The organism is Paenibacillus antarcticus (genome assembly GCF_001637225.1).
Lineage (GTDB): Bacteria > Bacillota > Bacilli > Paenibacillales > Paenibacillaceae > Paenibacillus_AQ > Paenibacillus_AQ antarcticus.
This window is the reverse complement of sequence record NZ_LVJI01000006.1, coordinates 57,672-115,342: the sequence shown is the minus strand read 5'-3', so window position 1 is coordinate 115,342 and position 57,671 is coordinate 57,672. Positions and strand designations below refer to the sequence as shown.

General features: G+C 41.1%; 44 protein-coding genes (2 of these 44 cut by a window edge). 21 read left to right on the top strand and 23 right to left on the bottom strand.

Features of this window, described 5'->3' with window-relative positions; all coding sequences use genetic code 11:
• On the top strand, positions 1–665 hold the 3' portion of the coding sequence (gene modA / locus PBAT_RS05200) for a molybdate ABC transporter substrate-binding protein (RefSeq protein ID WP_068647213.1). Its footprint begins 151 nt before the window's first position; only the last 665 of its 816 coding nucleotides appear in the window; its start codon lies off the left edge, out of view; the stop codon is at positions 663–665.
• Entirely contained in the window at positions 662–1,336 is a 675-nt protein-coding gene (gene modB / locus PBAT_RS05195; protein WP_068647211.1) for a molybdate ABC transporter permease subunit, read from the top strand. Before modA ends, modB begins: the two co-directional genes overlap by 4 nt.
• Positions 1,337–1,420: 84 nt before the next feature.
• Here the strand turns inward: modB and PBAT_RS05190 are convergent, their stop codons facing one another.
• Positions 1,421–2,350, bottom strand: a complete 930-nt coding sequence (locus PBAT_RS05190) for a nucleoside hydrolase (protein WP_068647208.1) — start codon at positions 2,348–2,350, stop codon at positions 1,421–1,423.
• Positions 2,351–2,568: 218 nt separating this feature from the next.
• On the opposite strand from PBAT_RS05190, the gene PBAT_RS25520 reads away from it, so the two are divergent.
• Complete coding sequence (locus tag PBAT_RS25520) at positions 2,569–2,733, top strand: hypothetical protein (RefSeq protein WP_169810080.1); 165 nt, start codon at positions 2,569–2,571, stop codon at positions 2,731–2,733.
• 159 nt (positions 2,734–2,892) lie between these two features.
• On the opposite strand, the gene PBAT_RS05185 is transcribed toward PBAT_RS25520, so the two are convergent.
• Positions 2,893–5,115 carry an MMPL family transporter gene (locus PBAT_RS05185; protein ID WP_068647206.1) on the bottom strand — a complete coding sequence of 741 codons (2,223 nt, stop codon included), beginning with the start codon at positions 5,113–5,115 and terminating at the stop codon, positions 2,893–2,895.
• A 167-nt stretch (positions 5,116–5,282) separates the two neighbouring features.
• Between PBAT_RS05185 and PBAT_RS05180 the strand changes: the two genes are divergently transcribed.
• Positions 5,283–5,906, top strand: a complete 624-nt coding sequence (locus PBAT_RS05180; RefSeq protein ID WP_084402837.1) for a TetR/AcrR family transcriptional regulator — start codon at positions 5,283–5,285, stop codon at positions 5,904–5,906.
• A gap of 127 nt (positions 5,907–6,033) precedes the next feature.
• Complete coding sequence (locus PBAT_RS05175; protein ID WP_068647204.1) at positions 6,034–6,459, top strand: ferritin-like domain-containing protein; 426 nt, start codon at positions 6,034–6,036, stop codon at positions 6,457–6,459.
• Between the two features lie 59 nt (positions 6,460–6,518).
• On the opposite strand, the gene PBAT_RS05170 is transcribed toward PBAT_RS05175, so the two are convergent.
• The 4 genes from PBAT_RS05170 to cidR form a co-directional block, all read right to left on the bottom strand.
• Positions 6,519–8,390 (bottom strand): ABC transporter ATP-binding protein, encoded by a 1,872-nt coding sequence (locus PBAT_RS05170; protein ID WP_068647202.1) that lies wholly within the window; start codon positions 8,388–8,390, stop codon positions 6,519–6,521.
• A complete protein-coding gene (locus PBAT_RS05165) occupies positions 8,387–10,114 on the bottom strand; it encodes an ABC transporter ATP-binding protein (protein ID WP_068647200.1) in 1,728 nt (575 codons plus the stop codon). Before PBAT_RS05165 ends, PBAT_RS05170 begins: the two co-directional genes overlap by 4 nt.
• A 3-nt stretch (positions 10,115–10,117) precedes the next feature.
• Entirely contained in the window at positions 10,118–10,582 is a 465-nt protein-coding gene (locus tag PBAT_RS05160) for a MarR family winged helix-turn-helix transcriptional regulator (RefSeq protein WP_068647198.1), read from the bottom strand.
• Between the two features lie 123 nt (positions 10,583–10,705).
• Positions 10,706–11,611, bottom strand: a complete 906-nt coding sequence (cidR, locus tag PBAT_RS05155) for a cidABC operon transcriptional activator CidR (protein WP_188016992.1) — start codon at positions 11,609–11,611, stop codon at positions 10,706–10,708.
• Between the two features lie 126 nt (positions 11,612–11,737).
• Here cidR and PBAT_RS05150 point away from each other — a divergent pair, with 126 nt between their 5' ends.
• Positions 11,738–12,106 (top strand): CidA/LrgA family holin-like protein, encoded by a 369-nt coding sequence (locus PBAT_RS05150; RefSeq protein ID WP_420848730.1) that lies wholly within the window; start codon positions 11,738–11,740, stop codon positions 12,104–12,106.
• The gene (locus PBAT_RS05145; RefSeq protein ID WP_068647436.1) at positions 12,106–12,786 is read left to right on the top strand and encodes a CidB/LrgB family autolysis modulator; all 681 of its coding nucleotides are present in this window, start codon (positions 12,106–12,108) and stop codon (positions 12,784–12,786) included. The genes PBAT_RS05150 and PBAT_RS05145 overlap by 1 nt, the downstream gene beginning before the upstream one ends.
• Here PBAT_RS05145 and PBAT_RS05140 read toward each other — a convergent pair.
• Positions 12,783–13,760 carry a Gfo/Idh/MocA family protein gene (locus tag PBAT_RS05140; RefSeq protein ID WP_068647196.1) on the bottom strand — a complete coding sequence of 326 codons (978 nt, stop codon included), beginning with the start codon at positions 13,758–13,760 and terminating at the stop codon, positions 12,783–12,785. The two genes, PBAT_RS05145 and PBAT_RS05140, sit on opposite strands and share 4 nt — an antisense overlap.
• A 40-nt stretch (positions 13,761–13,800) precedes the next feature.
• Positions 13,801–16,107, bottom strand: coding sequence for a helicase C-terminal domain-containing protein (locus tag PBAT_RS05135; protein ID WP_248912405.1), 2,307 nt, complete (start codon positions 16,105–16,107; stop codon positions 13,801–13,803).
• Positions 16,108–16,284: 177 nt separating this feature from the next.
• Between PBAT_RS05135 and gdhA the strand changes: the two genes are divergently transcribed.
• Complete coding sequence (gene gdhA, locus PBAT_RS05130; RefSeq protein WP_068647195.1) at positions 16,285–17,664, top strand: NADP-specific glutamate dehydrogenase; 1,380 nt, start codon at positions 16,285–16,287, stop codon at positions 17,662–17,664.
• A 118-nt stretch (positions 17,665–17,782) separates the two neighbouring features.
• On the opposite strand, the gene PBAT_RS05125 is transcribed toward gdhA, so the two are convergent.
• A complete protein-coding gene (locus PBAT_RS05125; protein WP_068647193.1) occupies positions 17,783–19,987 on the bottom strand; it encodes a methyl-accepting chemotaxis protein in 2,205 nt (734 codons plus the stop codon).
• 194 nt (positions 19,988–20,181) lie between these two features.
• Between PBAT_RS05125 and PBAT_RS05120 the strand changes: the two genes are divergently transcribed.
• Positions 20,182–22,089: an LTA synthase family protein gene (locus PBAT_RS05120; protein WP_084402848.1), complete on the top strand. Its 1,908-nt coding sequence runs from the start codon at positions 20,182–20,184 to the stop codon at positions 22,087–22,089.
• A 76-nt stretch (positions 22,090–22,165) separates the two neighbouring features.
• On the opposite strand, the gene PBAT_RS05115 is transcribed toward PBAT_RS05120, so the two are convergent.
• Positions 22,166–23,089, bottom strand: coding sequence for a helix-turn-helix domain-containing protein (locus tag PBAT_RS05115; RefSeq protein WP_068647191.1), 924 nt, complete (start codon positions 23,087–23,089; stop codon positions 22,166–22,168).
• A gap of 110 nt (positions 23,090–23,199) precedes the next feature.
• On the opposite strand from PBAT_RS05115, the gene PBAT_RS05110 reads away from it, so the two are divergent.
• The 4 genes from PBAT_RS05110 to PBAT_RS24620 all read left to right on the top strand — a co-directional run bounded on the left by PBAT_RS05110 (position 23,200) and on the right by PBAT_RS24620 (position 28,063).
• Positions 23,200–23,946, top strand: coding sequence for a sugar phosphate isomerase/epimerase family protein (locus PBAT_RS05110; protein WP_068647189.1), 747 nt, complete (start codon positions 23,200–23,202; stop codon positions 23,944–23,946).
• A 22-nt stretch (positions 23,947–23,968) separates the two neighbouring features.
• Complete coding sequence (locus PBAT_RS05105; protein ID WP_068647188.1) at positions 23,969–25,063, top strand: Gfo/Idh/MocA family protein; 1,095 nt, start codon at positions 23,969–23,971, stop codon at positions 25,061–25,063.
• A 24-nt stretch (positions 25,064–25,087) separates the two neighbouring features.
• Entirely contained in the window at positions 25,088–26,089 is a 1,002-nt protein-coding gene (locus PBAT_RS05100; RefSeq protein ID WP_068647185.1) for a Gfo/Idh/MocA family protein, read from the top strand.
• A 162-nt stretch (positions 26,090–26,251) separates the two neighbouring features.
• Positions 26,252–28,063 carry a CBM96 family carbohydrate-binding protein gene (locus PBAT_RS24620; RefSeq protein WP_084402836.1) on the top strand — a complete coding sequence of 604 codons (1,812 nt, stop codon included), beginning with the start codon at positions 26,252–26,254 and terminating at the stop codon, positions 28,061–28,063.
• Positions 28,064–28,150: 87 nt separating this feature from the next.
• Here PBAT_RS24620 and PBAT_RS05090 read toward each other — a convergent pair whose 3' ends face one another.
• A complete protein-coding gene (locus tag PBAT_RS05090) occupies positions 28,151–29,002 on the bottom strand; it encodes an AraC family transcriptional regulator (protein WP_084402835.1) in 852 nt (283 codons plus the stop codon).
• Positions 29,003–29,334: 332 nt separating this feature from the next.
• On the opposite strand from PBAT_RS05090, the gene PBAT_RS05085 reads away from it, so the two are divergent.
• Positions 29,335–34,497, top strand: a complete 5,163-nt coding sequence (locus tag PBAT_RS05085) for a glycosyl hydrolase family 8 (RefSeq protein WP_068647183.1) — start codon at positions 29,335–29,337, stop codon at positions 34,495–34,497.
• Positions 34,498–35,035: 538 nt separating this feature from the next.
• On the top strand, positions 35,036–35,209 hold the full coding sequence (locus PBAT_RS25155) for a YHYH domain-containing protein (protein ID WP_149466277.1): 174 nt from the start codon (positions 35,036–35,038) through the stop codon (positions 35,207–35,209).
• Positions 35,210–35,284: 75 nt separating this feature from the next.
• Here PBAT_RS25155 and PBAT_RS05080 read toward each other — a convergent pair whose 3' ends face one another.
• Positions 35,285–35,740, bottom strand: a complete 456-nt coding sequence (locus tag PBAT_RS05080) for a RidA family protein (protein ID WP_068647181.1) — start codon at positions 35,738–35,740, stop codon at positions 35,285–35,287.
• 18 nt (positions 35,741–35,758) lie between these two features.
• Entirely contained in the window at positions 35,759–36,277 is a 519-nt protein-coding gene (locus tag PBAT_RS05075) for a DinB family protein (protein WP_068647179.1), read from the bottom strand.
• 118 nt (positions 36,278–36,395) lie between these two features.
• Here PBAT_RS05075 and pdxR point away from each other — a divergent pair, with 118 nt between their 5' ends.
• Positions 36,396–37,835: a MocR-like pyridoxine biosynthesis transcription factor PdxR gene (gene pdxR / locus PBAT_RS05070; protein WP_068647177.1), complete on the top strand. Its 1,440-nt coding sequence runs from the start codon at positions 36,396–36,398 to the stop codon at positions 37,833–37,835.
• A gap of 60 nt (positions 37,836–37,895) precedes the next feature.
• Here the strand turns inward: pdxR and PBAT_RS05065 are convergent, their stop codons facing one another.
• Positions 37,896–38,936 (bottom strand): S66 family peptidase, encoded by a 1,041-nt coding sequence (locus PBAT_RS05065; RefSeq protein WP_246168343.1) that lies wholly within the window; start codon positions 38,934–38,936, stop codon positions 37,896–37,898.
• A gap of 249 nt (positions 38,937–39,185) precedes the next feature.
• Between PBAT_RS05065 and PBAT_RS25895 the strand changes: the two genes are divergently transcribed.
• From PBAT_RS25895 to PBAT_RS05050, 3 genes are read left to right on the top strand one after another with little or no spacing between them, the layout of a single operon-like run.
• On the top strand, positions 39,186–39,689 hold the full coding sequence (locus PBAT_RS25895) for a hypothetical protein (protein WP_246168342.1): 504 nt from the start codon (positions 39,186–39,188) through the stop codon (positions 39,687–39,689).
• Between the two features lie 11 nt (positions 39,690–39,700).
• Positions 39,701–41,458, top strand: a complete 1,758-nt coding sequence (locus PBAT_RS05055; protein WP_068647175.1) for an ABC transporter ATP-binding protein — start codon at positions 39,701–39,703, stop codon at positions 41,456–41,458.
• The gene (locus PBAT_RS05050; RefSeq protein ID WP_068647173.1) at positions 41,442–43,286 is read left to right on the top strand and encodes an ABC transporter ATP-binding protein; all 1,845 of its coding nucleotides are present in this window, start codon (positions 41,442–41,444) and stop codon (positions 43,284–43,286) included. Before PBAT_RS05055 ends, PBAT_RS05050 begins: the two co-directional genes overlap by 17 nt.
• A gap of 2 nt (positions 43,287–43,288) precedes the next feature.
• Here the strand turns inward: PBAT_RS05050 and PBAT_RS05045 are convergent, their stop codons facing one another.
• The gene (locus PBAT_RS05045) at positions 43,289–43,825 is read right to left on the bottom strand and encodes a DUF4367 domain-containing protein (protein WP_068647171.1); all 537 of its coding nucleotides are present in this window, start codon (positions 43,823–43,825) and stop codon (positions 43,289–43,291) included.
• A 106-nt stretch (positions 43,826–43,931) separates the two neighbouring features.
• Positions 43,932–44,864, bottom strand: coding sequence for an alpha/beta hydrolase (locus tag PBAT_RS05040; protein ID WP_149466276.1), 933 nt, complete (start codon positions 44,862–44,864; stop codon positions 43,932–43,934).
• Between the two features lie 266 nt (positions 44,865–45,130).
• Between PBAT_RS05040 and fumC the strand changes: the two genes are divergently transcribed.
• Positions 45,131–46,522, top strand: a complete 1,392-nt coding sequence (gene fumC / locus PBAT_RS05035; protein WP_068647169.1) for a class II fumarate hydratase — start codon at positions 45,131–45,133, stop codon at positions 46,520–46,522.
• 488 nt (positions 46,523–47,010) lie between these two features.
• On the opposite strand, the gene PBAT_RS05030 is transcribed toward fumC, so the two are convergent.
• From PBAT_RS05030 to PBAT_RS05000, 7 genes are all read right to left on the bottom strand, one after another.
• Positions 47,011–48,918 (bottom strand): SMC family protein, encoded by a 1,908-nt coding sequence (locus PBAT_RS05030; protein ID WP_068647167.1) that lies wholly within the window; start codon positions 48,916–48,918, stop codon positions 47,011–47,013.
• Entirely contained in the window at positions 48,906–49,451 is a 546-nt protein-coding gene (locus PBAT_RS05025) for a hypothetical protein (protein ID WP_068647165.1), read from the bottom strand. Before PBAT_RS05025 ends, PBAT_RS05030 begins: the two co-directional genes overlap by 13 nt.
• Complete coding sequence (locus PBAT_RS05020; protein ID WP_068647163.1) at positions 49,444–50,610, bottom strand: hypothetical protein; 1,167 nt, start codon at positions 50,608–50,610, stop codon at positions 49,444–49,446. Before PBAT_RS05020 ends, PBAT_RS05025 begins: the two co-directional genes overlap by 8 nt.
• A 324-nt stretch (positions 50,611–50,934) precedes the next feature.
• Entirely contained in the window at positions 50,935–52,728 is a 1,794-nt protein-coding gene (gene cydC / locus PBAT_RS05015; protein ID WP_068647161.1) for a thiol reductant ABC exporter subunit CydC, read from the bottom strand.
• A complete protein-coding gene (gene cydD, locus PBAT_RS05010) occupies positions 52,725–54,455 on the bottom strand; it encodes a thiol reductant ABC exporter subunit CydD (RefSeq protein WP_068647159.1) in 1,731 nt (576 codons plus the stop codon). Before cydD ends, cydC begins: the two co-directional genes overlap by 4 nt.
• Positions 54,455–55,471, bottom strand: a complete 1,017-nt coding sequence (gene cydB / locus PBAT_RS05005; RefSeq protein ID WP_068647418.1) for a cytochrome d ubiquinol oxidase subunit II — start codon at positions 55,469–55,471, stop codon at positions 54,455–54,457. The genes cydD and cydB overlap by 1 nt, the downstream gene beginning before the upstream one ends.
• Positions 55,458–56,858, bottom strand: a complete 1,401-nt coding sequence (locus tag PBAT_RS05000; protein WP_068647157.1) for a cytochrome ubiquinol oxidase subunit I — start codon at positions 56,856–56,858, stop codon at positions 55,458–55,460. Before PBAT_RS05000 ends, cydB begins: the two co-directional genes overlap by 14 nt.
• 360 nt (positions 56,859–57,218) lie before the next feature.
• On the opposite strand from PBAT_RS05000, the gene PBAT_RS04995 reads away from it, so the two are divergent.
• Positions 57,219–57,671, top strand: partial view of a methyl-accepting chemotaxis protein gene (locus PBAT_RS04995; RefSeq protein ID WP_068647155.1) — the 5' portion only. It continues 1,242 nt past the right edge of the window; 453 of the gene's 1,695 nt are visible here — the first part of the coding sequence; it begins with the start codon at positions 57,219–57,221; its stop codon lies off the right edge, out of view.

Here is a 57,671-nt window from a genome sequence, read left to right as displayed (position 1 = left end):
GCTTAACAAATGCATTACAAGATATTCAAAAGGCGTATGAATCTACATATCCTAACATTAAACTCAACTTTAATTTTGCTGCTTCAGGTGCGCTACAACAGCAAATTGAACAAGGAGCTCCGGTGGATCTATTCATTTCCGCAGCTAAGAAGAATTTACAGGCACTCGTAGATAAACAACTAATCCAAGAAGATAAATCTATGAATCTATTAACTAACGAACTGGTAGTTGTTGTTCCTACTGAAGGAAAAGTGGTAATCAGCCATGTTAGCGACTTATCTCATGAGGATGTAACTAAGGTCGCAGTAGGTATTCCAGAGAGCGTACCGGCTGGTAATTATGCCAAAGAAGCATTAACTAAATCTAACTTATGGGATACGCTACAATCGAAGATCGTACAAGCGAAAGATGTGCGTCAAGTCCTTCAATACGTTGAGACAGGAAATGTCGATGCAGGTTTTGTGTATCAGACCGATGCGCTAACTTCAGATAAAGTAAAGGTTATTGTGACCGTAGACCCTACTACTTACACTACGATTGAGTACCCCATGGGCATTGTCTCCGCAACGAAACATCTTGAAGAAACGGAAGCCTTTTATGCCTTTCTTCAATCAGAAGTAGCCTTAAATATTTTCATCAAATATGGGTTCTCCGTGCCTAAATGAACATGCTGGATATAGATTGGCATCAGTTCTGGATTCCCATTCGATTATCGTTACAGATCGCATTTCTCTCAAGTATCGTAACCATTGTGCTCGGTGTCGTCGTTGCTTGGTGGATGACTAAGAGACACTTCAGAGGGAAGATTTGGCTCGAAACGTTGTTTATGCTCCCCCTTGTTCTTCCCCCAACGGTCGTTGGCTTTCTTCTACTAATTCTATTTGGAAGAAAGAGCTGGCTTGGACAAGCCATCGAATGGTTCTTCACAGCGCCTATCATATTCTCATGGTGGGCTGCCGTGATTGCGGCAATTGTCGTTTCTTTTCCCCTTGTATATCAGACGATGAAAGTTGGACTCGCTTCTATTGAAAAAGACTTAGAGGAAGCTAGTCGCTCGATGGGTGCAAATGAATGGCAGGTATTTCGTTATATTACACTCCCATTAGCATCGAGATCACTGGTGTCCGCTTATATTCTTGGATTCGCACGAGGTCTAGGTGAATTCGGGGCAACACTAATGATTGCCGGAAATATCCCTGGCAAGACGCAAACCATCCCTACAGCCATTTATGTAGCCGTGGATTCCGGCAATACACATATGGCATGGGCATGGACGCTCACGATGATTCTCATTTCTTTCTTACTGTTATTAATGACTGGTCGAAGAAAGCAATAATCTCTAATCCCATATAAAAAAGCATGCCAAATCCAATAGGATCTTCCGGCATGCTTTTTCATTTATATATCACTTGAACAAACGTTATTTATTTAAGGTTTCAATAAACAATTTCAAGAAAGCCTCGCTATCTACTTCGATACACACATTCATATTAGGTGATTTCCCCCAGCTATTATGGAAGTCACAGACCGTCTGCCCGTCACATAACCGGCTCGTTGTCTCGATATCCACGTGATATGCTTTTGTCGTCACTAGACCACTATAAAGTGCAATACCTACAGCAAGTGGATCATGAAGAAGACTTGCACGAGTGGTATCATAGACTCTTGCATGCCGATTCATGTAATCGTTCAAGCTTTGCGCTACATAATCCTTAATTGCAGGATTTGTGAGTTGAGCAATATGGTCATCAGTAAATAGCACCTTACTTGTAACATCTAAACCAACCATCGTTAGCTTCTTGAAACCTGCTTGGAATACAATTCGAGCCGCTTCTGGATCGGCAAACATATTGAACTCTGCCGTAGGGGTAATATTCCCACTCACACTGACTGCCCCACCCATGAATACAACTTCATCCACGAGTTCAGGAAGTTCCGCACATTTGCGTATTGCCAATGCCAGATTCGTAAGAGGTCCCGTCATAATGAGTGTTATGATACCTGGATTTTCTTTCACGGTCTGAATAATGAAATCCGGTGCAAAACCATCTTCAGGTTTAATAGATGGTGTCTTATCTTTCAACGCTCCACCTAATCCATCCACCCCATGCACATCATGTTCATATCTTGGTTCACGTATAACGGGATGGACGGCACCTTGTATAACTGGAATATCCTGCGCATGAATTAGCTCAAGAATTTTACACGTATTTAATGTCGCAGTCTGGATAGAAATATTTCCGCTAACCGTTGTAATTCCCGCGATATCCGCAATCCCGCTTTTTACAGCAAGCATAATGCCTAATGCATCATCGATACCAGTGTCTACATCTAATATAATCTTGCGCATCGTATGTTTGTCTCCTATCATTTAAGAATTCTTGTTAGACAAGAATACGTGTCTTTGTAAACAAAGTAAAGTTACATTCATACGTCGTTCCAATGGACTTCTCTACAAAATACATAATCGCATCCTCACTGTATCGCTATTTCTCACGCATGATAACCCCTTGAACGGGATACTCTACAAATGTGTCTAACAAAAAGCATTAATAAGGAGGAAATTCATTGGAACATCAGACGGAAGATCAGGTCCGAAATAAAGAGAATAAAGATGGAGATTCTCTTGCCGAAAGAAAGAAAATGGAGAATGGCGTCGATATTGAACCCCAAGCAGATGAGTGGGCTGCAAGACCTGTAAATCATGTTGAAACAGAGTGCAAGACTAACTAATGTTCTCATTATTGACAAAAACCACCACGATTTGGGAGGGACCTCTCTCAATTAAAGAGGATCTCCATTCGTGGTGGTCTTCTATATTTCAATCATCTAGACTGTCTCTACAATTCCTCTAGATTAGTACTCAATCATCCATCTAATTCTCGTTACATACTATGATTGGCTTCGTTCTTCTTGCTGCTCAATCTGAGTATATTTCCCAGGCCAGAATGCAAAACGTCCACACAATGTTGTAATCGCCGGTACTAGGAATGGACGCACAACGAATGTATCTAACAGAATACCTATTGCCGTAACGATTCCAAATTGAACTAATACTTGAATCGGTAAGGACGCTAATACAGCAAACGTTCCTGCTAAGATAATCCCCGCAGAAGTAATAACTGAACTCGTCTCGCCGACGCCCTCTTTAATCGCTTGCTTCAGAGGCATGGTTCTGCTCTTCTTCCAGATGCTAGAAATCATGAAGATGTTATAGTCTTCACCAAGAGCTACTAGGAATACAAAGGAGTATAGAGGAATTGCACCTTGTATAGAATCTGCACCAAGAACGTAGTGAATAATGATCCATCCTAAGCCAAGTGCTGAGAAATAAGATAAGATCACCGTTGCCACCAAATAAATGGTCGCTACAATAGAGCGTAGATAGATCAGTAATAATAATGTAATTAGACCAATGACTACAGGTATGACAACTCGTGTATCTCGATCATTTGTCACTTTCGTATCGTACTGAGTAGCCGTCTGGCCGCTGATCCATACTTTATCCGTTGAAGCACTAATACCTGAATCTTTCAGGTATTTCTCAGCTACCAAGCGTAAATCCGGAATATGTTTCATAGCTTCCATCGAATATGGATTCATACTCAACTCTACATCGTATCCAACGATGGTCGGATTCTGTGCTCCTTGTTCAGCTTCTGATACCTTAGCCACGTAAGGCAATGCGGCTAGCTGCTCACCCAAAGAACCTGTCTTACCTTCTGTATCTACCATGATCTTGACAGGAGCTAGTTCCCCTGGTGAGAACTGTTCACCTATGCGGTCAAAACCTTCCCTTGAAGCCATATCCTTCGGAAAAGATGATAACAGATCGTATGTTGACTTCACTTGAGTTGAAAAAGTAGCTAAACCTCCGAGTAATACGAGCGCTAATATGACAATCGTCCATGGCTTATTAACAACCAAGCGACCTATTTTACTCTCTTGATTAGCTTTAGGAGTAGGAACTGGTTTCCCCTTCTTAACGGCATGTTCTACTTCCATTTCATGTGTACGTGGAATAAATGGATAGAACGAAGTACGACCTAAAATAGCCAATATTGCAGGTACTAACGTTAAGCTCGCGATACCCATGATTAGAATGGAGACACTAAACGGTACAGCGAAACGATGATACGCACCATACTTAGCCAACAGAAGTGCGAACAAAGCTAGAACGACCGTAAATCCACTCATAGCAATAGCACCTGAAGAATCCGTAATGGATTTGAACAATGCCTTCCCCTTATCCTCTTCATGTTTAAGCACATGACGGTAATGGGAGATGAGGAATAGACAATAATCGGTTCCTGCACCGAACAATAATACCGTCATAATCGATATCGCTTGACCATCAACGACAATCCAACCCTTATCTGCCATGAACCCAAGAATAGGGCTAGTCACACCATAAGCAAATCCAACGGCAACCAATGGAATTAATGCAAGAATAGGTGAACGATAAATAAGAAGCAAGATTACTAATACTAATAGTACTGTTCCTAACATCAGCTTAAAGTCTGCGTTCTTGAATAATCCAGTTGCATCAATGGAAATACCAACCGGACCGGTGACACGCGCGCTTAGCTTACTTCCATCATCTTGTTTTACAGCAAATGGGTCAGTACCCATCTCATCCTTCGTCTGTGCCTTAAGTTCCTCGACACCTTCCTTTAATTGATCACTATCCATCCCTTTACTGAACACTACTGGTGTAACTAAGGTGCTCTGATCTTCTGAAAGGAGCGCCTTCACCGCAGGAATTGGCATCTTATCAAATGGTGGAACGAACTCTTGATGTGATACGGGATTAGCTCCCCACTTGGCAAATAATTGTTGCACCTGTGTAATATCCTCGTCTGTCATACCACCCTCACGGTGCCACACAAGAAGAGCAGGAATCCCTGATCCACTTGGAAATTCTCGATTTGCAATTTGCTCAGCTTGAACAGAAGCAACATCATCATTCAAGTTGGGCGAATTGTTAATCTCTTTACTGCCAACACTAGGCCAAACTATCGTAAGAACACCTACAACCACTATCCAGACTAAAAGTGTAATCCATTTACTTCGTTTACCTGCAACCCATCTGCCAAGTCCAGCCTTTTCTTTCATTATGATCCTCCTTGAACCCTTTACTATAAAGAAGTGTAATGTATAACGGGTCAGTGTATAATATTAAGTATAAATACAATTATATATACCGGAAGGTTAATTATCAATTTAATTTTTAAAATAACCGAATTATATTTAATTTCATCCACTTGGAGGATATAACATACATGACTAATCCACCTAATAACAATACTCGCTTACCAGGTCGCCCGAAACGGTCGGAAGAGGAATTACCAATAGATCAATTGATTTTACGTATCGCATCCAACCTATTCATGGAGAATGGTTATGAAGCCATATCCTTACAACAGATTGCCAAAGCATGTGGCGTAACCAAAGCATCTATTTATTATCATTTTGAGAGTAAAGCTCAACTATTCACAGCATCTGTGACATCAATGACCGGTATGGCAAGAATGCATACGAAACGCATCATGGAACAAGACGGCCCATTATTAGATCGATTACGCGAATTAGCCCAAGTGAAATTGGCTAGACCTCACGGTGACTTTGAGACCATTATGCGTGAAGCAAGAGCGTCGCTCTCTCCTGAACAAATTAAGACCATTATGGCTTCTGAGGAAGCTATAAATGATGTGCTCATTCACAGCTTCCAACAATCGATGGACCAAGGAGAAATTCGTATCGGTGATCCGCTATTTCTCGCCCACACCTTCTATTCACTTCTGATGGTGGGAAACCGGGAGATATCAGCAGACTACAACCTTTCTCCTACCCATTTAGCCCATAAAATTATGGATTTATTCTGGCATGGCGTTGTCCCAACGTGATAATGTAATTCACACATATTTATATGATTACCCTTACTTTTCCTATTACTTTTCGCTCGATGTGAACCTGTAGAGTAGGCATGCATATGTTATATAAGCCTATGAGATAAGGGAGCGGATTACGGAAATGTTATCACATTATGATCAAGCAAGATCGGCAGCACAAACACAACTGGTTCGAGATCTTATGAAAACCTTAAATGGTGAATACCATGCTATTACCTGCTACGAGAAGCTAGCTGCTTTGGCCCCTACAGAAGAAGTTAAGAGGAAGATTTCGGAAATACGTCAAGATGAGATCAGACATTTCCAGCATTTCTCCCATCTTTACACCCGTTTAACAGGTTGTTTGCCTGCTCCCAAATTAACCGAAGCTTGTGCAACAGAATATCGAGCAGGTGTATTAGCTTCATTTACAGATGAACAAAACACGGTCGAATATTACCTCAAGGTCTCAGATCAGGTACGCGATAACTACGTAAAAGATTTATTTAGACGTACAGCTGCTGATGAACAGAATCATGCTGTTTGGTTTTTATCTTTTTTGCATTAACAAAAAGGAGTACGCACTGGTAATCAGTGCGTACTCCTTTTTGTTATTTTCACATGTAATTACACTGCATCATCGATTGATTCAGAGAATTGACTGTTATACAGGTCCGCATAGAATCCACCCTGCTTCAGTAAATCCTCATGGTTACCCTTTTCAATAACGCTACCCTGATTCATAACTAGAATAAGATCGGCATCACGAATCGTAGACAATCTATGCGCAATGACGAAGCTTGTTCTACCTTTCATCAATTCATTCATCGCTTTCTGAATGTAGATTTCTGTACGTGTATCTACACTACTGGTTGCTTCGTCTAGAATAAGAATCGAAGGATTCGCTAGAATAGCTCGCGCGATGGTTAGAAGCTGTTTCTGACCTTGAGATATATTCGAAGCCTCTTCATTCAAAATGGTACTATAACCATCCGGAAGCGTTCGAATGAAATGATCCGCATGGGCTGCCTTAGAGGCATTAATGATCTCTTCTTCCGTAGACCCTTCACGGCCATAAGCAATATTGTCTCTAATCGTACCATTAAAGAGCCAAGTATCTTGAAGAACCATCCCGAACTTGCTGCGAAGATCCCCACGCTTCATATCCGCAATATTCACGCCATCGATCTTGATCGCACCATCATTTAACTCATAGAAACGCATTAGCAGATTAATGAGTGTCGTCTTCCCTGCTCCCGTCGGCCCAACAATGGCGATCGTCTGTCCGGGGGACACATCAATATTCATATCTTCAATGAGTATGGCATCTTCCTTGTATCCAAACTTAACATGTTCGAATTGAACTGCTCCTTGTGGGTATTGAATCGTCTTGGCATTCTGAATTTCTGGCACTTCCTCTTCCTCATCCAAGAGTTCAAATACACGTTCAGCAGATGCTATTGTTGATTGAATAACGTTCGCAATGTTAGCTGTTTGAGCAATCGGCATTGAGAATTGTCTTGTGTATTGAATAAAAGCTTGCACATCCCCGATGCTGATTCTCCCGTTCGTGACAAATATTCCACCAACGACACATACTAATACGTAACCGATATTACTAACAAAACTCATTAAAGGCATAATCAACCCGGAAAGGAACTGAGCTTTCCATCCGGAGTGGTACAATTTATCATTAATTTCGTCGAAATCTTTCATCGATTGTTCTTCACGACCGAATGCCTTCACAATTTTATGTCCTGTGTACATTTCCTCGACATGTCCGTTCAGATCGCCGAGAGACTTTTGTTGTCCCTTGAAATACTTCTGGGACCGACTAGCTACGCCCTTAACAACAAGAATACTTAGGGGCAAAGTAATAATCGTAATAAGTGTCAGCCATGGACTGATTGTGAGCATCATGACAATGACCCCAACAATGGTAACCACGGATGTAATAAGCTGCGTTATACTCTGTTGCAACGTTGTGCTGATATTGTCGACATCATTCGTCGCACGACTCAGAATCTCACCATGCGTCTTGGAATCGAAATACTTAAGCGGTAACCTAGATAACTTGCTATTAATTTGCGTACGCATATCCAGTACGACCTTCTGAGCAACTCCTGCCATCAAATATTGTTGCACATATCCGAATAACGCACTGATGATATAGAATCCTATCAAGATCAGCAAGATCTGCGTGATATAATCAAAATCAATTTTAGCGCCTGGCACACCTTTTGACATTGCTATAATACCTTCAAATAATTTAGTTGTCGCTTTCCCCAATATTTTGGGGCTCACGATACTAAATAGCGTACTTAGTATCGCCATCAATAGTATGAATAACAATGTGATTTTACGAGGCTTAAGATATTGAGTTAATCTTTTTAAAGATCCCTTGAAATTCTTTGCCTTCTCGCCAGGCATCACCATCCCCGGTCCACCTGGTCCATGTCCTTTTCCCATTCCTGAGCTAGACTGCTTGTTCTCACTCATGCGCTTTCCTCCTCTGACAACTGTGAGGATACAATCTCACGATATACATCACAGGTATCCATCAACTCTCGGTGTTTGCCTATTCCGACGATACCACCATCATCCAACACGATAATTCGATCCGCATCCATTACTGTACTTACTCTCTGAGCTACTAACAGCACAGTGGCATTCGCAGTAACCTCTTTCATTGCTGCACGAAGCTTAGAATCGGTCTTGAAATCAAGAGCTGAGAAGCTATCGTCAAATACATAGACTTCTGGATCTCTAACTAATGCACGAGCAATGGATAGTCTCTGTTTCTGTCCGCCAGAGATATTACTACCACCTTGTGCGATGTCGGACTCAAATCCGTCTTTCATATTCGATATAAACTCCGTTGCCTGTGCTATTTCAGCAGCACGCTGGATTTCTTCATCACTAGCATCTTCCTTACCATAACGAATATTCTCAGCTATAGTCCCTGTGAAGAGTACTGATTTCTGAGGAACGAAGCCAATCTTCGCTCTTAATTGTTCCTGTGATAGTTCTCGTACATCCACATCATCGATAAGTACTCTTCCGCTACCTACATCGTAGAAACGTGGGATAAGACTAAGAAGCGTTGATTTACCTGATCCCGTTCCTCCAATAATTGCCGTTGTCTCACCCGGCCTTGCATCAAAGGAAATATTAGCGATCGCTGGTTGTTCTGCGCCAGGATAATGGAAGGTAACATTCTCAAATGAAAGGTAACCACGTTGACCATTATCTTGTCTAGGTTGTGCTGGATCTTTAATTTCCGGTACCATGTTTAATACCTCATTAATGCGAGTTGCGGAAGCAGAAGCTCTTGGAACGATAACAAAAATAACAGAAACCATAATAAGAGAGAACATAATTTGCGCAGCGTATTGAATAAATGCCATTAATGAACCTACTTGCATCTCACCATTACTTATACGAATTCCACCGAACCAAACAATGGCAATCGTTGCGAAGTTCATAACAAGCATCATGATTGGCATCATCGCTGCCATAATTTTATTTACTTTAATAGCTGTGTTTGTTAGGTCAACATTGGCATCGTTGAAGCGCTTTGTCTCATGCTCCGTACGATTGAACGAGCGAATGACTCGCATACCTGTAAGATTCTCCCGTAATACACGATTCAGTGTATCTAACTTTACTTGCATTGCTTTAAATAGTGGGAGTCCCTTAAGCGCTATAATCGCAATCGCACCAACGAGTACCGGAATAACAACAACGATAACAAGTGATAATTTGGCATCTTTATTTACGGCCATAATGATACCACCGATACACATCATCGGAGCGCTTATCATCATACGAAGAAGCATAATTAGCACCTGTTGCACTTGGTTAATATCATTCGTGGTCCGAGTGATTAATGAGGCTGTGCCAATCTTATCGAACTCCTGTAGTGAGAAATTCTGTACATGATTGAACATCTTACTCCGTAATCGTTGACCGAATCCTACAGCAACACGGGAGGAGAAATAGCTAGCTCCTATAGAGCATATAGCCCCTATACCTGCTATCAGTAACATGATGCCACCTATTTGCCAAATATAAGGAATATCACCTTCCACAATTCCTTTATCTACAATATCCGCCATCAATGTTGGTAGATATAGATCTGATAACGATTGTATAAATACCAGAATGAGTACCACTGCGATTGGAAGCCGATAAGGTCTCAAATTTTTAAATAATTTCAACATAGGTTATTCTTCCCCACTTTCTGTCTGACGCAAATCTCTCTGCTCATAATATTGACAAACTTTGATGAGTAAATCCGCCAGTTGATTACTTTCTTCTTCTCCTAAGAATTGAATTAATCCATTAAAAGAAGCTTCTGTAAGAGATAACGCCTCTTGAATAACCACTTCGCCTTGCTTACTTAGCTTAATTCGAACGGCTCTACGGTCTTCCTGATCCATTGTTCGTTCAATGAACCCCTTAGCATCCAGTTCCTTAAGTAACTGAGTAACGGTAGGAGAAGTAACCCCCAAGATTTCACTGATTTCGGATACTCTTAAGCCTGCTGTATTAGGCTCTTTTCTCTTTTGTAAACAAAACATTAGCATTACTTCACTTGGTTTAATACCCTTAATAGCACTATGGCTATATCCTGCTTTATTGAATCTCTTAATAGCTATGAATAATTTCTCTGCATTTAAATTCTCCATGACGATAAGCGCTTCTCCCCTAGTAAACCTGAATTAGTTAGGTTACCTATGTATTATAATCCCCCTCAAAAACATATGTCAAATGTTGCATACATGTTCAAATAAGAATATGATATGTACCTTTTATTCTCCCTTATTAAGACTAATTTCCATAAGGATTTTTTGTGTGAACTGAATCCATTCCTGTGCGGCAAAAGACTGATACCGATCTTTGCGCCAAATCATGCCGAGTTGCCATGGAATGGATGGATTAACGAGAGGAACGATATGAATCCGCGACGCATCAACTTCACGACAAATGGTCTCAGGTAGAAGCGCGATACCCAAGTTGGCTGCTACCATCCCACTAATTAAGTCCCATTGCGAGCTTTCATAGACAACATGTGGCTGGAACCCTGCACGAACGCACTCAGAAATAATTCGATCATGCAGTGCGAAATCTTCACTGAACAATACGAATAACTCCTCTTCAAGTTCTAACAAGGACACGCTCTCTCTCTTCGCCAATGTATGTGTTGGGTGCACTAGTAGCTTTAGATTCTCCTGTGCAAAAGAAAATGAATGAAATAACGCATCATTCGTTGGTAATACCGTCACACCAATATCTAACAGTCCGCTCTCCACGTCGAGTTCTACTTTCTTAGCACCATCCTCAAACAGTTGTATCGAAACGTCAGGGTACTGTTGATGGAACTGCCCGATGACTTCCGGAAAGAAACTAGAACCAATCATAGGCGGTAGTCCGATACGAATATGACCTTTTCGAAGATTCTGTAAATCCTGTAGCTCTGAAGAAAGGTTCTGAAATGAATTCACAATGTGTTGCCCCTGTTCGAACATGATCTTTCCAGCATCCGTTAATTCGATCTTTTTGCTAGATCTGTCGAACAAGACAATATCCAGTTCCTCCTCGATATTCTTGATCGTCTTACTTATCGTTGGCTGCGTTATATATAGAAATTCAGCTGCTTTCGTAAAACTGCGATGACGAGCAACTTCCATGAAATATTGCAAATGTCGGATGTCCAATCTAATCATTTCTCCCTTCGTACTTATCATAGACAAAATGCATGTTATGCATTCTTTATATTCATTTTACCTATGAAAATAATTGATGTAAAATTTTCATACAGAATGAAAGGGAGTTGCAACATCATGAATTTAATAAAAGGAACCCTTCAAGTAGCCGCTTTAATGCTGTTCTCCATGCTCATGAATCAGATTACAAGTTGGCTTCATATACCCGTACCAGGAAGCATCGTGGGGATTGTCGTAATATTTATCTTATTGGAGACACACATTATTCGCCTTGAGTGGATTGATATCGGAGCCAAATGGTTACTCGCTGAACTACTTCTCCTCTTCGTACCCGCCGCAGTCGGCGTAATGAAATACATTCCAATGCTTCAAACAGATGGCATACGTATCCTTATTGTTGTCTTGATCAGCACGTTTATTGTCATGGTAAGCACAGGACTTATGGCAACCAGAATTTCAAAGAAAAAGGAGAAACGAGCAGCATGATGATCGGATTGTTCTACCTAAGCTTAACTCTTGGGGTATATTACTCGGCCAAAAAAATCTATCAGAAATGGTCGAAAGTATATCTTTCTCCACTATTAATAACGCCTGTCATACTCGTTGTCTTCTTACTATCAGTAGGTGTTCCATATGAATCTTATAACTCTGGCGGCCAATGGCTCAGTGATTTACTGCAACCTGCAACTGTAGCATTTGCCGTGCCTCTATATAAGCATTTCAAGGTATTAAAAAAGCACGCTGTTGAGATTATCGCAAGCGTACTGTTTGGTTCCATTGTAGCGATGGTCTCATCCGTATTTCTTGCCAAATGGATGCATTTGAGCAACTCTCTTGTGACTAGCCTTATGCCACGCTCCATCACAACACCTATTGCGATTAACGTGTCACAAGTCATCGGTGGCGTTCCCAATATAACGGCGGTATTCGTTATTCTTACAGGTCTGTTCGGCACGATTATCGGACCTTCCGTATTGCGAATATTCCATATTGATAATGAGGTAGCACGAGGTGTACTTCTCGGTACTAGCGCCCACGGTATGGGTACGTCTAAGGCATTTGAGATGAGCGCACTAAGCGGTACTATTTCCAGTGTCTCCATGATTCTGGCTGCTCTCTTCACCCTTGGAATGGCACCTACGATGATGAATATACTTATACATTAGTATTGAATCTTCACTGTTTTACCCAGCGTTGCAGATTCTAATGCCGCACAGGTTACAAGTTGCGTCTTGAAGGCATCCGCATAATCAGAACGTATCCGTGATGTATCTCCCGAACGAATCGCATAGATGAACGCTTCACTCTCCAGCCTATAAGGATTCGTAGGGTCGGTATATTCGGTACTAACCTGTGGTGTCATAACCTTCAATCGACTTGGATTCCAATCCAGTACCCCTTCGCCTGTATAGAATGTGATCCCAGTCTGATCCATGTTACCCGGTAGTACACAAGTGTTAGATATGCTAGCAATTACCCCGCTCGATAGCTTCAACGTCACTGTACCCACATCGGGTACGCTTACATAATCATGTTGTTCGTGCATAACACGGCTTCCATACATTGCATAGACCTCTTCAACATCACCCAAACAATATCGTAGAATATCGACAATATGCGTAGTCTGTTCTATGAATTGTCCACCAGATCCTTCCTGCTGTCTCCACCATGCAACGCCCGGCATGCTCCCCATCCATTGTCCCACAGCCATACCAACTTGTTGCTCACTGAGTAATTGTTTCATTTGAGCTACGGTTGCTTTGTATCGGAAGTGATATCCAACAGAAGTTAGTAATGATTTAGCTTCAATCTGTCTTAATAAGCGCCGCGGCAACTCGGTATCTGTCCCAATTGGTTTTTCTACTAGAAAGGGAATTCCCCTATCAATCAAGAGCTCCTCAATTTCTCCATGTGCCATCGGTGGCACGCAGATATACACAGCATCTAGCTTCTCAGCTTCTAGCATATCCTTAACATGACCATAGCCAGCAGCGCCGTAACGTCTAGCCATTTGATCTCCCTTTTCCAGACTACTACCACATATAGCTTGTAGTACGACATCATCTAAAGTGACAAGATGATCCGCATGGACTTGACTAAACCAACCTGTTCCAATGATTCCAATACGTAATGGCTGCATAATGGCTCCCCCTTCTTAAATCACTATCATAATTATAATACTATCCCTTCCACTCCTCAGGTAATAAATCTTGATATTGGCGCTGCGTGAATCGATCGTCGACCAACATTAGAATACCTGTATCTTGTTCCGAGCGAATGAGTCTCCCACCCGCTTGCTGAACTTTATTCATACCTGGGAATACATAAGCATAGTTATATCCATTCTTGCCGATCCCATTGAAATAGTCCTTAATTAAGTCTCGCTCCATGCCTATCTGAGGTAATCCAACCCCCACAATAGCTACACCATTCAACCGATCTCCCTGTAGATCTATACCTTCAGAGAAAATACCTCCCAACACAGCAAATCCGATGAATGTCTCTGAATTATCCGATCGAAAGGACGCTAAGAACGCCTCCCTCTCCTCTTCGGTCATACCCTGACCTTGCACAATCGTGCGCAGATCAGCATTGTCCGACATAAATGACTCATATATATCATACAAATATTGATACGAAGGGAAGAAGATCAGATAATTCCCTTTCTTTTCTCGTACCATCTGACTCAACAAGCGCACTAATGCATCTTTGGTCTTCTCTCGATCCCGATACCTCGTAGAGAGGGGCTCAATTCGTACATCTAATTGTTCTCTATGGAATGGAGAAGGTACAGTCACACTGTAATCGTCTTCTCCTGCACCCAACATGTCTCGATAATAGTGAAGAGGAGATAGGGTAGCGGAAAAGAATATCGTAGATCGAAATCCCTTACTTGCATGCGCGAGCAGGGTAGAAGGGTCCATGCAGAACATTTTGATCATGACACTATTTCTAGTAACCTCCGCATAGGTCACATACCGCTCATCATATAATTTGGATATACGAATCATGTTTTGTGAAGCGAAATAGGTATCTAATAACAATGGGCGCGACTCTAGTTCTACATTTGCATTCCCTTGAAGTTCTCGTTCTGCCTCTTGCACAAACAGGTCCAACAGAGAGATAAGTTCTTCAGGAGATTCCATCCATAACTTACGCTTACCCTCGCCGCATTCTTTTTTTAGACGGATGAAATATTGATTCACGGCACGAGATGTTTCATGAATACGATCATTCTTACCTTTATAGCCTCTCTGAAGCTCCAGAAATTCAGTCTTTCCAATGTCGCTTGAGAACATCTCTCTACCTCGATCAACCAAGTTGTGAGCTTCATCCACAAGTAATACAGTCTTCTTCTTCCGTTCTTGAAATAGTCGCTTTAGAGATACTCGAGGATCAAAAATGTAGTTGTAATCACAAATGATCACATCTGCCGCATAGGCTACATCTAATGAGAACTCAAAGGGACACAGCTGATGCTTTTGCGCATATTGCTCAATCACATGCCTGTTCATCAAGGTCTCACTCGACAGCATATCCATGATTGCCCCGTTAAGACGGTCGTAATATCCATCTGCAAAAGGGCAGTCTTCCTTCCGACATGAGACTTTTTCTTGAAAACACACTTTATCTTTAGCCGTCAACGTCACAGTTTGTACACATAATCCCTTAGATTGCATCAACTCAAATGCTTGTTCTGCAGCGGTTCGAGTCGTCGTTCTAGCCGTAAGATAAAAGATTTGCTGAAGCAATCCTTCTCCTATTGCCTTCACAGATGGGAATAATGTTGATAGCGTTTTCCCAATCCCTGTAGGTGCCTTTGCAAACAACTTTTGCTCTTCATTTATCGTCTGATATACTGCCCCTGCAAGTTTTCTCTGTCCCTCACGATAGGTGTCAAATGGGAACGGGAGTGATTGTATACTTTCATCTCTACGGCTAGCATTACGAATCCTTAAGGCAGCATAAGGTGCATATCTGCTCACAATCTCCATTACGACGGACTCCAATTCTGCAAAGGAAAGCTCTCTTCTGAACCTTTTTTCCTCACTCGTAACAACCTGAATATATGTTAACTGAATCTTCATTTGACCAAGTCCCTGTTCTTTCGCTACCATATAAGCATACAGTTGCGCTTGAGCCCAGTGAACGACGTGACCTTCTTCCATATGTGAAATGTCCGAAGAGGTCGATTTGATCTCATCCACCATCCAACCATTATCTACTTGGATTAGACCATCACATCTACCCTCGATGACATAGACCGTATCCTCGTATAGAATTTCTGTCTTGAGGGATACTTCTTTCAAATCACCCTCTTTATACATTTTCTGCACTTGTTGATGAATCCTAGTTCCTTCGTGAAGCGCAGCAGCAGTACGGAATCCAGATTCGATGTCTCCGCTGCGAAAAACATATTCGACCAAAGGTCGAACAGATACCTTCACTTGTCTGTCTTCGTTGTTGGGTACGACCAATAAGATCACCTGTTCCCATGTATTTGCTATATCATATCACGATTTCCTCTATATCATCAGAGGTTTTTATCAAGCCAATAAAATAAAATATATGTCAAGCTAGTGTATTAATGTGTTGAAGTGGTACTGAAAAAGTGTATAATTCTTAAAAACAGAGAAAAAGTTTAATAGAGGAGAGATTGTTATATGACATTCCTACATGTGAATGAACCAAGTGAAGTAACAGCTAAAGAGTATGTGAACGGGGTATTTGAAACGGTTCAAAAGCGTAATCCGAATGAAGAAGAATTTCATCAAGCTGTAAAAGAAATTCTTGACTCTCTTGTGCCAGTTATCGCTAAACAACCAAAGTACATGAAAGCTGGTATTCTTGAAAGATTAGTAGAACCAGAAAGACTTATTATGTTCCGAGTGCCTTGGGTTGATGATCAAGGACAAGTAAGAGTTAACCGTGGGTATCGCGTACAGTTCAATAGTGCAATCGGTCCTTATAAAGGCGGACTACGTTTCCATCCATCCGTTAACGCTAGTATTATCAAATTCCTAGGATTTGAACAAATTCTTAAAAACTCACTTACTGGTCTACCCATCGGTGGAGGTAAAGGTGGATCTGACTTTGATCCGAAAGAGAAATCAGATGATGAAGTCATGAGATTTACACAAAGCTTCATGACAGAACTTTGTAAATATATTGGTCCAGATGCTGATGTACCTGCTGGTGATATTGGTGTTGGAGCTCGCGAAATCGGATTCTTGTTCGGACAATACAAAAGAATCCAAGGCGGGAACCAAGCAGGCGTTCTTACAGGTAAAGGTATTGCTTACGGTGGTAGCTTAGCACGTCCAGAAGCAACAGGTTACGGTACTGTTTATTTCGTAAATGAAATGCTTCAAGCTCAAAACCTTACTCTAAATGGTAGTACTGTAGTTGTATCTGGTTCCGGAAACGTAGCAATCTACGCAATCCAGAAGGCAGTTCAACTCGGAGCAACGGTTGTTGCGTGTAGTGACTCTAACGGATATGTCTACGATCCTAGTGGTATCAATTATGAAACGGTACAAAGACTTAAAGAAGTGGAAAGAAAACGCATCAGTGACTATGTTAAAGAACATCCTACTGCTACTTACCACGAAGGTTGTCAGAATATCTGGTCCATTCCTTGTGATATCGCACTTCCATGTGCTACACAGAATGAGATCGATGAAGATGCAGCTAAATTGCTCGTGAAGAATGGTGTTAAAGCCGTTGCAGAAGGTGCTAACATGCCATCTACTTTAGCAGCTATCGATGTATTCTTAGAGAATGGTATTCTGTTCGGACCTGCTAAAGCTGCAAATGCTGGTGGCGTAGCCGTATCTGCTCTTGAGATGTCACAGAATAGTATGAGACTTGCTTGGACGTTTGAAGAAGTCGATGAGAAGTTACACCAGATTATGATTAATATTTATAATAGTAGTGCGGAAGCGGCTGAAACTTATGGCTATCCTGGAAACCTTGTTGTTGGCGCTAATATCGCTGGATTCATTAAGGTTGCCGATGCTATGTTGGCTCACGGCGTGATCTAATTTACTTATACTTGATGAGGCATCTTACATACCAGCTTTAGTTGGTATGTAAGGTGCCTTATTTGTGTATTCGCTCATTCCAAACGCTTCAGGTTCACTTTAACTCAGGTTATTACTTCTACCTAAGCCTACTGTCTGTCAACTGGAACTGATTCATCAATTGCAACAGAGACTTCGTAATCGATTCCACATGATCTGATGTACTGCGTACATGCATCATGTCATTCTGCAAATCATGAACGGTGTGTTCTACTTCACTCGATAATTGTCGGTTCTCAATACTTACTGCGGCAATCTTCTCCATTAAAGCAACTACTTCGTCAACGAGTTCTGTCTTTCTTATATCATGACTACCCGCGTTATATAAGATTTCTTTAGCAATTGCGACAATTTCCGTACCTTCTATAACCGATTGGGTTCCTTCATCCATAGACTGAAATGCAACCCCCACTTGTCTACTAATCCTATCCATAATATCTTTGATTTGAGTAATTGAACCATTCGTTAGTTCCGATAACTTACGAATCTCACCAGCTACGACAGCAAATCCCCTTCCCTGTTCTCCTGCCCGGGCTGCTTCGATGGACGCATTCAATGAGAGCAAGTGAGTCTGTGAAGATATCTCCTCTATCGCTCGAAGAAGATGGCTGATGTTCTGAGTCGTATCCATGAAGTCCCTAATCGTTCGATTACTCTCATCAACCTTAACTTGGATTTGTTGCATCTTCTCACCAATATTCTCTACTTCTTCTTGCGCTATTGCAATTTGTTGTGAAGCTGACTGCTCTAGCTCCCGAAGCGTTGCACTCATAAGAAGAGAGACGTCCTTAGCCTCATCTATGTCCTTCAACTGGCTACGTATGCCGCGGATCATCAATAGAATCCTTCGACTAACTCGCTCTGTAGATACTTCTGTAGAGGACGTAGATTCATCTAGGAGCAATTGGCTCTGTTGCACATCAGATGCAGCCTCCCTCACCTGAATCATAATTCCCTCAAGTGAATCAATCATGTTATTAATCCACTTCGCAAGATCTCTTGTCTCATCATTCGAGAATTCTTGAATAGGCAGACGTTGAGTCAAGTCGCCCTTCCCTTCAGCATTCATACGAATAAATTGATTCACACGTCTCAAATGACTTACAGGCTTACTCACCCGACGTTCCATCATATTGAGAATTGTATATCCAAATATAAGATTTACAAAGCCTGCTACACCTGCTCCGACAAGTAACGGTACGTTATTGGATAATAGAATAAACATCAGAATATTGAGAATCACACCAAATACAGTTGCCATTAGATTGGTTTTCTTTATTTGCCAACGCATACTCCGAATTCTGTATACTTCTTCCAAGTCACCCTCACACATCATGCCCCATACATCAGGACAGTGAGGTAGTTGAAAAGTTACTCCTTTACCTATGACAGGTATGTGCCTATAATCTGAATATCCAGGAAATTCTACAAACAGATTACTTCCGTTATTAATCGTGTTAGCGACACCAGGATGAAGCTCCCCTGTTGCAGGATCTTTGAAGATTAACTCCAATTCCGTGTGATGCTTCACTTGAACGATACCATAATCCGTTCTTACGCCTTCTTTCAGGTTATCTCCATGTGTAAAGGTGACATCTTCAAACCGGCTACGCGATAACGCAGTTCCTGGTATAATATGTTTATTCAATACGGGTCTCGCCATAAATATATAATTATCGCCTGAATCGGGATATACATGACCTGACTCCCTTTGAATTAGATCTCCGAGAACGTCATTGGGAACTCGTCCGCAAAGTGCACCCTTCCATATCCCCTGTTCAACAATAGGTAGAATATAGAGTAGAGTCATTTCATCATGAAATTTCGAAGTACTTGGTCCAATATCCAACGTTAAGGCATCCGCATAAGGGCCGAATAGACACTTCTGATTCAAGTGTGACTGTTGTAGAGCTGTATCAATGGCATGTTTATCCGTGTAAGAAAACCCAACATGACTAGGATAGGTGGAGAACGTTACTTTCTGATCTTGATTCAATAAGAAAAGTTCTGAAAAGGCCACTCCACGCTTATGGGATGCTGTAAATATCCGAGCTAATCGATCTGTGCTATCTGCAATATTCTCAGATTGAACGCCATTCGCACTCATCTGGAAAAGCAAAAGATCGAGATAAGACCAATATTCTTCTGCCCAATTGTGTAAAATATGCATCCGCGTGTGGGCGATACCTTCAAAAATATCTTCTACCTCATCCTTTAAATGGTCATTTAAACGATATGACCACCACAATGGAAACCCCGTCTTAAAACCTAACCATTGAAACATGTCTCCACCCCCAAAACATAACATTGAGTGTTATATTATTTAACTCAACCTTTTGTATTTGGTAATTTTACCTAATTACATCCTATAAATCCACACATTAAGACACATTTAATTTGCACTAAAATACCCTAAAACCTGGTTTTGACTTCTTATGTGAGCAAGAGCATAATTAAATGTATTCTATTCTTTTCATAATGTATTCATATACATTCATATATTCATATGGGAAGGACGTCATTCATTTGTCTTGGTCATCTATAAAGAGGCTTTTAAAGAAGCCTTTCGTTCTATTCACTATCATTCTATTACTTAAAGGTTATTTAGCTTGGGCTGTTACCTTTGGAGAGGTACTTCCTTGGAAGGTATTAATTACAGAGATTCCATTCATATGGCTACTATTCAGTCTCGTGGAGTGGTTTGCAAGTAAGCGCAAATTAACATGGTATATGATCATTAATCTACTTGTAACTGCCATATTCTTCGCTGTCATTATGTATTATAAGTATTATGGAGTTATTGTAACCTACCATGCCTTAGAGCAAGTGAATCAGGTGACCGCTGTAAGCAATAGTGTTTTCTCACTACTTGCCCCCTATTATTTGTTTATTTTTACGGATATTATTCTCTTCTTCATACTTTCCTTTCGACATACCAAGTTTAAGCAATGGAAACGTCATATCGCTCATAAAGGAAGTAGACGTGCCGTATCGTTGTTATTCATCTTTTCATTAATCGTCTGCCTCTTCAATGTGCTTCCGAATCGTGCAAGCATGAATGAAATTACTCAAGCTCAAGAGATGGGTATACTCAGCTATGAGGCCTACACTATTTTTTCAAAAGACAAGACAGAATTGGTTCCTAAGGATGAGATCTCGCAACAATCTATTGATCAATTAAAAGGAACTACCGTTCCCGTTAACCCTGCCTTCTCGCAGGCTGCGAAAGACAAGAACATTATTATTATTCAATTAGAATCATTTCAGAATTTCTTGATTAATCTAAAGATTGATGGACAAGAAATTACACCTAATATGAACAAATTAGCGAATAGCAATTTTTACTTTCCTAACTTCTATCAACAGGTAGGGCAAGGAAATACATCCGATGCAGAGTTTGTTGTGAATACTTCTTTCTATATCCCATCCATTGGAGCTGCAACACAGAACTACCCTGACAAGCAGTTGCCGAGTCTTCCTAAATTATTGAAGCAACACGGATATCAGAGTGCAACATTCCATACGAATAATGTGGAGTTCTGGAATCGAAGAGAATTATACAGCGCCCTAGGATTCGACAAATATTATGCTCAACCATTCTTCGAAGATGAAGACGTTGTGTTCTTCGGATCCACAGATGAAGTCCTGTATAAAAAGACCGCAGTGAAACTACAAGAAATGGATCAACAACCTGAGCCATTCTATGCTCAAGTCATTTCTATGACTGCACATCATCCTTTCACGATTCCAGAAGACAAATATAAAATGACATTACCAGAGCGTTATGAAGGAACCTTCGTAGGAGACTACATTCGTGCTCAGAATTACGCGGATTATGCGCTTGGATTGTTCATAGAAGACCTGAAGAAGAACGGTGTATGGGATAATAGCCTTATTGTTACTTACGGAGATCATATGGGTCTACCAATGTATTCTCTAGAACGTAAAGATGAGCAATTGATGAAGGAAATTTACGGACATGAATATAGCTACAAAGATATGCTTAACATTCCACTCGTTATAAGTGGGCCTGGAATTACCTCCCCTAGCGTTTTTGAACAGCTCGGTGGACAGGTCGATATCTTGCCAACGATAGCTAATCTGGCTGGAGCGTCACTTGATTCTCAGATTCATTTCGGGCAAGATTTATTGAATCAGAACACTAATATACTCCCTCAGAGATACTATCTCCCTACTGGCTCTTTCCTGAGTACCAAAGCTTTATTTCTCTCAGGTAGTGGATATGAGGACGGAACCCATTATCCTCTTGCTGGATATGAAGACAGTAGCGGCAGCGCAACGAAAGCTGAATATGAACAAGCACTCCAATTGCTCCACCTATCTGATAGTTATGTTAATCAGTTACCAGATCGAAAAAAGAACTAATTCGTTAGCTCATCCTTAAGAGGGTGTCCCAAAAGCCATCATGGCTAGGGACACCCTCTTTGCATTTACACATCGACTAACTTCGACTCTCTACAGCGGGTACTGAATTTTCCTGACTAATCTTTTTGCGAAATTGATTAGGCGCAATATTCTTATATTGCTTAAACTGCTGAATGAAATAACTAGAATTGGAGAATCCAACCTCCAAAGCAATCTCCGTCATATTAGTGTCTGTCGTTAGCAGTAATTTCTCAGCTTCTGTAATCCGTATGTAGTTCAAGTAATTCGTAAATGTCTTACCCATAATCGCTTTGAACTTTCGTGAGAAATAACTATAACTCAAGTTACACATACTCGCAGCAGTCTGCGCATTGATGTCCTCCATGTAATGGTCATCAATGTATTCAAATACCTTTTGTAGCATTCTGAAATCCATTTCTTTCAGTGAATGAGCCACATCCCAATTCGGCTGTGTATCCTGTGATTTCCGCAGGAACCACAAAAATACTCTACATATTAACGTCCTAACCGCTAGTTCGAACCCATACTGCGCACTAGAAAACTCTTCGTAAATCTCTGTAACGAGTGCAGGAATGGGCGTATCTCTAATCTCTTCTTCTGTAAAAACCCTTTGATTCGTTGATTTGGCCATCGTGAAAGGTAACACATATTTGGATTCAAATATCGTTCTCGAAGTTGAGTATAGGATCTCCGGATCAAACTTAATGACGACATAAGCGACCTCTTCTACGTCCATCGAATAAATCGAATGCGTCTCGTGAGAGTGAATTAGGATAAGATCTCCTTTACTTAGAATATGGCATTCACCGCCAAGGAACACCTTTGCTTGTCCAGATAAGAAATATAGGATTTCAATATATACATGCCAGTGCGCAGTTGCAACCCATCGACTTCCTATGCTTGTATGAATCATACATTCATAAGGATATTGGATAGATCCCGAAGGTGAATGATTAGATTCAAAGTAAGCTTCCGTCATGACAACACTCTCCAGTATGACAAATATTTGATATTTTATGATAGCTTCATTGTATTACTTCTACTCTGAATTTGGTAACTTTATTTGTATCAAGAAAGGAAGTGAACCTCATGGGGAATATCGCATTACAACTTTATTCAATTAAAGAATTAACGGCTGTAGACTTTCTTGGCACACTTAGCAAGGTAGCACAACTCGGTTACGACGGTGTGGAGTTCGCTGGATATTTCGGCACTTCAGCTAAAGATTTAAGAAAAGCATTAGATTCACTAGAGCTACAGGCCGCTGGAAGTCACATTGGCATATCAGAACTTGAACATAATCTCGATCATACGATTGAATATTCTCTTGAGATTCAGAGCCCATATATCATTTGTCCAGGTCTTCCTGAAGAGATGCGTGACAGTGCTGATAGTTACAAAAGGACGGCGGAACGATTGAATTGTATCGGCGAACGCTGTAAAGAGCATGGGATAAAGTTCGGTTACCATAATCATGATATTGAATTCCAGAAATTCGAAGGTGAATATGGGCTCGATCTACTGATGAAACATACAGAATCCGATCATTTGTTTATGGAGTTAGATACATTCTGGGTAGAACATGCGGGTCTTCGTTCTATTGACTTCATCCAACAATACAAGGAACGTTGTAAGATCCTGCACATGAAAGATATGAAGAGTTTCGATGAGAAAGAGAATATAGAAGTTGGTTCAGGAATTATAGATTTTCATAGCATTACTAACATAGCTAAGCAATACAATATTGAATGGTATACCGTAGAACAAGAAGAGTTCGATCTTCCGCAACTGAAGAGTATTGAGCTGAGCTTACAATATTTAATAGGCATTCTATAACTAAACATAAGGAGAATCTTATATGACACAACATGCTGAAAAAATCGTAAAAGTAGGAATCATTGGCTCTGGGGGAATCGCTAATGGTAAGCATATTCCTAATTTAATAGCCCAACCAAACGTGGAGATTGTTGCCCTATGTGATATCATCGAAGATCGTGCAGTAGAGACGGCTAAGAAATTCAACCTTGAAAGCGCACACATATATACGGATTACAAAGAACTGTTGAAAGATACAAGTATTGAAGTTATCCATGTCTGCACGCCAAACAAATCACATTCTTTCATTACCATCGATGCATTAGAATCAGGCAAACATGTATTATGTGAGAAACCTATGGCTAAGACCGCTGCCGAAGCTAGATTAATGCTTGAAGCGGCTAAGCGTACAGGTAAAAAGTTGTCTATCGGTTACGATAATCGTTATCGTCCAGACTCACTTCTACTTAAAAAGGTCTGTGAACGAGGTGAATTAGGAGAAATTTATTTCGCTAAGGCACATGCCATTCGCAGACGCGCTGTTCCCACATGGGGCGTATTCCTAAATGAAGACGAACAAGGCGGTGGACCGTTGATCGATATTGGAACCCATGCGCTGGATCTGACTTTATGGTTAATGGATAATTACAAAGTGAAGAGTGTTAAAGGTAATGTGTATCACAAGCTTGGCAGCAAGAAGGATTCAGCTAATGCCTTTGGACCTTGGGACCCTGCACTATTTACAGTAGAAGATTCTGCTTTCGGATTTATTACGATGGACAATGGCGCAACGGTTACACTTGAAGCTAGTTGGGCACTAAATACGTTAGATGTGGGTGAAGCGCAGGCTACGTTATGTGGTACAGAGGGCGGAGCAGACATGAAAGACGGGCTGCGAATCAACGGTGAAGAACTCGGTCACCTATTTACCAAAAAGCCAGAATTAAATGGTGGTGGCGTTGCTTATTTCGAAGGCAAATCCGAAAGCCAAGCAGGCAGAGAATGTCGATTATGGATTGAAAGCATCATTAATGACACTGAGCCAATGGTTAAACCAGAGCAAGCACTCGTCGTTACTGAAATACTTGAAGCCATTTACGAATCAGCACGGACTGGAACAACAGTATATTTTGATTAATCTTATAAGAGGTGAACTAAGCATATGATACGAATCGGAAAAATTAGTTATTGGCATGTTCATGCATGGGATTACACCAAACAAGCACAAGAACATCCTGAGGCAGAAATCGTTGCGGTCTGGGACGAAGATCCTATCCGCGGGAAAACCGCAGCCGAGCAGCAAGGGGTACCTTTCTTTGATTCATTGGATGAGATGCTGAAGTGTGATGAGATTGATGCTGTCATTGTAGATGCTCCTACATCCATGCACCATGAGGTGATGATTAAAGCGGCTGAGGCGGGTAAACATATTTTCACAGAAAAAGTCATTGCCCCTACACTACATGAAGTCAATGAGATTCTAACGTCGATTAACCAGGCACAAGTGAAATTAACAGTCTCCCTCCCCAGATTAAATGACGGATATACTCTTGCGATTCAAGATGTATTGAAACAAGGACTGCTTGGAGAGGTGACGAATGTTCGTGTTCGTCTATCTCATAATGGAGCCACTGCAGACTGGTTGCCGGAGCATTTCTACCAGTTAGAAGAATGTCACGGTGGAGCGCTAATTGATCTTGGATGTCACCCTATGTATTTGACACGTTTGTTCTTAGGACAGGAACCGGTTGAGGTCAATGCACAATTTGGTTATATCACTGGCAAAGAGGTTGAAGATAATGCTGTTGCGTTATTATCAACTCCTTCTGGTGCAGTAGGCGTAGTAGAGGCTGGATTTGTGAATAACTTCTCTCCATTTACGATAGAAGTTCATGGCACAGATGGAACTCTACTATATGGAACACCTGATAACAAGCTACTCATTCGAACTTCCCAAAGAGAAGAATATAAGCAAGATTGGGTGGAAATACCTGTACCCAACAATCACATTAGTGCATTCGAACAATGGATTACACATATTCAGCAGGATACATTGGCAGATGAGAACATTACATGTGCCATTGCGTTAACGAAGCTCATGGAAGCATCCAATATGTCAGCTCGTGAGCATCGTGCCATTCGTTTAGATGAATTGAAATCCTAATTCCCGTTGATACACAGAACTAGATTAGTCGCATGCCCAGCAACACTGGGCGTGCGATTTTTATTTACTTCATGGTGTTTAAGAACAATTTAATGGAACAGACCTTAAATCACTAACCTTCTCGTATACTAAAATCATCCGTATTGAGGAGGTCTACCTTATATGTTGATGTTCATTCAAAGAACTATAGGCAAGGCATTGGTTACGCTGCTCCTAACCTTATCACTCATTATGCTGACAACCCCTATTTCCGTTCTAGCCTCGACGACAATAACGCTTAGTCCATCTGACGATTCCTATGTACAACAGAGCAACCCAACATCTAACTATGGAACGACCACATCTTTAATTATCAAGAATGACCCTACAGCCTCACGCTCTGCCTTTCTTAAATTCAATCTGACAGGGACTGCCGGGATTACTAGCGCTAAATTGAGGGTTTATGGAAGTGCTTCCTTTAACACCACTCTTTCGGCTTATCCCACATCAGATAACTGGACACAATCATCGATAACCTGGAATAACAAACCTGCTACCGGCATTTCAGTTGGAAGCGTATCTATGAGTAACACAAGCACTTACTATGAAATCGATGTCACTTCTTATGTAACAGCAGAATCTACAGGAGATGTTATTGCTTCTTTCATGCTACAAGAAAGTGCTGGTAAATATACAACGTTTAACAGTAATGAGAATACTACGAATAAACCTCAACTTATCGTTATCAGTAGTGGTGTAGACACCGGAGGAGATACTCAGGCGCCAACTACACCTACAAATCTAACCGGATCGGTTGCATCAACCAGTCAAATTGATCTGAGTTGGAACGGCTCTTTCGACAACGTTGGCGTGACGAGTTATGAGGTATACCGCAATGGGTCTATCGTCACAAGCGTAGCTGGCACCTCTACGAGTGATACAGGTTTAGCCGCTTCCACCACATACAGCTACTACATTACAGCAAAAGACGCCGCAGGGAATACTTCCGCACAAGGGAATACGATCACACTTGTAACGAAAGCACAGATTATACAACCACCGATAGGCTGCACTCAAGCTCTGAATACGACAATCGGCATTCAAAATGCATTGAAAACAGCCACCCCGGGATCCATCATTTCGATTGCTCCGGGTACGTATACAGGGGATCGATCAACAAGCGGGGACCCCGGTGGGCAAGGTCTCTTTTACTCTAATAGCAGTGGTACATCAACGAACCCCATTATTCTTAGTAACTGTGATCTGACTCAACCAGTTATCCTTAAAGGCATCAATGTTAATGATGGATCGTATGGTATCCATCTCACCGGTGACCATTGGCAAATTAGTCATATCGAAATTACTAACGCGCAAAAGGGCATTGTTATCGACAACGGAAATAATAATATTTTAAATAACGTTAATGTTCATTATATCGGTGATGAAGGTGTTCATTTCCGTGATGGTAGTTCCTATAATACACTAGAATACTCAACGATCTATGACACAGGGAAATATCAAGTAGGATACGGTGAAGGAGCTTATGTAGGATCTGATTCCAGTTCGAATTATGAACATATCGTTACTGGGAATGTCATTAGCCATACGCTATTTGATGGTGGAATCACGGCTGAACACATTGATGTAAAAGAAGGCGCTAGTGGAACTATCATTGAATACTGTACTTTTAACGGGACGGGGATTAGTGGCCAGAATAGTGCGGATAGCTTCGTGGATGTAAAAGGAGTAAATACGATCATTCGGTACAATCAAGGCTACCGGAACGGCAATGTGAATATTGTCGATGCATTTCAGGTTCGAACACATGGTACTACTTATGTAACAGGTACGAATAACGCCTTTCATCACAACACGGTGAACCTAGATAACTCAGCAGGTTACGTTGTATTTGCAACAAGCGCCACTATTGGAACGACGGCACAGAACGATAGTCGTACCGGTGGAGGAAATTTATACAGTAACAATGTAAATTAACTGACAACCTTAGCGATTGTTGTTAAATATACGGTATGATACCTGAGTCGGAGACCCTACTTCAAGGAATCTTCCGACTCGTATGTGTCAGGATCGATTCATCCCTTCATTCGCTTGACGGAATTTCAGGGGTGCGTGACCAACAATGCTTTTGAACCTTCTTCCAAAATGGGTTGAGCTCTCAAATCCGACACGTTCAGCGATTTCCGTAACAGATAATTTAGACTCCTTCAACAAGTAACAAGCACGTTTGACTCGAACGTTATTAACATACTCAATAAAGGTAAACCCTGTCGATTCTTTAAAGCTTCGACTTAAATGGGAAGTACTCAAGTAAAAGCGGTTAGAGATATCCTCTAAAGTAAGGCGTTGATCAAAATGATGGTTAATGTAATGGACCACTCGTGAAATTTGTTGATGAACCTTATCTGTTGAGAGTTGTGCATGTTGACCGCTGCTTCTCTTACGTTGTATGAAAATCAATAGTTCTATTAAAATAATTTTGAGATACAGGTTTGTTTCGGGCAACTTGGTCGCTTGTTCGACAATCATTTTATCAAATATTGCCTCAACAAACCCCTGTTCTGAACCTCTTAAGCGGACCACACTCGAACCGTATCGAAAAGAGATCAACGGATCGAAGTCAGATTCTCCCGCTAACAATTCGCATATGTACTCTTCCTGGAACAATAAGGTCACTCTTTCGAAAATCGCACCGTTTGGATTGAGCAACTTATGCGCATCGCTCATTCTAATAAGTAGCAGTGATCCGCTTACGATTTGATACGATTGATTCTCGATATAATAGTACAGCTCTCCCGAAATTAAATAGAGGATTTCATAAGCATCATGATAATGTAACACAGGAATACTTGTGCTCGATTTACTCTCTCTACTGATATAGAAAGGGTCAGATTGATAGAAGTGGATCGTAAGCACCTCCCGGAATCTCGGCTATCTGTTCGTATTCTCATTGTAACTGAAGCCAATGGAAATGGTAGTCTCTAATAAAAATTTAATCACTTAAATCTATAGCAACCGTCCCCTCCCCCGCTAAAATAATAGCAATATAAGTAGAAAACAGTGAAAACCCGAAAGGATAATTCGAGAATAAAAGCGAGTCCATGCGCTATATTTAGCATTGAGGGGATCCACAACAGGATCTTATCTTCACGGAGGAAGGGGGATTTCTCTTATCAATAAATAGATTCGGGTAACGCCACTCTAAAAGTTTAAGCGCTTTAACTATTGTGAAAGGGGATACAACAAACATGCGACTAAAGAAGAAAATTAGAACACATTTGAACCGCGCCGCCTTCCTCTTTATGGTCTTCTTGCTGATTCCATGGTCATTACCAAGCGCTACATATGCCAGTGGAACGAAAGCAGATCTAGCGGATTTCTCCACAGGAGTAACCGTACTGTCAGAGTGGAAGTTCGAGGACAAGGGTGAATATGATATCCACCTTGCTACAGGAGGTCAATACCAATCGTCCTCTATCCTTCAGAACATTGGTGGTAGATTCGAATACTACGATAAAGATGAACAAGATATCAGTTATCAAGGTTGGGACGAAGGACAAGATAAGAAATATTGGTTGGCGACCGTTTCAACGGCCACCTACGAGAATATTACTTTATCTTCTGAACAGAATTCATCTGGTTCTGGCCCCAACGACTTCAAAATACAGGTTAGCACGGATCGTTCCACATGGACGGACGTACCGAACGGTACCATTCAGATGAATACCTCATCTAGCTACAAGTGCACGGATGATTCCTGTAAACTTAACAAACTTCCGCTTCCGGATGCAGATGATAAGGAATTATTGTACATTCGATGGCTCGTTAACTCGAATAGAGCAACCAACTCCAAAGACAATCCAGACGGTATTGGCGGAGGAGGATCTAGCAGAATTCGGAACATTTCTGTGGAGGGCGTACCGATCCCAGGAAAAGTCCCTTTTCAGTCTACTATTGATCTGATGCATCTCCCTAGGAATGGGGCGAAGAAGGTATCCTCAAACGCACCCTTTGAAGTCAAATTCAATAAAGAAATCTCCTTAGTAACGGACAATGCCATTACTGTCGTAGATGCCCAGAATCAGAAGGTTCCTGGTCTACACTTTAATGTGAAGGACAACTATCTATGGATCGAACATGATGCATTAACTTACGGTTCAACCTACACTGTTTCAATACCCAAAGCAGCTATTCAAGGTGTAGATCTTAGCCCACTCGTTCGGGATATCACATGGAGCTTCACAGCGCAGGATTCACCAAATATGCCAAAACTCATTAATATGGCCTTTAATGGTGACCCAAAAACAAGCATTGCATTAGCATGGTATACAGATATCATGACCGATACGAAAGTGCAAGTCGCTGAAGCCTCCCAGATTCAAGATGGAATATTTCCAAAAGAGGCAACCCAATATGTTGGCACAGCAAATGAAATTTCTACTTATATGACCCAGAATGACAGATCCTCCGGGGACAAGACAACATTCTTTAGTCATAAAGTGATTGCTGATCATTTAAAACCTGGAACGCAATACAAATTCCGTGTAGGCGATGGCACGCAATGGAGTTCTATCGGATCTTTCATGACAGATACATCTACTTCGCAACCGTATCGATTTATTGTCGGATCCGATTCACAGGCTTCGAGCGAATCAGAATTCGAGCCGTGGGCGGACACGTTCAAGAAAGCAAACAATTACATCGGTGATCCTAAATTCCTTATCAGTGCCGGCGATTTAGTCGATAACGGTGATCTCGAAGAGCAATGGCAGTGGATGCTCGGTCTGGCGCAGGAACCTTTGCTGAACGTTCCGTATGTTCCAGTGCTTGGTGGACATGAGATCTCTGATTGGGACGGTGATGAGACAACACCGAATAATAACTTTTACAATCACTTCAACTTACCTCATAAAGTTGTAGATGCTACGCACGACGGCTCCGTGTATTCATTCGAGTACGGCGACGGACTGTATATGGTATTCAACTCACAATTTGACGGAAAGGTTAGTGAGGATGGCAGCAAGGTTGATTGGGATGACGACAAGAAAGAACAATTTTGGAATCAAGTGACCTGGATGCAAAATACAGTTGCAAAGAGCGATAAGAAGTGGAAATTCGTCATGTTTCACAAATCCCCTTATGCAGCTGGCGATAATTCGGCTCAATGGGAAGACGAACGCGTTCAATTTTACAAAAAAAATCTGATTCCCGTATTTGATGAACTCGGAATCGATATGGTGTTTGAGGCCCACGACCACATGTATATGAGGTCTTTCCAAATGTATGGCGACAAAGTTATCGATCCATCGGATTTGAAGAAAGACGATGATGGCAACGTCATCAATCCCAAAGGAACGGTTTACCTTATGTCGAATGCATTCGGAAATAAGTTCTATTATAAGAATAACCAGTATCAAATTGGAGAAGACGGCGAACCAGAGGAAATTCTAGATGACGCTGGCAATCCAATTCCTTACGACGACTACTTCGCGGCAATCGACGAACAACCTGAGAAGAAGATGTTTACCGATGTGTCCCTCTCGGATCAGGTGCTACAATTTGATGCGATGACGGCAGCGGTTGAAGATGAAGGCAAGTCAGGCTATGACGAGAATGGCCTGAAAGTATACGATCATTACGGCATTAAACGAACAGACACCAAACCTGACCCCGTGGTTGAGGCTAAGGTTGAACTACAAGGCAATAAAGCTATTCTCACTTGGAAGACACCTTCATCTAGTAAGGAACCTGTAAGGGGTTTCCGAATTTATGAGAAGGATGATAAAGTCAGTAAACACTGGAGTGTTTACCAACAAGTTAAAGAGAATACAAAGCAATACAGCTTAACCATCGAGAATCTCAATCCAGCAATTCAATACAATTTGATCATCAAGTCCGTTGGTACTAGAGACAATTCCGACAAGGTAGAAGTCAGCACCCTAGAAGGTCCATCGGTGACTGAACCTCCTACAACTCCTACTCAGTTGCGTGGAAAGGCAATATCCCCTTTCCAAATTGACCTAACATGGACAGCTTCTTCCGGCAACAAGCCAACGGGTTATCATGTGTACCGCAATGGTGCTCTCGTTGGTAAGACCCCACAAACCTCCTATTCCGATATCGGATTAGATCCGAATACGGAATATCTGTATACGGTGAAGGCCGTGAATGAGAGCGGATTGGAATCACTTGCTACAAGTGAGATCCGTCTGAAGACGAAGCCTTCTACCACAGGAACGGCTACGATCAGACCTTTCCCTCAGCATACGAGCTTAGCCACTGGCTCGATTAAACCAAATCATCAGCCACAAACACAAATCGATGCAACCGTGGCCCGTTTATTTGATGATTGGAAAAAGAAATATCTGAAATCTAATCCGCATCTTAAGCCATCGGACCCCGCTCAATACTATGTATGGTATGCCGATGGCGATTGGTTCGAGAAGGAACATGACGATATTCTCGATGTCGATTATGATGCGATTACCGTCTCTGAAGCGCATGGCTACGGCATGTTAATTACTGCTTATTTGGCAGGCCATGATCCAGAAGCCAAGTCATATTTTGATGGATTGTACCGGTACTTTAGAGCACACCCGAGTAGCATCAACCCAGACTTAATGGCTTGGAGGCAGGGTGACACAGGCCAAGACATCATTGATGTCCAAGGTGTTGACTCCGCAACAGATGGAGATATGGATATTGCATACGCTCTACTGCTTGCAGATAGCCAGTGGGGAAGCAGTGGAGCAATCAATTATTTAGCTGAAGCTAAAAAAGTGATTAATGCCATTATGGAAAGTGATGTCAATCATTCCGAGTGGACTTTAAAACTAGCGGATTGGGTAGATGACAGCGATCCTAAGTACGGAACCGCGACACGACCATCTGACTTTATGCTTCAACACTTGAGAGATTTCCGTAATGTAACAGGCGATCGCAATTGGGACCTCGTGATCGACAAGACGTATTCGATCACTCAGGAACTCTACACAAACTTCAGTCCTAATGCTGGACTTCTTCCTGACTTTGTGGAGAAGAAGGATGGGAAATATGTTCCCGCAGAGCCAGAATTCCTAGAGTCAGAAACGGATGGCGATTACAGCTACAATTCTTCCCGTACGCCTTGGCGCATCGGTACAGATTACCTAGTGAGCGGAGATGCCCGGGCGAAGGGGCAATTGAACAAGCTCACCGATTGGGTACGCAAGCAAACAAACGACGATCCGAGCAAGATCTTAGCCGGATACAAGTTGGATGGTTCAGAGCCATTAGAGGAGTATAGTGATAACTCATTCTCCGCGCCAATGATGGTTGCTGCGATGCTAGATCCCAAGAATCAAGATTGGCTTAACCGTTTGTGGGATCATAATGCCAAACTTTCTACGGACGAAGACGTTTATTTCGGTAACACGCTTCGATTGTTAAGCATGATGGTGGTATCAGGTAACTGGTGGTCTCCTACCATAGTAGACACTGAGGCGCCGATGGAACCTACCATTGAGAAAGCCCTAGCCGTATCCAACACAGCTATAGAACTTAAGTGGACTCCTTCTTCTGATAATAAGGGGGTTGTAGGCTACAACGTTTATCGTGATGATGCCCTAATCGCAACGACAGACAAAACAGAGTTCAGGGATAGCGGATTGATGCCAAATACGAAATATCGTTATTTTGTCGTCGCTTATGATGCAGCCGGTAACCTGTCTAAGATCAGTAATATAAGAGTTGTTACAACGCAGGATTCAACCGGTGGTGGTTCGGATACAGTTAACTCAAGTAACGGAAGCTCCGGATCTTCAGGTAATAGCACGAATCCAGTCCCTGTTCCCTTGCCTGATACGAACCAACCGGATAAGACCCCTTCATTTAGCGATGTAGATACACGCTTTGATTGGGCGAAGACTGCTATTGAGTATCTTGCAGCCAAAGGGATTATCAAAGGCACTTCGAATCACAGATTTGAACCGGGCCACAATATCACAAGAGCTGATTTCGTTCTACTCCTAGTGAGAGTGTTCGGGTTTGAAGGTGGTGCACCTTCTAACTTTAAGGATGTTTCATCCGAATCTTATTATCATGACGCGTTGAGTATTGCTAAGAAGATTGGGCTCGCCATTGGAACTGGAGGAGACCGTTTTGAACCCAAAGCGTTCATCTCTAGACAAGAAATGATGGTGCTGTTAACCAGAGCATTACAACTTGATAATCTGAAAATCGACAGTGCATCTGATCTCAGTCGGTTTACAGATGCAGCGAAGCTTGCAGACTATGCCAAGGAAAGTGCTGCACTATTAGTCAAAGAAGGAATCATTCAAGGCGATCGTAACACCCTCCGTCCTGAACAGACACTAACGAGAGCGGAAGCGGCAGTTCTTATCTACCGTGTCATTCTCAAATATTTGTCATAGATACCTCCATCCCTAAGTATCTATAGGTTAAAGAAATAACCCGGACCAAGTCCGGGTTATTTCTTGTCAGCAAATCAATTTCAATTATCTCTTACATTAGTCATTTACTTTATTATATGGTTAATTTACCCTTTCCAACTGATTTATCGCTTATAATGTTACTGTGATCGATCTACCTATTGTACCGCTTATTACAATATCAGAAAGGAAGTGATTTAATCATGGATAGCACCAATGGGTGGTTATCAATATTCCCTATTTTTATGTTACTCATTTATGTAGGGCTTATTGGACTCGGAATTTATTGTTCAATTTTGTTTATCAAGCTAGCTCGTCGGGGTATTAAAGCCCTGGAGATCTACATTGATGAGAAGACACATAAGAACTTATAACTAACGGTGGACAATTACTTATAGTTAGATAAAGAATTTAATGAAGAATTATTAGAATAAACTCCATATCCTAAATATAGTAGTTATTGTAGAATCATTAAGAAAGCTAATACGCCTGAAGCACAGGCCATATACAAGGTGTGTACATGAAAAAAATTATCCTATTATCCATTGCTCTGATCGTACTGCTGGGAATCACCTCTTCTGCTTATGCACACTCAGGAAGAACCGATAAGAATGGCGGGCATAATTGCTCCGCAAAATCTAAGCAAAAAGGACTTTGTACAGGTTATCACTATCACAATAAGAAGAAAAAATAAAACATTAACCCAGCTTAAGATACTTCCTAGGCTGGGTTTCTCATTATTTATGATTCACAGCATAAGCGAGGCGATTTAAATGACGATCTCAAATATAGAATCCACCACAAGTGGGAGATCTCCTCTTAATGACACAGCACCCATGACTGAGCGTGCATGAAGTCCCTTCTCACCAAATACTTCCTGCATCAGATCAGAGAAGCCATTCAGAACGAGATGATGCTCCTCAAATTCGGCACATGCATTTATTAGTCCTTGAACTTTAATGACCCGACTCACCCGATCTAAACTACCTAACGCCTGATTGAGAACTGCGAGCACCTCTATTCCAGCTTGTCTTCCGAACTCATACCCCTCTTCCGTTGAATAATCACTACCCAATTTCCCTTTAGGATGGCCCGACGGACCCTTGCCCGATATATAAATCAGACCATTTACGATGCTATAGTTCATATAATTAGCTGCGGGTTCGCTCCCTTTCGGAAGTACAATCCCTAATGCTTCTAATCTTGCATCAACGACTCCTGTCAACAGTCTCCACCCCTATGGTTAAAGCGTCGCACTACTCTTCAATAGCAACTTCGTGATTAACACGATCTGACCCGTATGATAACCCAGATGTTCTGCTATATATACCAAATGGCTCTGGATGGATCTAACCACATATCGCTCCGAGTCTTCAGTATCTATCCCCTTCATGCGCTTCCAATCCTCACGGTTGAAATACATTTTCACTTGTCTTTGTAAATCTTCATCCGTAATGCCAAGCAGTACCTGAATAGACTCTCTACGAACCGACTGAAGTTGTACAAGTAATTGCTCTTTCGTATATCCACCAAGCTGATCGAACTCTTGCGATCTTTCTCTGATAAACGGTTTATTACCCACCCCACTAACAAAGTGCTGATATTCACTCCCAGCCAAATGAACACATAGATTCGCAACGCTATTCATGTCCGGTGCTAATCTCAACCAGACCTCTTCTTCCGATAAACGCTGCACACAATGTACGACTTTCTCAAGTTGCGCATTCATCTGCTCAATCACAATATGAACGATCTTAGACATAGAATTCCTTCTTTCTAACAAGAAAGTTGATGCACTTCTTATGCCTAGTCTATAATAGATTTGACCTCCTAAAAAGTAGCAGTTATCCAAATATAATAGAGGTCAGATTGAGGCTGTCATGTTCGATATTATGCTACCGCAAGATGGACAAGGTCCGTTATATATGCAGTTATATAGATATATTCGAGCACTTATTCAAAACAACGAAATCACAGATGGTACGAAGTTACCCTCTATCCGTTCTCTTCGTCAACAGTCTTCTCTTAGCAAAACAACCATTGAATCCGCCTATCACCTACTGCTAGAAGAAGGTTACGTTCTCAGCAAACCCCGCTCAGGTCTCTATGTCGTCAATCCGCATTCCATTCAGGCCATAGACCTTAGAGATCGTAACAGCACCACGCTAGTACACTGCCCACCGATAGCTAATACACCCGCTCCATCATCAACAAGTAGCATAATCGATTTCGATCTATTGGCGGTAGATGGCCATTCTTTCCCGCTATCCACTTGGAGATCTGTCTTGACTGATGCGCTTTCCCTAAGTGATTGCACTATTCATCAATATGGCGACCCTAAGGGCGAATACGATTTACGCGTCCAACTCACCCACTATTTAAAAAATTCTCGAGGCGTATCGTGCTCTCCTGATCAAATTGTAATCGGATCAGGTATCTCCTATAGTGTTCATATTCTCACGCAACTCTTATCTTTGCCTATGAATGTTACCTTCGAACAAGATGGCATTGCTCAGGTTGGAGATCTCTTTACTCAGCATGGTTGGAATATCGTGCCCGTCCCACTTCATGATCATCAACTCTCGATTGCCCAATTAGAAGATCAGAATATCCAGGCTGTCTATGTTACACCCTCCCAGCGTCCAACAGGTCATCCATTGCCCTACAATACCCGAGTGGAGTTGCTTCAATTTGCCTATCACCATCACGCGTACATTATTGAAGACGATTACGATGGTGAATTCCGCTATACGGGCAGAACAATCCCTTCACTTCAAGGGCTTGATCACAAGGGCGTCGTGATTTACATGGGTACATTCTCCAAAGCATTTACACCTGCGTTACGTATGAACTATATGGTTCTCCCTCTCCCTTTATTGGAGAAGTTGCAAACGATGGAACACATCCTCTCCAGCCCATCGCGTATTGACCAATTAGCCATGAGCCTATTCATTGAACGTGGTCATTGGTATCGTCATATCCGACGGATTCGTCATGTCTATCGTAAGAAACATGCCTCTCTAACACAGTTACTCGCAATACACTTCTTAGATGATGTCCACGTCCAAGGCGATCACGCTGGACTTCACATTGAATTAACCGTCAACACGGCCTACAGTGCAACACAGTTAATAGAACTAGCTATATCCGAAGGCGTTCGGGTATACGGTTCACAGTATGCGGGATTAGATTCAAGTAACTCACTCCCTAGAATCTATATGGGTTTCGGAGGGATTAATGTATGCGATATGGAACGAGGTATTCAACGATTGAAAAAGGCATGGACACACGTATTCACGACAGACATAGGATCAAATTAATAGAATGAAAAAGAGTACGCCTATGGCGTACTCTAGCTTCACTTATTTCTGGTTTACCCTTTAGGCAAATGGACTTTCCAGAAGAACGATTTCTCCTGTTACTGGATTTAGCTGCACTAATCCACCTAAGGGGATGATTAATTTGGGATCTGTATGTCCGAAGTCTACACCGATAACAATCGGAATCTTACTAGCTCCGAATTCGTCCCTGATGACGCTTAATAGCATTTGATTCAGCTCTTGCTTCTCTTCATTCGAGTAATCTTGGGCTCTACCAAACATTACCCCCTTAATCTGCTGGAATATGCCCTGCATACCGTAATTGCGAAGCATATATCCTACTTGTCCCGGCGTAGGCTTCTCTTCTGACGTTTCGAAGAATAGTATTTTATCATTCCAGAAAGATTCGCTCGGCCAATACACTGTTGACTTCATGAACTCTAGCACTTCAATACAGCCGCCCCATGCATAACCCACTTCTATTGTATCTCCTTGAATAAAGGTCCATCCCGCTTCATTATGATGAAATTCTCTACATTGTCCCAACGTATCCGAATTACCCCAATCTTGATAACCATTTGTCCATCTCTCGAAAGGTCTATATGTATATGGATAATGATCTTCTAACAAAATCGACTTCAAATGTTGTGTAGTAGCATCAGGTAAGTGTTGTAACTGCGCAAGCCCTGCCATTACAGAGGGTCCGTAAAAGGTCACCATTCCCAACACATTGAAATATGTCAAAAAGGTCGTCGCATCCGAAAAACCCATGATGAATTTAGGGTTATTCTTAATGATCTCAGTATCTAGGTACGGTAAAATTCTAACCGATTCGTAACCACCAATGGATGTAATGATTCCATCGATCTGATCATTCTTGAAACATTCATTGATGTCCTCTGCTCGTTGCTTCGGATTCCTATATAACTCATCGGGAGACATTCTCGCTGTAGGCATTTCAATAATTTCAAATCCCAACATATCTTGGAGATTCTGTAATCCTAGCTCATAGATACCCGGAAATACATAGGGTACGCCACTGGATGGGGATATGATTGCAATCTTCGATCCCACCCTTAGTCTTGTGGGTTTCTTCATCATAATCATGACCTCCGGTTAAACAAAATACTTGCCTAACACCTTCTTCTCTATAACGCATTAAGATACCTTCTTAACATCTACTCTTTCACACATACCCAATTTCTCCGGCTAGTAGATATAGGTTTGAACATATAAATTCATATCTTTAGACTATGTTATTGACATCACTTCTTTAGAGGTATACATTTGTATACATAAAGAAACGTATACAAATGTATACGAATGATACGAAAATAAGGAGTGTTGAATATGCGACGCCGTATAACTGCACGTGATGGATTATCCGAGAGGGAACAAGGATCTCCAACTCATGGATTAAGCAAACGAAGAGAAGTCAGTAGCCTAGATCGAGCCGCCACAGAAAGAAGTTCGAACTCTGGCGAACGTGGAAGACTTCATGGTCGGCATCATAGTGACCGCGATCACCGCAAAGATTCCGGTGAACTTATAGATCGAAAGCGCAAGAAATTGGATCATATGAATACAGAGGACTCCTCAGCACAACGTTCCACTCATCGAGATGACAAGAATATGCATGGCGCGAAGACCTTTCGCCGCGGTCGCATCCTAATTTTCCTCAAGCAATTACAAGTAAAACGTTCAACCTTAATGCAACAACTAGAACAGCCTGAATTCAAGTCGATCGAACAAGTTATTAGTGGAGAATTAAAAGCAGTGGATGATATCATTCAACAGTTCACTCATTTATTTGAAATACAGGAGAATGAATCCGATAATCCTACGAATCCGTGAGGTAGCCCTTTATGTGGAAGTTAAAATCGTATTTAAAACCATACTGGATATCAAGTATATTAGGCCCTCTGTGCATGGTTCTTGAGGTATGGATGGATTTATTACAACCCATCATGATGGCAAGTATCATTAATGACGGCATTATGACGGGCGACCTAGCTCATATCCAGAAGACTGGGCTCATGATGCTTGGTGTAGCACTCATTGGTGCAGTCGGAGGTGTGGGTTGTACCGTCTTCTCAAGTATTGCCTCTCAGAACTTCGGACGGGACTTGCGCAATGACCTATTTGAGAAAGTTCAGACTTTCTCCTTCCGCAATCTAGATCAAATAAAGACCGGTTCGCTCATTACCCGACTAACCAATGATGTCATGCAAATACAATCATTTGTACAGATGATTATGCGCGGATTTATTCGTTCCCCACTCCTGTTTGTCGGAAGCTTTATCATGGCGATATCGATTAGTCCGAAATTAACGCTCGTTCTAGCGATAGCCACTCCGTTGTTATTTATCTTATTAGTCGTTCTTATTCGTAAGTCCTTCCCGCTGTTCTCCAAAGTCCAGTCTAAACTGGATGCCGTGAATAACGTGCTTCAGGAGAATTTATCTGGAATTCGAGTTGTAAAAGCATTCGTCAGGGCCAACTATGAACGCAAACGGTTTGGTAAAGCAAATGAGGAATATACGCATACTGCTATTAAAGCTGCACGATTGATCGCTATAAATATGCCGATCATGACGCTTATTCTAAATACAAGCGTGGTTGCCGTATTGTGGTATGGCGGAGGACTTACCAGAGGTGGTTCCCTATCTACAGGAGAGCTCATCGCCTTCATTAACTATGTCACTCAGTTATTATTCTCTATGCTCATGATTAGCAACATGCTTCCTTTCGTCTCTCGTGCCAAAGTATCCTCAGAGCGCATTAACGAAGTGCTGGATACCCTGTCCGAAATTACAGATCCTTCATACGCACAAAAGAACGGCACCAATGCTATCATTCATTCCGGTCATATCCAGTTTAAGAACGTATCTTTTGCCTATGACACTGCTCAGACAGACTTAGTTCTTCAAGATATATCTTTCCAAGCAGAACCCGGTCAGACACTCGCCATTCTTGGCGCAACAGGTTCGGGCAAGTCAACACTCATCAGTCTCATTCCCCGCTTATATGATACAACGAGCGGCAGTGTGCTGATTGATGGGACCGACGTTAAAGACATTCCCTTGGATGATTTAAGGGGTAAGATTGGGATGGCTCTACAGCAATCCATTCTGTTCACAGGATCAATTCGAGACAACATTCGTTTCGGCAAAAATGATGCCGGACAAGACGAGATTGAAGCTTATGCCAAGGCCGCGGAAGCACATGATTTCATCATGCGTATGCCTGATGGGTATAACACCATTCTTGGTCAAAAAGGCGTCAATCTATCCGGTGGCCAGAAACAACGTATCTCGATAGCCAGAGCACTACTCGTGCGTCCTGCCATATTAATTCTCGACGACAGCACTAGCGCTGTAGACTTAGGAACTGAGTCTCGTATACAGAAAGCGCTTAAAGAGCTGATGAACCATACGACTACCATTATTATTGCCCAACGGATCTCCTCAATCATCGATGCAGATCAGATTATAGTCCTGGGTGACAACGGTACGATTGCAGCTGAAGGAACCCATGAAGAACTCATTCACAGCAGCGCCATCTATCAAGATATCTACCGATCCCAACGGAAGGAGGAACAAGAGCATGTCAGAATCAGCTAAGCAAAGCTCTAATCATTCCTTTAAACCATTGGGACCAACCATGGGTATGGGTGGCGGTAGAGGACCAGGACCTATCCCGAAAGTGCGGCCCAAGAATACAGCCGCTACGATTGCCAAACTATGGACCTATTTGAGACGTCAACGAACGGGACTTATCATCGTCTATATCTCCACTTTTCTAAGCTCAGTCATATCTCTTATCGGTCCATACCTCATCGGGAAAGCAATTGATAAATATATCCTACCTAAAGATTACAACGGTCTGTTATGGCTATGCTTGTTGATGCTAGGTATTTATATTCTAGGAAGTATCGTATCGTGGGTGCAGTCCTATGTGATGAGTGGTGTATCCCAACGGACCGTGCTTGAACTTCGACACGATCTCTTCGAGAAGTATCAATCCCTACCTCTAAAGTTCTTCGATACCCATAGTACGGGGGAACTGATGAGTCGAACGACCAATGATATCGAGAATGTATCCAATTCACTTAATCAGAGTGTCATTCAATTATTAACTAGCCTTATCACCCTATCGGGTTCACTCGTCATTATGTTAAGCCTGAATCTTTCATTAACGCTAGTCAGCTTAATCACGATCCCACTTATTCTATTGGCTACTCGTCAGATTTCCTCGCTGACGCGCAAATATTTCAAAGGTCAACAGAAACATCTTGGAGAACTGAACGGATTCATTGAAGAGACGATTCAAGGGCAAAAGGTAGTTACGCTGTATCGACGTGAAGCAACCGAAATTAAGCGCTTCAAAGCCATTAATGAACAGTTAAATACGATGGGCAAGAAAGCTCAGATTGTTGCTGGACTCGTAGGTCCTGTCATGAACGCTGTAAACAACTTTAACTTTGCACTTATAGCTGCCATTGGGGGTTGGATGGTATTTAAAGATTTAACTACCGTCGGCATCATCGTCAGTTTCCTTAACTATTCCAAACAGTTCGGACGTCCGATTACTGAGCTTGCGAATCAATATAATATGATTCAATCGGCTGTCGCTGGTGCTGAGCGTGTATTTGAGATTATGGAATTAGAATCAGAGTATACAGAAGTCCACGGAAGGGTTGTCTCACATGACATGCGTGGCCAGGTTCAATTTGATAACGTTTCTTTCAGTTACCGACCTGATGCTCCCATTCTCCAGAATGTTTCCTTCGTCGCTAATCCTGGTGAGAAAATCGCGCTTGTCGGACCCACAGGTGCTGGCAAAACAACCATAGTCAATTTGTTAACCCGCTTTTATGATATCCAAGAAGGTCGGATCACTATTGATGGTTTAGACATTCGTCAAATGGATAAGAACAGCCTCCGCACGGAAGTAGGGATGGTTCTGCAGGATGCGTATGTATTCTCTGGTAGCATTCGTGATAACATTCGCTTCGGTCGATTAGATGCTACGGATGAGGAGATTATAGTGGCCGCTAAGCTGGCTAACGCGGATGGTTTCATATCGAGGTTACCTCATGGTTACGATATGATCTTGCAAGCCGAAGGAAGTAATCTGAGTCACGGTCAGCGTCAACTCCTTACGATCGCCAGAGCAATTCTAGCTAATCCTTCTATTCTCATTCTAGATGAGGCTACAAGTAGCGTAGACACGCGGACAGAGATGCATATCCAAGAAGCCATGAAGAACTTGATGAAGGGACGAACAAGCTTCGTGATCGCCCATCGATTAAGCACCATTCAGGATGCCGATAAAATATTAGTCATGAATGGTGGCCAAATCATCGAACAAGGTAATCATGAGCAGCTTCTTGCTGCGGAAGGGTTCTATTACGAACTATATTCAAGTCAGTTTCGGAGAGTGGTGTAACGTTAGTTATTCACTTTTTTCATAGATTCAGCTATTTCTATCAAGGAAGATTTAGATAGACTTGACGTATCTAATTCAATATATGTATCTGATTGTACCCATTTCAGTATTCCGCCAGATGCATTTGTTCCTAGATAAGCTTCATACCGGCCTTCAGATCCATCTACAGAGACTGCTTCTCCTCGGGGTTCTAACGTTACTTTCCGAATAACTTTCTTAGTTGTTTGGGTTCTATTTTTCACATCAAACTCAATATTTTCTTGGGCCATATAGGCGTTATTTCTTTGTTGTCTGACTCCGACTACATAGGATCCCTTGGCGTTGAAATAGTTGATTAGAACCAAATCTGTACATTTCGTCTGACTCACATCTGAAGGAACTTTTATTTCATATTGGATACCCGCTTCCAGATTTGATGGAGCGTAGATTTCAAAGTTAGTGTATTTAGTTAATTGTTCAATTTTAGGTTGTGTATGTTTATTCATGCTAACCCCAGTGGAGATAAGCATGCTGAAACTCAGCAAGACTAATTTAAGCATGAAATATTACCTCTTCCTAAGTTCTAATTTAATATCAATACATTTTTAAAGAAAAGAGTGTTCGTGATTCATGATGAAAGTCATGAATCACGAACACTCTTTTTACTTAGAATACATATCGGCCCACAAACGAGGTCAACTTATTACCATATCCCTCTTTATCTGCGAAATAGGCGTTCCCATGCTGGGCATTAGGTACGGATAATAGTTCCTTCTCACTGCCTGCGGCTTCATATAAACGGTGCACCATATCATAAGGAACGAACTTATCCTCATCACCATGGATGAATAGAATCGGAAGTTTCGCTCGACTCACCTGAGTTACTGCTGAAGCTTCTCCGAAGAAATATCCTGCCTTTATTCTGCATATTAAGCTCGTTAATGGAATCAACGGAAAAGCAGGTAATTTGTACATGGTTTTCAATTGATAGCTCAATATATCTTTAACCGAAGTATAGGCACAGTCAGAAACAATACACTTTACCTGATCAGGCAAAGGTTCGCCACTTGTCATTAATACAGTAGAACCACCCATAGAGATGCCATGAAGAATAATTTGCGAATCTTTTCCTTGGCTTGTAATAATATAATCAATCCATTTCAGGTAGTCCTTTCGATCATGCCAACCAAACCCAATGTAATGTCCTTCGCTCTGACCATGTCCCCTGTCATCTGGCATCAGTACGTGATATCCTAGATCCTGATACATTTTGGCGAAGTTCGACATGTCTCTTCCCTGCCCTGAATATCCGTGTGCAAGAATGACGACTTTATTCGAATCCGTCAGTGAAGGAACATAATAGCCCGCTAACTGCAAACCATCATCAGACCGAATATGAATCGTCTCCATGGGCTGTGTCTGCAACCAATCATTAGCATACTCCCAAGGATGTGATGCTTTCACCAAGTTAGGATCAACATTCATGAAATCCTTATTATTACGTAGAATACCTACGTTGTATAAATAAACACTCGCAGTAACAAGACCTAACAATAGTACGGCAACACCACTAACTATAGCCACCATCACAGTCCACATATGTCCCTCTCCCATTACGACAAATAATTTCTTATTACAATAGCGCTTCGGTAATGTCTCAATTTCAAGTATAAAGGAACTAACACATTTAGAATATCGTTTTACATATAATGTCCATTCATCTGCTCCTCCATCCAATGATGAAATCCATTTGTCAATTCACCCTTAAATTATGATATATTTTCTATGTACATAGATTGAACTTGTAAGCGCAAATTCAGTTCAATTCATGTAGATTGATTTATATAGAGGAGGACGACGTGCAGATGGAGTACAGAATCGAGAAAGATACAATTGGGGAAATACAAGTACCTGCGGACAAGCTATGGGCGGCGCAGACCCAACGTAGCTTCGAGAACTTTCGAATTGGTACTGAGAAAATGCCTTTGGATCTTATCCGGGTATTTGCAATCCTTAAGAAAAGTGCTGCACTAGCAAACGGTAAGCTTGGCAAAATGGACCCGCTCAAGGTAGAAGCCATTGTAGAGGCTGCTGATGAGATTATCGATGGTAAGCTCGATGAACACTTTCCTCTTGCTGTCTGGCAGACGGGCAGTGGTACTCAGTCAAATATGAACGTTAACGAAGTCATTGCGAACCGTGCGAATCAGATTTTATCTCATACCGATAGCACTGTGCGCATTCACCCTAACGATGATGTGAACAAATCTCAAAGCTCGAATGATACGTTCCCAACAGCAATGCATATGGCTGCACTGATAGCCGTCGAAGATCAATTACTACCTTCTCTACAACAGCTTAAAGAAACATTCCGTCTCAAAATGGAGCAATTCCAAGATATTATCAAGATTGGTAGAACACATCTACAAGACGCTACACCTATAACCTTAGGGCAAGAAGTTAGTGGATGGCACAGAATGCTTGAGAAGACCGAGACGATGATTCAAAGTAGTGTTGAGTATGTTCGTGAACTCGCTATTGGTGGAACAGCCGTTGGAACCGGAATTAATGCTCATCCAAAATTCGGAGACATGGTTGCTGAGGAGATCAGTACCTTAACAGGTAAAACCTTCACTTCAGCATCGAACAAATTCCATTCCCTCACAAGCCACGATGAACTTGTCTATGTCCATGGGGCGCTGAAAGCGCTTGCCGCAGATCTTATGAAAATTGCCAATGATGTGAGATGGCTAGCTAGTGGTCCAAGATGCGGAATCGGTGAACTCACTATTCCAGAGAATGAACCTGGAAGCTCCATCATGCCAGGTAAAGTAAACCCAACACAAAGCGAAGCCCTAACCATGGTTGTATGCCAAGTGATGGGTAACGATGCAGCCATTGGATTTGCAGCTAGCCAAGGGAACTTCGAACTAAATGTATTCAAGCCTGTTATTATCTATAATTTCCTACAATCAGCTGGGCTATTAGCAGATGCTATGCGTTCATTCAACGATAACTGCGCTGTAGGAATCGAGCCTAACTATGCCGTTATTCAGCGTAACTTAGACCAATCTCTTATGCTAGTTACCGCTCTCAATCCGCATATTGGATACGAGAATGCTGCAGCTGTAGCTAAGCTTGCTCATAAAGAGGGTCTAACACTTAAAGAAGCGGCTCTTCGTAGCAACCTTCTAACAGAAGAGCAGTTCGATGAGGTTGTTCGCCCAGAACAAATGATCCATCCGAAAGAAGACTAATTGAATTAATACTTATATATTTCAAAAGACCGTCCAGCAGGAATCAATGCTGGACGGTCCTTTTTGTGGTGCCAAGTTATTCATATAATAGTTCATTACAAACGAAGTAGAACCCCCACACTTATACAACCGTGTATCCCTCTATATCTTCTGGTTTGTTATTCACGTAGAAGCATTTCAAAGGGAAAGACGATTGCAGAATAGTAAGTAATTAGTTCTGAAATTATTATTTCAATATCAAATATTTTTAAAAGAAAACGCAACTCCCCACAAATGATTCAAGGGAGCTCCATAAATACAATATTTTGTTTGTTCCACTCTATCCCGTGAAGATCTAAATCTGATTAATAAATCCCTTTGCACTCCGACCATTGTTAAATCATTTTAAATGCCTTGAAAGTGGCTGAATACTCCATTCCTACGAAAGGTTAAGTTAGCTTCATTGTTCACACAACTGTTGTTGAGTTGGAACAAAGAGGACACCCGTCTTATTCCATCTTTTTATTTTTCAACAATCTATCCTCTTCCGTCAAAGTTTCTCTTACATATCCTTTAAACTCTTGAGGATATTTATTTATCCCGGTCGTTAGAATGACTTGAAACTGAACATCTATTCGTGTCTCTGAAACTATCTTCTGTAAACACCTATCTAAATTTTCATTATCTATCCCAAGGTTTTCTGGTGTATCAATCAACAAAAATCTTGGATATGGAATATCGCTATCAATAGACATCTTAAGTAAAGTTAAATAATACATGAACCGTTTTGGAACATTCGTACTTGCCTGTTTATATTCTCCATCATTGATAATCGGCATATAGTTTTCATCAATTACTGCTTTATTTATATCATCTGCAGTTTCAGTCATTAAATTATTATAAATAACATTAAACAGTTTAAGTTGCTTTTCTATAATTGTTTTTAAGCTGGATTCTAACTTTGTGATACGTCTAAATAAATCGTTGTAATCTTCCTTTTTTTCAGTGAATTGTTCTTCAAGTGATGTGTATTTTATCAATATAATTCTTTGTTGATCCAATTTTTGGATTTTTGACTTTTGAAGCAAAATTTCATCATTCAACCGGTTCACTTCATTGTCATTAGAATATATGGATATATCTTTTTCAATTTCTTTCAAATGTGCTCTAATGTTATCCCTAGCTAACTCCAACTTTAATGATTTTCTTCCAATTTCATTCATTTCTTCTTCACATGAATTTATTCCAATATCAATAGTATCTACCGATTTTTGTTTTGATTTCAAAATATCCAAATATTCTTCTGAGCTATAGAAAAATTTTTCGTACTGACTTTCATCAATTGTAGAGCCGCATATACAATGATTCTCTTTTCTTTCAACTCTTTTCAGACAACAAGGACAAGTATTGGGGGAAAATAAATTCAATTCTTCGTGGGCAGAAATAATCTTTTTAAGATGTGTAACTTCACGGATAATATCCTCTTTTAGATCCAATAAACTTTTATGTTCAACAATAACATTTCGCCTAGTTCGTTGACATACAGAGTAGTCACGTTCAATATGTACAATTTCAGTTCTAAGTTGGATGAGTTGTCTGTCTAATTGAGTTGAATTATATTTTAATTTTTTCCTGTCTTCACGATAAATTTGTAACTTATCTAGTTCCAAGTTAGAACTGGATAAGTCTATATTTACTGTATCCATAGTTATTTTGGATAAATCATACCCCATATCTCCAGCCATTTTTATATAATTGTTAAACAAGGATTTGGCAGTATCTCGCTCGCGTTCTAGCTTGTTAAGATCGCCTACTAAAGCGTGATACTCTGAAAACTGATGTCCGATAAGCAACTCAAAAATAACCTTACGAATTTGCAAAGAATCAGCAATGAAACTATTATCTGTGCGATGCTCCTTATATATCTTTCTCGGTATGGAATCCTGATCATAGTGAATAAGGCGATATAGATCAGGAAAATTTATTTTAAATTTTCTGGATCCTTGATATATTTCAACCACTTCAATTTTTAATTTTGAGAGTAACCAGTCTGAAAAAATTACTGGATTAGATTCGCTTCGGTAGACAGCATACGATTCTACGTTACCTATTGTATCAGAAACGAATATCGTATTATTATTCAAGTGTCTCTTCAGCTCATACTTAGAATCATCGATACTAATCTCTAATAATACGTAGTTATCCTTATCTCCGCATATTTCCTTATGTATTTCCCTTTCTTTACGATCATACTGTCTAACGTAGATCCCAAGACCAAAACTTATGAGATCGCTAAATGTTGTTTTACCAGAGCCATTTTTACCTTCAATGATATTCAAACCTGGCTTTAGTTCTGGTGATGTATATACATAATTCTCTCCAACATACCTTACCCGTCTAATCATTAAACTTGCCACACTGTCACCCCCTTGTTGCCGAATAATTGATCTAGTAGTGTGTTTACGGTTAACGTTCTAATTCTTGGTGAGACTTCTCTCAATTTTTTGGTATGTTCTATTTCAATTCTGTACAATGAGGGATTAAAAAAAGACTCCGGAATCTTATCTTTTCGAATCCAAATATCTATAGTGTTACGAGTTAAGTTCTTTTGTAATGCTATATACTCATTACGTTCCAAAGTAAACAGAATAGATGTAACTAATTTCAATTTCAGTCGGCTTTTGTAATAAGTTTCTCTCAACAATTCAATTTCTTCGTTATTTGGCAAGTGATTAGTCTGAGAAAAATCAACAATAAGATCAAGCAACAAATGATTGGAAATAAAGGGTATGATATATGATAGTTTTGTATAATCTAGAAATTTACTTTTTTCACTTACACAACCAAGAATATCTAAGAACACCAAGATATTATATGTAATGAAATAATAATCTTCATCTTTATTAAACATTATTCTTTTTTTAACGTTCAAATTTTGTTTATTAGGCATTTTGTCCACCTTCATCAAAAGCTAGATAACAAGAATCAAACAAATCTAGGATAGCATTTTTTAACGTATCTCTATTACTTAATACATAAGTAGTGATATCTTTGCCTCTATGAGAATCTAATAAATCCAACAATAAACTTTCACAAGATTCAAAAATTCTGAATTGATATGATCCTCTATCTTTGCTATCTATTTTTGATAACTCAACTTTTACGGCACCAATTTTTCTTGCAAATATACCCAATTTCTTTTTATTGTAACTTCCGCAGACAGCTACTATTTTAGCATCAATATTACGTTTATCTATAGGTGGCGCAAGCTTTTCCCATTCCTCGTAAATCGGGTCATTTCTTTTGTAATTGTGGGTAGCCACTTCTAAAAATTTCACCCTTACATCAGAGGCACTAACTAATCGCGCTAAAAAGTCTGTTACATTTTCTTTACGTTCAAATTCTTCTAAGAGTGCACTTAGAACATACCCTTCTCTTCCCTCTAATTTGTGGTTATAGAATTTGGAATCCCTAATCTCTCTTAATACTGTCTTTTCTAGAAGTTTATCGTCTTCCTGTTCGAATTTCCAATCAATTCTGTTAAAAAAATCAATCCAAATAGTGTCATCCCATTGTTCTATGCTATCTAGAAATCCAGGTTCCTTCCTGTCTTCATACTGTTCCTTGTATTCATTAATAAGAATAGCTTTTGCGGCTGGCAGTAATTTAGAGTCAGTAAAATCGCGATTCATAAGCATTTCAATTATAGACTTTGCAGGAAGCTCAACTTTCAACTTTTTCAACGCCTCAGTGTTGTTTTCACTACCGCATTTTATATTGGTGTAAAAACCAAATTGAAGATGAGAACTTAGTTTGTTGGAAAACCAGCAATCCAAAAAAATTACAAGAGAGTTTTTCACCTCATTCGCATTATAAGAAAATGACTTTTTCGATGCATAATCCTTATCACCTTCGGAGTACTCGCTTATCTCCCCATTAATTTGGACGGTTTTTGTATATACGTCATCTAAATACTCCGTAGCGGCAAAAACAGCTATCTTATCGGAGAACTTCATTTTTTCCAAAATTAGTTGGCATGCGCGTAGTCGCTGTAAACGAAACCCTTTTGTTTTATTCCCAGATTCACGATTAATAATTTGATCAGTCATAACCTACATCCTTTTAGATAAACTATCTTCCTCATTAAGAATAAGTTAATTCGACAAATTATTCCATATACCTCCTTTTTATATTAATTTTAGAAAAAACTTAAATTGATATTTTATATTCGTTAATTTTTAATTTTTCTTAAATAGCTTAGTGTACAGTTGCACTTAATTTAAGTTCAAGAAATCGGTCACGACTCACCCGCTCTTCCTTCTTGTATCACAAACAAAAGGTGCTTCCCACAATGGAAAGCACCTTTATCTGTTCAAATCCTATTTTTATGTGTCGGACTCTCACCCCACACTTAGCTTAACTTTCATAATCACTCATGCAAAAAACGCCTCAGGTCGATCAAGATGATATAGATTGCGGTAACGTGGATATTTCTCCAGGAGTTCCGCATGAGAACCTCTCATCTCAATCTTTCCGTTCTCCATAAATATAATCTCATCCATATGCTCCGCTCCGACAAGATGATGGGTTACCCAGACCAGTGATTTCCCTTCAAGGGTATCAAAGATCGTAGAGAGCAGTTCATTCTCTGTCCTTGGATCGAGGCCTACGGTTGGTTCATCAAGAATGACAACAGGCGTGTCCTGTAACAGAACACGTGCTAACGCAATCCGTTGTCGCTCGCCACCTGAGAAACGTTGTCCCGTCTCATGCATGGCAGTCTTATATCCCTTAGGAAGCGATTCAATCAGACGATCCATCTTCACCTTCCGAGCTACCTCACTAATCTCCTCGTCCGACGCATCAAGTTTCCCCAAACGTATGTTATTCGTGACCGATGTATCGAATAAATGAGGGCTTTGGTTCAATACGGAAATGAGACTAGGAATATGTTCTCCGAATCGATTGGCATCCGTCTCTTGAATCGTAGCACTACCCCTCTCTGGGGTAATCGCACCTTGGATTAATTTCAATAGTGTCGATTTTCCAGCACCACTTCTTCCCATGATGGCTACTTTCTTTCCTTGAGGAATATCTAATGTAATGTCCTCGAAAGACCACGGACCCTCAGCAACATATCGATGAGAGGCGCGATTAATCTTAATATGCGCACCCTGCCTTGCCTTATTTACTAGATCTTCGCTAACGAGTTCCCTCGGAGAGGTCTCTCCATCTTCAGAATGATCATTCTGAACTAGACCTTTTACCTCATTACCTGCATCCTCAATTTCTCTCAACCTTGCAAAAGACCCTTGATAACGTGGTATTTTCTCCACAGATTCAGAGATCGGTAGAAATGCATCCATAAGTGGAAAGACCACAAGGACGAACGCAGCGATCATCGTCGAAGCAATTGCACCATCTGCATACTGCTGACCTGCCCAGTACAACATGCAGACTACTGCAATACCAACAGTGGCTTGGCCAATCAATTGTCTCCATCTCGCCCAAGCACTTAATTTACGATCTATGCTTGCTACTGCTAGTTCATCACCTTCATAGAGCTCCACGAATTGAGCAGGTCTACCACTGATGACCCAATCACTCATACCAAGTACAGCATCCGTTAATGTCTGATACAGCTGACCACGCTTGTGCTGTGACTGCTTATTCTTCTTCTTCGTAAGCATCAGTGAAATCCACGGTAGAACCAAGATTAGAATGAGCAGATATAACGCCATGAATAACGCAAATTGAACATCGAATTGTCCTAACGCTATGATCGAGACCGTATATAACAACAAGGCAACTAGACTTGGGAAAATAGTACGCAGGTACACATCTTGTAGCTTCTCAATATCTTCTGCTAGAATTCCAAGGATATCCCCGGTGCGAAACCGTGTTGAAATAAATAATGCTTGGGGTTCCAGTATCCGATACATCTGTACGCGCATTTTCGATAGAATACGTAGAATTGTATCGTGACCCACGAGACGCTCCACATAATGAACCACAGATCTGCTCGTACCGAAGGTTCTAACGATAACAATCTGCACATACACCATCAAGATATTCTCTGGACGAAGAGCAGACTTTGAGATGAGGTACCCTGACGAGAACATCAGACTACTTGCCGTAAATACCGTCAGGGCACCCAGTGCAACAATCACTACGAACCGCCAGAAGTATGAAGTGATATAAGGCAGCAGCCATTGTTCGCGTCTCATAGCACACCCTCCAGTTGCGATCTAATTAATGCATAATACACGCCCTTACAGGCAAGTAACTCCTCGTGGGTACCTATTTCAGCGACCTTCCCTTGATCCATCACGATGATCTGATCCATATCCGGCATCCAGTGTAATCGATGGGTTGCTAGAAATACTAACTTCCCTTCAAAAAGAGAGCGCATGGTCTCTTTCAACTCATACTCCGTCTCAATGTCCAGATGCGCCGTTGGTTCATCTAATAGAATAACAGGACGGTCACTGAGGAAAGCCCTCGCTAGTGCAACACGCTGCGCCTGTCCGCCACTAAGTGTACGACCTCCACCACCAATGACCTCATCATAGCCAAGCGGTAAGCTACTCACGAGATCCGATAATCCTGCATTCTTTACTGCTTGTTCTACTTCTTCCTGACTAGCATTCGGTGTGTAGAACTTCACATTATCTGCGAGACTAGTACTGAATAGATACGGACTCTGTGGAATATACGTCATCTGATTCTGCCACGATTCATCTGTTAGAGCCGGAAGACGTTGCCCATTCAATACGACATCACCTGATGATGGCTGCAGGAAGCCACTTAGAACATCTATTAATGTCGATTTACCCGCACCACTTTCACCAATAATTCCAATCTTACGCATACCTTGAATGTGCAAGGTTATATCCTGTAAGGAATGTGGCCCCTCAGCTTCATGCTGAACCTGTACATGAGATAACGTTAGCTGACTATCCGATCTCCAAGAATAGGAGAATCCATTAGGTAGCGTTACATCCATCTTCACTATCGGCATATCAATAATGGCCTGAATCGCTTCTCCCGCCTCTTTACCATTCAAAGTCGCATGATAATCGGCTCCTACCATACGCACTGGTAGGAAATACTCAGGGGCTAGGATAAGGATCGTTAATGCGCTCACAAGCGCCATATCGCCATTTACCAAGCGAAGGCCCAGACCTACCGCTACGGATGCTACAGACAGCATTGTGAAGAAGTCTAAGGCGAATGAGGATAGAAAGGCGACACGTAATGTACGCATTGTAGCTTTTCTGTACTTATCACTGACCTTACCAATCGTCTTAGCGTGGGATTTGCTGCGTCCTAAATACTTCAATGTCTCAAGCCCACGTAAAGAATCTACGAAGTGGTTCGCTAGATTACGGTAAGAAACCATTTGACTGTCCACTTGCTTTCGAGAAGACAGACCAATTAGGATCATAAATACAATTAGAATCGGCATAGTCACAAATAAAATAATGGCAGACTGAACATCCTGCATAAGGATATAAAAGAAAACTACAGCAGGTATAATGGCAGTAGCCACCATACGCGGAATAATCAGTTCTAAATACACTTTGAACTTAAGAACACCATCTAGAACAAGTGTGACAAGCTTCCCTGTCCCTTCTGTCTTTGCGAAACGCGGTCCCAGTAAGAATAACTTATCCATTAACTCTTTACGCAATAACGCACCGGTATGCTCAGCATAGCGGTACGTTATTTTTTGTTGCACAAAATTCATGAGATGCCTAACCAGGAAAGCAGCTAGGAATTGAAAGATTCCAACATTCTGATCTTGTAATGAACCTCCGGCAAAGAGGGCGGAGACAACTTCCGATAACGTTCTAGCCATCCATAGAATGGATACACTTTGCACTAAGGTCAGCAGTGCCACCGCCGCTAAGACGGGTTTAATACCTTTGAAGCCTAATAGATTACGACCCATTAGTACTCCAAATGATCCTTCGCGTTCACGCGTTTATGGAATACGAAGTAACTCCATATTTGATATCCTAATACAAAAGGAAGCAAAGTAAGTGCGACGATGGACATGACCTTTAATGAATAGTGACCTGATGCAGCATTCGTGATCGTCAGACTATAAGCATCACTAATAGAGCTAATCATGACTCGTGGGAACAATCCAATAAATATAGCACCAACGGATACGGCAATAACAGCTCCTGTCATACCGAAAGCCCAGTTATCTTTTTTACGCGCAATGAAGTATGCAGCTAGAAGATATACAATCACGCCAACCACAGCAACGATGCTCATAATCGTACCCCGAACTTCGAATACATCTGTATTAAAGTACGTCATAACAGCAAACCCAACCAATAGAATAGCAAGAGGAATCATAAGTTTCTTAGCCATTGCACGTGCTCTGTCCTGTAAGTCCCCTAATACTCTTAAGGTAGTGAACATCAGACCATGCACTAAACAAAGAACAACCACCGTAATACCTCCAAGTAACGTATAAGCATTTACTACATCAAACAATCCTGCATTCATATTCATATCTTCGCCAATGGGAACACCCTGGATCAGACAAGCGAATACCACACCGAATAGAAGTGGAGGTAATAAGCTACCGATAAAAATAACGATATCCCACGTTTTCTTCCACGTCTCAGAAGCAACCTTACCTCTAAATTCGAATGCTACACCTCGACCAATCAGAGCCAATAGAACGAATACGAGTGGTGTATAGAATCCACTAAATAATGTGGCATACCAATGCGGGAAAGCTGCAAACATCGCGCCTCCTGCAGTAATCAACCATACTTCATTCGCATCCCAGAAAGGACCAATCGAATTAATCAATACACGACGCTCTGTGTCGTTCTTAGCAAGAATCGTTGTAGACATCCCTACACCGAAGTCGAAACCTTCTAAGAAGAAAAACCCAACGAATAATACTGCAATCAACAAGAACCACAACTCATTAAGAGACATGATACCCCTCCTTATCAAATGGGTCGTGAGATTCTTCTATATGGGAACCTGTATCATTCGGTCCCTTCTTGATCACACGAACAAATAAATAAACCAATATGATAGCTAACACTGTATAAGCAAGTGAGAAAGAAATGAGCGAGAACAATATCTGTCCAGCTGAAACGTTAGGCGAAATACTATCTTCTGTCTTAAATAATCCAAAAACAGTCCAAGGTTGGCGACCAATCTCGGTCATAATCCATCCTGCCCAGTTCGCAATAAATGGTAACGAAATAGCCCCTACCATGATACGCATAAACCATTTATTCGTCTGTTCTAACTTCTTACGAGCAACTAGGTAGAATCCATACATAGCTAGAAGAATAAGAATCGATCCACTTGCCACCATGATGCGGAAACTCCAGAAAGTCGTACGTACGGGTGGAATGTAATCACCAGGACCATATTTCTGTTCATACTCAGCTTGTAACTGATTCATCCCAACAACTTCGCCAGAGAATTTACTATAGGACAAGAAACTAAGCAGATATGGAATTTTGAAGGTCATCCCATTCTCCTTCTTCTCCGGGTCTATGGTCGCTATCACAGTCCATGGAGCCGGATCGGTACTTGTATCCCATAGCGCTTCAGAAGCCGCCATCTTCATCGGTTGAGTCTCCACTAAATACTGTGCTTGACTATGTCCTACGAGTGCAACACCAATGGATGAAACCAAGCCTACAATAATCGCAATAATAAAAGATTTCTTGAAGAAATCAAAGTCTTGGCGTTTTAACATTTTATAGGCACTGACACCTGTAATCAAAAAGGCACCTGTCATAAATGCGGCTAAAATTGTATGAGGGAACTCTAATAGAACCTGACCATTTGTGATCAACGCTAAAAAGTCATTCATCTCGGCTCGACCATTATTCATCACGAATCCAACAGGTCTTTGCATGAAAGAATTCGCTACTAGAATCCAGAAAGCAGACATTGTCGTACCAATAGCTACTAACCAAATACACATTAAGTGAAGCTTCTTAGATAGACGTTCCCATCCAAAAATCCAAATCCCTAAGAATGTGGACTCCAAGAAAAAGGCTAGTAACGCTTCTACCGCTAGTGGAGCACCGAATACATCTCCTACAAATCTCGAATAATCTGACCAGTTCATTCCGAATTGAAATTCTTGTAATATCCCAGTCACGACACCAACAGCAAAGTTAATGAGGAACAAATGTCCCCAGAATTTAGCCATCTTTTTGTATACTTCCTTACCTTTGACCACGTACATTGTTTCCATAATCGCAATCAACAACGCTAATCCAATAGACAATGGTACAAAGATAAAGTGAAACAACGTTGTCGACGCAAACTGGATGCGTGAGAGCATAACCGGATCCATGATTTTAATCCCTCTTCCTTGTTTAAAGTTTCCAACACCCTAATCATTGGGCACACGAAAATTAATATCTTATATTTTATATTTTGTCAGAGACTCTTGAAATCAAATGTGATCTTTATCACATTGTGATACAAAATATCTTCACATTGTGAAGTTTGTCACACAATATTTAAAATTAGAACGATTGAATACTGAATGATAAGGTAATTATTAACATTGAAATACCTTTAAACCCATAAAATTACAATGACTTTTATCATAGATTTATCGTTATTTACTAACGAATATATACTATATAAACTTGAAGAACACTTTCGAAACTGCTACTACACTTATCCTATAACACTGGAGGTTGTTTAGATGGGATTGGCTACGAAGATCACGTTAAAGTTAATTGCCCTTCTCATGGTAGTAGGTGCCTCAATCAGTATATTTGCATATCAAATAACCTATCGACAAGTTGACGAGGCGCTTGGAATTGAAACCGTTGGTTGTGCCAACATCACTTCTGGGCTAGTTAAGCCGGAAGAAATCTTAGCTCTTACTCGTGGAGACACCAGCGTACTTAGTAAAGTTGAAACAAACATAGACTGGATCATACATAAGAAACCTCTATTTAAAGAAGCATTTATTCTATCTCTTGATGGTAAGATTCTAGCTGCAGACAGTAATCTAAAAAAAAGGGGATACAACGCAGGGGACACATTTCACTTCAATAAAGCAGATCAAGATATGATAAACAGTATGAAACATGCTATATCTTCGAAAGTATATACATATGATGAGATTACATTAAAAACAGGGTACGGACCG

What these genes read in the sequence shown, in the direction of transcription:
- cydD (WP_068647159.1), bottom strand. Translation starts at nt 54,455, where the DNA reads ATGGGTCGTAATCTATTAGGCTTCAAAGGTATTAAACCCGTCTTAGCG.
- PBAT_RS05170 (WP_068647202.1), bottom strand. Translation starts at nt 8,390, where the DNA reads ATGAGTGAGAACAAGCAGTCTAGCTCAGGAATGGGAAAAGGACATGGA.
- PBAT_RS05000 (WP_068647157.1), bottom strand. Translation starts at nt 56,858, where the DNA reads ATGGATCCGGTTATGCTCTCACGCATCCAGTTTGCGTCGACAACGTTG.
- PBAT_RS05055 (WP_068647175.1), top strand. Translation starts at nt 39,701, where the DNA reads ATGTGGAAGTTAAAATCGTATTTAAAACCATACTGGATATCAAGTATA.
- PBAT_RS05025 (WP_068647165.1), bottom strand. Translation starts at nt 49,451, where the DNA reads ATGCCTAATAAACAAAATTTGAACGTTAAAAAAAGAATAATGTTTAAT.
- PBAT_RS05180 (WP_084402837.1), top strand. Translation starts at nt 5,283, where the DNA reads ATGACTAATCCACCTAATAACAATACTCGCTTACCAGGTCGCCCGAAA.
- PBAT_RS05145 (WP_068647436.1), top strand. Translation starts at nt 12,106, where the DNA reads ATGATCGGATTGTTCTACCTAAGCTTAACTCTTGGGGTATATTACTCG.
- gdhA (WP_068647195.1), top strand. Translation starts at nt 16,285, where the DNA reads ATGACATTCCTACATGTGAATGAACCAAGTGAAGTAACAGCTAAAGAG.
- modB (WP_068647211.1), top strand. Translation starts at nt 662, where the DNA reads ATGAACATGCTGGATATAGATTGGCATCAGTTCTGGATTCCCATTCGA.
- PBAT_RS05085 (WP_068647183.1), top strand. Translation starts at nt 29,335, where the DNA reads ATGCGACTAAAGAAGAAAATTAGAACACATTTGAACCGCGCCGCCTTC.
- PBAT_RS05185 (WP_068647206.1), bottom strand. Translation starts at nt 5,115, where the DNA reads ATGAAAGAAAAGGCTGGACTTGGCAGATGGGTTGCAGGTAAACGAAGT.
- fumC (WP_068647169.1), top strand. Translation starts at nt 45,131, where the DNA reads ATGGAGTACAGAATCGAGAAAGATACAATTGGGGAAATACAAGTACCT.
- PBAT_RS25895 (WP_246168342.1), top strand. Translation starts at nt 39,186, where the DNA reads ATGCGACGCCGTATAACTGCACGTGATGGATTATCCGAGAGGGAACAA.
- PBAT_RS05105 (WP_068647188.1), top strand. Translation starts at nt 23,969, where the DNA reads ATGACACAACATGCTGAAAAAATCGTAAAAGTAGGAATCATTGGCTCT.
- PBAT_RS05160 (WP_068647198.1), bottom strand. Translation starts at nt 10,582, where the DNA reads ATGGAGAATTTAAATGCAGAGAAATTATTCATAGCTATTAAGAGATTC.
- PBAT_RS05140 (WP_068647196.1), bottom strand. Translation starts at nt 13,760, where the DNA reads ATGCAGCCATTACGTATTGGAATCATTGGAACAGGTTGGTTTAGTCAA.
- PBAT_RS05045 (WP_068647171.1), bottom strand. Translation starts at nt 43,825, where the DNA reads ATGCTTAAATTAGTCTTGCTGAGTTTCAGCATGCTTATCTCCACTGGG.
- PBAT_RS05150 (WP_420848730.1), top strand. Translation starts at nt 11,738, where the DNA reads ATGAATTTAATAAAAGGAACCCTTCAAGTAGCCGCTTTAATGCTGTTC.
- PBAT_RS05110 (WP_068647189.1), top strand. Translation starts at nt 23,200, where the DNA reads ATGGGGAATATCGCATTACAACTTTATTCAATTAAAGAATTAACGGCT.
- PBAT_RS05175 (WP_068647204.1), top strand. Translation starts at nt 6,034, where the DNA reads ATGTTATCACATTATGATCAAGCAAGATCGGCAGCACAAACACAACTG.
- PBAT_RS05075 (WP_068647179.1), bottom strand. Translation starts at nt 36,277, where the DNA reads ATGTCTAAGATCGTTCATATTGTGATTGAGCAGATGAATGCGCAACTT.
- PBAT_RS05040 (WP_149466276.1), bottom strand. Translation starts at nt 44,864, where the DNA reads ATGTGGACTGTGATGGTGGCTATAGTTAGTGGTGTTGCCGTACTATTG.
- PBAT_RS05115 (WP_068647191.1), bottom strand. Translation starts at nt 23,089, where the DNA reads ATGACGGAAGCTTACTTTGAATCTAATCATTCACCTTCGGGATCTATC.
- pdxR (WP_068647177.1), top strand. Translation starts at nt 36,396, where the DNA reads ATGTTCGATATTATGCTACCGCAAGATGGACAAGGTCCGTTATATATG.
- PBAT_RS05050 (WP_068647173.1), top strand. Translation starts at nt 41,442, where the DNA reads ATGTCAGAATCAGCTAAGCAAAGCTCTAATCATTCCTTTAAACCATTG.
- PBAT_RS05120 (WP_084402848.1), top strand. Translation starts at nt 20,182, where the DNA reads ATGTATTCATATACATTCATATATTCATATGGGAAGGACGTCATTCAT.
- cydC (WP_068647161.1), bottom strand. Translation starts at nt 52,728, where the DNA reads ATGAGACGCGAACAATGGCTGCTGCCTTATATCACTTCATACTTCTGG.
- PBAT_RS25155 (WP_149466277.1), top strand. Translation starts at nt 35,036, where the DNA reads ATGAAAAAAATTATCCTATTATCCATTGCTCTGATCGTACTGCTGGGA.
- PBAT_RS05020 (WP_068647163.1), bottom strand. Translation starts at nt 50,610, where the DNA reads ATGACTGATCAAATTATTAATCGTGAATCTGGGAATAAAACAAAAGGG.
- PBAT_RS05065 (WP_246168343.1), bottom strand. Translation starts at nt 38,936, where the DNA reads ATGATGAAGAAACCCACAAGACTAAGGGTGGGATCGAAGATTGCAATC.
- PBAT_RS05100 (WP_068647185.1), top strand. Translation starts at nt 25,088, where the DNA reads ATGATACGAATCGGAAAAATTAGTTATTGGCATGTTCATGCATGGGAT.
- PBAT_RS05125 (WP_068647193.1), bottom strand. Translation starts at nt 19,987, where the DNA reads ATGTTTCAATGGTTAGGTTTTAAGACGGGGTTTCCATTGTGGTGGTCA.
- PBAT_RS24620 (WP_084402836.1), top strand. Translation starts at nt 26,252, where the DNA reads ATGTTGATGTTCATTCAAAGAACTATAGGCAAGGCATTGGTTACGCTG.
- PBAT_RS05165 (WP_068647200.1), bottom strand. Translation starts at nt 10,114, where the DNA reads ATGTTGAAATTATTTAAAAATTTGAGACCTTATCGGCTTCCAATCGCA.
- PBAT_RS05190 (WP_068647208.1), bottom strand. Translation starts at nt 2,350, where the DNA reads ATGCGCAAGATTATATTAGATGTAGACACTGGTATCGATGATGCATTA.